Origin of the sequence: Nonomuraea sp. NPDC048881, assembly GCF_040649795.1 — a bacterium.
Classification (GTDB): domain Bacteria; phylum Actinomycetota; class Actinomycetes; order Streptosporangiales; family Streptosporangiaceae; genus Nonomuraea.
The window spans coordinates 56,699-112,343 of sequence record NZ_JBEZGC010000020.1 but is presented as its reverse complement, the minus strand read 5'-3'; the positions used below and the strand labels follow the sequence as shown (position 1 = coordinate 112,343).

General features: G+C 71.4%; 54 protein-coding genes (1 of these 54 only partly in view). 27 read left to right on the top strand and 27 right to left on the bottom strand.

All coding sequences use genetic code 11. The features are described from left to right. The 4 genes from AB0C33_RS42730 to AB0C33_RS42715 all read left to right on the top strand — a co-directional run. Window positions 1-444: the 3' end of a sensor histidine kinase gene (locus tag AB0C33_RS42730; RefSeq protein WP_358298849.1), read on the top strand. It extends 678 nt beyond the left edge of the window; 444 of the gene's 1,122 nt are visible here — the last part of the coding sequence; its start codon lies beyond the left edge, outside the window; it ends in the stop codon at window positions 442-444. Further along, window positions 441-1,109, top strand: a complete 669-nt coding sequence (locus AB0C33_RS42725) for a response regulator transcription factor (RefSeq protein ID WP_352361586.1) — start codon at window positions 441-443, stop codon at window positions 1,107-1,109. The genes AB0C33_RS42730 and AB0C33_RS42725 overlap by 4 nt, the downstream gene beginning before the upstream one ends. A gap of 97 nt (window positions 1,110-1,206) precedes the next feature. Then, window positions 1,207-2,457 carry a cytochrome ubiquinol oxidase subunit I gene (locus AB0C33_RS42720; protein ID WP_358298847.1) on the top strand — a complete coding sequence of 417 codons (1,251 nt, stop codon included), beginning with the start codon at window positions 1,207-1,209 and terminating at the stop codon, window positions 2,455-2,457. Between the two features lie 11 nt (window positions 2,458-2,468). Next, window positions 2,469-3,209, top strand: a complete 741-nt coding sequence (locus AB0C33_RS42715; RefSeq protein ID WP_358298845.1) for a cytochrome d ubiquinol oxidase subunit II — start codon at window positions 2,469-2,471, stop codon at window positions 3,207-3,209. Window positions 3,210-3,250: 41 nt separating this feature from the next. On the opposite strand, the gene AB0C33_RS42710 is transcribed toward AB0C33_RS42715, so the two are convergent. The 3 genes from AB0C33_RS42710 to AB0C33_RS42700 are packed head-to-tail and all read right to left on the bottom strand — an operon-like array spanning window position 3,251 to window position 6,533. Further along, window positions 3,251-5,002 carry a 5'-nucleotidase C-terminal domain-containing protein gene (locus tag AB0C33_RS42710; RefSeq protein WP_358298843.1) on the bottom strand — a complete coding sequence of 584 codons (1,752 nt, stop codon included), beginning with the start codon at window positions 5,000-5,002 and terminating at the stop codon, window positions 3,251-3,253. Between the two features lie 25 nt (window positions 5,003-5,027). Next, on the bottom strand, window positions 5,028-5,801 hold the full coding sequence (locus tag AB0C33_RS42705) for an alpha/beta hydrolase (RefSeq protein WP_358298841.1): 774 nt from the start codon (window positions 5,799-5,801) through the stop codon (window positions 5,028-5,030). A gap of 9 nt (window positions 5,802-5,810) precedes the next feature. Continuing rightward, the gene (locus AB0C33_RS42700; protein WP_358298839.1) at window positions 5,811-6,533 is read right to left on the bottom strand and encodes an SDR family oxidoreductase; all 723 of its coding nucleotides are present in this window, start codon (window positions 6,531-6,533) and stop codon (window positions 5,811-5,813) included. 67 nt (window positions 6,534-6,600) lie between these two features. Here AB0C33_RS42700 and AB0C33_RS42695 point away from each other — a divergent pair, with 67 nt between their 5' ends. Beyond that, window positions 6,601-7,194, top strand: coding sequence for a TetR/AcrR family transcriptional regulator (locus tag AB0C33_RS42695; RefSeq protein WP_358298837.1), 594 nt, complete (start codon window positions 6,601-6,603; stop codon window positions 7,192-7,194). Between the two features lie 94 nt (window positions 7,195-7,288). Here AB0C33_RS42695 and AB0C33_RS42690 read toward each other — a convergent pair whose 3' ends face one another. After that, window positions 7,289-8,953 carry an alpha-amylase family protein gene (locus AB0C33_RS42690; protein ID WP_358298835.1) on the bottom strand — a complete coding sequence of 555 codons (1,665 nt, stop codon included), beginning with the start codon at window positions 8,951-8,953 and terminating at the stop codon, window positions 7,289-7,291. A gap of 161 nt (window positions 8,954-9,114) precedes the next feature. Between AB0C33_RS42690 and AB0C33_RS42685 the strand changes: the two genes are divergently transcribed. Continuing rightward, window positions 9,115-9,576: a MarR family transcriptional regulator gene (locus AB0C33_RS42685; RefSeq protein ID WP_358000015.1), complete on the top strand. Its 462-nt coding sequence runs from the start codon at window positions 9,115-9,117 to the stop codon at window positions 9,574-9,576. A 13-nt stretch (window positions 9,577-9,589) separates the two neighbouring features. Here AB0C33_RS42685 and AB0C33_RS42680 read toward each other — a convergent pair whose 3' ends face one another. Beyond that, the gene (locus AB0C33_RS42680) at window positions 9,590-10,702 is read right to left on the bottom strand and encodes an FAD-dependent oxidoreductase (RefSeq protein ID WP_358298834.1); all 1,113 of its coding nucleotides are present in this window, start codon (window positions 10,700-10,702) and stop codon (window positions 9,590-9,592) included. A gap of 166 nt (window positions 10,703-10,868) precedes the next feature. Between AB0C33_RS42680 and AB0C33_RS42675 the strand changes: the two genes are divergently transcribed. The 3 genes from AB0C33_RS42675 (at window position 10,869) to AB0C33_RS42665 (ending at window position 13,773) form a co-directional block, all read left to right on the top strand. Continuing rightward, entirely contained in the window at window positions 10,869-11,276 is a 408-nt protein-coding gene (locus AB0C33_RS42675) for an SgcJ/EcaC family oxidoreductase (protein WP_358298832.1), read from the top strand. Between the two features lie 36 nt (window positions 11,277-11,312). Continuing rightward, window positions 11,313-12,290 carry a sigma-70 family RNA polymerase sigma factor gene (locus AB0C33_RS42670; protein ID WP_358298830.1) on the top strand — a complete coding sequence of 326 codons (978 nt, stop codon included), beginning with the start codon at window positions 11,313-11,315 and terminating at the stop codon, window positions 12,288-12,290. Window positions 12,291-12,384: 94 nt separating this feature from the next. Continuing rightward, window positions 12,385-13,773, top strand: coding sequence for an MFS transporter (locus AB0C33_RS42665; protein WP_358298828.1), 1,389 nt, complete (start codon window positions 12,385-12,387; stop codon window positions 13,771-13,773). On the opposite strand, the gene AB0C33_RS42660 is transcribed toward AB0C33_RS42665, so the two are convergent. Next, entirely contained in the window at window positions 13,739-14,722 is a 984-nt protein-coding gene (locus AB0C33_RS42660) for an aldo/keto reductase (RefSeq protein ID WP_358298826.1), read from the bottom strand. The genes AB0C33_RS42665 and AB0C33_RS42660 overlap by 35 nt on opposite strands. Window positions 14,723-14,784: 62 nt before the next feature. On the opposite strand from AB0C33_RS42660, the gene AB0C33_RS42655 reads away from it, so the two are divergent. The 3 genes from AB0C33_RS42655 to AB0C33_RS42645 all read left to right on the top strand — a co-directional run bounded on the left by AB0C33_RS42655 (window position 14,785) and on the right by AB0C33_RS42645 (window position 17,223). After that, complete coding sequence (locus AB0C33_RS42655) at window positions 14,785-15,663, top strand: LysR family transcriptional regulator (RefSeq protein ID WP_358298825.1); 879 nt, start codon at window positions 14,785-14,787, stop codon at window positions 15,661-15,663. Window positions 15,664-15,775: 112 nt separating this feature from the next. Then, entirely contained in the window at window positions 15,776-15,976 is a 201-nt protein-coding gene (locus AB0C33_RS42650) for an EF-hand domain-containing protein (protein ID WP_352324961.1), read from the top strand. Window positions 15,977-16,608: 632 nt separating this feature from the next. Continuing rightward, the gene (locus AB0C33_RS42645) at window positions 16,609-17,223 is read left to right on the top strand and encodes a helix-turn-helix domain-containing protein (protein ID WP_358298964.1); all 615 of its coding nucleotides are present in this window, start codon (window positions 16,609-16,611) and stop codon (window positions 17,221-17,223) included. Between the two features lie 57 nt (window positions 17,224-17,280). Here the strand turns inward: AB0C33_RS42645 and AB0C33_RS42640 are convergent, their stop codons facing one another. Beyond that, window positions 17,281-18,567: a hypothetical protein gene (locus tag AB0C33_RS42640; protein ID WP_358298823.1), complete on the bottom strand. Its 1,287-nt coding sequence runs from the start codon at window positions 18,565-18,567 to the stop codon at window positions 17,281-17,283. A 273-nt stretch (window positions 18,568-18,840) separates the two neighbouring features. On the opposite strand from AB0C33_RS42640, the gene AB0C33_RS42635 reads away from it, so the two are divergent. Next, window positions 18,841-20,091, top strand: coding sequence for an MFS transporter (locus AB0C33_RS42635; RefSeq protein WP_358298822.1), 1,251 nt, complete (start codon window positions 18,841-18,843; stop codon window positions 20,089-20,091). Here AB0C33_RS42635 and AB0C33_RS42630 read toward each other — a convergent pair. The 3 genes from AB0C33_RS42630 to AB0C33_RS42620 are packed head-to-tail and all read right to left on the bottom strand — an operon-like array spanning window position 20,083 to window position 22,451. Further along, complete coding sequence (locus AB0C33_RS42630) at window positions 20,083-20,562, bottom strand: hypothetical protein (RefSeq protein ID WP_358298820.1); 480 nt, start codon at window positions 20,560-20,562, stop codon at window positions 20,083-20,085. The two genes, AB0C33_RS42635 and AB0C33_RS42630, sit on opposite strands and share 9 nt — an antisense overlap. 57 nt (window positions 20,563-20,619) lie before the next feature. Then, complete coding sequence (locus tag AB0C33_RS42625; protein WP_358298818.1) at window positions 20,620-21,774, bottom strand: FAD-dependent oxidoreductase; 1,155 nt, start codon at window positions 21,772-21,774, stop codon at window positions 20,620-20,622. Between the two features lie 38 nt (window positions 21,775-21,812). Further along, complete coding sequence (locus AB0C33_RS42620; protein WP_358298816.1) at window positions 21,813-22,451, bottom strand: hypothetical protein; 639 nt, start codon at window positions 22,449-22,451, stop codon at window positions 21,813-21,815. Window positions 22,452-22,535: 84 nt separating this feature from the next. On the opposite strand from AB0C33_RS42620, the gene AB0C33_RS42615 reads away from it, so the two are divergent. From AB0C33_RS42615 to AB0C33_RS42585, 7 genes are all read left to right on the top strand, one after another. Beyond that, entirely contained in the window at window positions 22,536-23,165 is a 630-nt protein-coding gene (locus tag AB0C33_RS42615) for a helix-turn-helix domain-containing protein (protein ID WP_352361631.1), read from the top strand. Window positions 23,166-23,242: 77 nt separating this feature from the next. Further along, window positions 23,243-24,412: a homogentisate 1,2-dioxygenase domain-containing protein gene (locus tag AB0C33_RS42610; RefSeq protein ID WP_358298814.1), complete on the top strand. Its 1,170-nt coding sequence runs from the start codon at window positions 23,243-23,245 to the stop codon at window positions 24,410-24,412. Further along, complete coding sequence (locus tag AB0C33_RS42605; protein WP_358298812.1) at window positions 24,409-25,167, top strand: hypothetical protein; 759 nt, start codon at window positions 24,409-24,411, stop codon at window positions 25,165-25,167. Before AB0C33_RS42610 ends, AB0C33_RS42605 begins: the two co-directional genes overlap by 4 nt. Further along, window positions 25,164-26,267 (top strand): fumarylacetoacetase, encoded by a 1,104-nt coding sequence (gene fahA, locus AB0C33_RS42600; protein ID WP_358298810.1) that lies wholly within the window; start codon window positions 25,164-25,166, stop codon window positions 26,265-26,267. Before AB0C33_RS42605 ends, fahA begins: the two co-directional genes overlap by 4 nt. A gap of 78 nt (window positions 26,268-26,345) precedes the next feature. Then, entirely contained in the window at window positions 26,346-27,497 is a 1,152-nt protein-coding gene (locus AB0C33_RS42595; protein WP_358298808.1) for an Ig-like domain-containing protein, read from the top strand. Window positions 27,498-27,587: 90 nt separating this feature from the next. Next, on the top strand, window positions 27,588-28,019 hold the full coding sequence (locus AB0C33_RS42590) for an NfeD family protein (RefSeq protein ID WP_352324976.1): 432 nt from the start codon (window positions 27,588-27,590) through the stop codon (window positions 28,017-28,019). 4 nt (window positions 28,020-28,023) lie between these two features. Further along, window positions 28,024-29,109: an SPFH domain-containing protein gene (locus tag AB0C33_RS42585; protein ID WP_358298806.1), complete on the top strand. Its 1,086-nt coding sequence runs from the start codon at window positions 28,024-28,026 to the stop codon at window positions 29,107-29,109. A gap of 46 nt (window positions 29,110-29,155) precedes the next feature. Here the strand turns inward: AB0C33_RS42585 and AB0C33_RS42580 are convergent, their stop codons facing one another. From AB0C33_RS42580 to AB0C33_RS42560, 5 genes are all read right to left on the bottom strand, one after another. Next, window positions 29,156-30,325 (bottom strand): Gfo/Idh/MocA family oxidoreductase, encoded by a 1,170-nt coding sequence (locus tag AB0C33_RS42580; RefSeq protein WP_358298804.1) that lies wholly within the window; start codon window positions 30,323-30,325, stop codon window positions 29,156-29,158. 26 nt (window positions 30,326-30,351) lie between these two features. Continuing rightward, the gene (locus AB0C33_RS42575; protein ID WP_358298802.1) at window positions 30,352-31,974 is read right to left on the bottom strand and encodes a hypothetical protein; all 1,623 of its coding nucleotides are present in this window, start codon (window positions 31,972-31,974) and stop codon (window positions 30,352-30,354) included. 16 nt (window positions 31,975-31,990) lie between these two features. Then, window positions 31,991-32,857: a carbohydrate ABC transporter permease gene (locus AB0C33_RS42570; RefSeq protein WP_352325035.1), complete on the bottom strand. Its 867-nt coding sequence runs from the start codon at window positions 32,855-32,857 to the stop codon at window positions 31,991-31,993. Between the two features lie 11 nt (window positions 32,858-32,868). Further along, a complete protein-coding gene (locus tag AB0C33_RS42565; protein WP_357976243.1) occupies window positions 32,869-33,780 on the bottom strand; it encodes an ABC transporter permease subunit in 912 nt (303 codons plus the stop codon). Window positions 33,781-33,933: 153 nt separating this feature from the next. Next, window positions 33,934-35,067 carry an ROK family protein gene (locus AB0C33_RS42560; protein ID WP_358298800.1) on the bottom strand — a complete coding sequence of 378 codons (1,134 nt, stop codon included), beginning with the start codon at window positions 35,065-35,067 and terminating at the stop codon, window positions 33,934-33,936. Between the two features lie 170 nt (window positions 35,068-35,237). On the opposite strand from AB0C33_RS42560, the gene tdh reads away from it, so the two are divergent. From tdh to AB0C33_RS42545, 3 genes are read left to right on the top strand one after another with little or no spacing between them, the layout of a single operon-like run. Then, on the top strand, window positions 35,238-36,266 hold the full coding sequence (gene tdh / locus AB0C33_RS42555) for an L-threonine 3-dehydrogenase (protein WP_358298798.1): 1,029 nt from the start codon (window positions 35,238-35,240) through the stop codon (window positions 36,264-36,266). After that, window positions 36,266-37,438 carry a glycine C-acetyltransferase gene (locus AB0C33_RS42550; RefSeq protein WP_358298796.1) on the top strand — a complete coding sequence of 391 codons (1,173 nt, stop codon included), beginning with the start codon at window positions 36,266-36,268 and terminating at the stop codon, window positions 37,436-37,438. Before tdh ends, AB0C33_RS42550 begins: the two co-directional genes overlap by 1 nt. A gap of 13 nt (window positions 37,439-37,451) precedes the next feature. Continuing rightward, window positions 37,452-38,354 (top strand): LysR family transcriptional regulator, encoded by a 903-nt coding sequence (locus AB0C33_RS42545; protein ID WP_358298794.1) that lies wholly within the window; start codon window positions 37,452-37,454, stop codon window positions 38,352-38,354. A 35-nt stretch (window positions 38,355-38,389) separates the two neighbouring features. On the opposite strand, the gene AB0C33_RS42540 is transcribed toward AB0C33_RS42545, so the two are convergent. The 6 genes from AB0C33_RS42540 to lhgO form a co-directional block, all read right to left on the bottom strand. Further along, a complete protein-coding gene (locus tag AB0C33_RS42540; RefSeq protein WP_358298792.1) occupies window positions 38,390-39,997 on the bottom strand; it encodes a YfjP family GTPase in 1,608 nt (535 codons plus the stop codon). After that, entirely contained in the window at window positions 39,994-41,796 is a 1,803-nt protein-coding gene (locus AB0C33_RS42535) for an ABC transporter (RefSeq protein WP_358298790.1), read from the bottom strand. The genes AB0C33_RS42540 and AB0C33_RS42535 overlap by 4 nt, the downstream gene beginning before the upstream one ends. A gap of 109 nt (window positions 41,797-41,905) precedes the next feature. Continuing rightward, window positions 41,906-42,565, bottom strand: a complete 660-nt coding sequence (locus AB0C33_RS42530) for a response regulator transcription factor (RefSeq protein ID WP_352361783.1) — start codon at window positions 42,563-42,565, stop codon at window positions 41,906-41,908. 83 nt (window positions 42,566-42,648) lie between these two features. Then, on the bottom strand, window positions 42,649-44,061 hold the full coding sequence (locus AB0C33_RS42525) for a HAMP domain-containing sensor histidine kinase (protein WP_358298788.1): 1,413 nt from the start codon (window positions 44,059-44,061) through the stop codon (window positions 42,649-42,651). After that, on the bottom strand, window positions 44,061-44,753 hold the full coding sequence (locus tag AB0C33_RS42520) for a response regulator transcription factor (protein WP_352361663.1): 693 nt from the start codon (window positions 44,751-44,753) through the stop codon (window positions 44,061-44,063). Before AB0C33_RS42520 ends, AB0C33_RS42525 begins: the two co-directional genes overlap by 1 nt. Window positions 44,754-44,770: 17 nt before the next feature. After that, a complete protein-coding gene (gene lhgO, locus AB0C33_RS42515) occupies window positions 44,771-45,961 on the bottom strand; it encodes an L-2-hydroxyglutarate oxidase (protein WP_358298786.1) in 1,191 nt (396 codons plus the stop codon). A 73-nt stretch (window positions 45,962-46,034) separates the two neighbouring features. Here lhgO and AB0C33_RS42510 point away from each other — a divergent pair, with 73 nt between their 5' ends. Then, complete coding sequence (locus AB0C33_RS42510; protein ID WP_358298784.1) at window positions 46,035-46,406, top strand: hypothetical protein; 372 nt, start codon at window positions 46,035-46,037, stop codon at window positions 46,404-46,406. Window positions 46,407-46,410: 4 nt separating this feature from the next. On the opposite strand, the gene AB0C33_RS42505 is transcribed toward AB0C33_RS42510, so the two are convergent. Then, the gene (locus tag AB0C33_RS42505; protein WP_358298782.1) at window positions 46,411-47,409 is read right to left on the bottom strand and encodes a hypothetical protein; all 999 of its coding nucleotides are present in this window, start codon (window positions 47,407-47,409) and stop codon (window positions 46,411-46,413) included. A 35-nt stretch (window positions 47,410-47,444) separates the two neighbouring features. Next, complete coding sequence (locus AB0C33_RS42500) at window positions 47,445-48,716, bottom strand: MATE family efflux transporter (RefSeq protein WP_358298780.1); 1,272 nt, start codon at window positions 48,714-48,716, stop codon at window positions 47,445-47,447. A gap of 70 nt (window positions 48,717-48,786) precedes the next feature. Here AB0C33_RS42500 and AB0C33_RS42495 point away from each other — a divergent pair, with 70 nt between their 5' ends. Next, window positions 48,787-49,755 (top strand): aldo/keto reductase, encoded by a 969-nt coding sequence (locus AB0C33_RS42495; RefSeq protein ID WP_358298778.1) that lies wholly within the window; start codon window positions 48,787-48,789, stop codon window positions 49,753-49,755. Between the two features lie 148 nt (window positions 49,756-49,903). On the opposite strand, the gene thpR is transcribed toward AB0C33_RS42495, so the two are convergent. The 4 genes from thpR to AB0C33_RS42475 all read right to left on the bottom strand — a co-directional run bounded on the left by thpR (window position 49,904) and on the right by AB0C33_RS42475 (window position 53,702). Next, the gene (gene thpR / locus AB0C33_RS42490; RefSeq protein WP_358298776.1) at window positions 49,904-50,461 is read right to left on the bottom strand and encodes an RNA 2',3'-cyclic phosphodiesterase; all 558 of its coding nucleotides are present in this window, start codon (window positions 50,459-50,461) and stop codon (window positions 49,904-49,906) included. Between the two features lie 30 nt (window positions 50,462-50,491). Continuing rightward, the gene (locus tag AB0C33_RS42485) at window positions 50,492-51,700 is read right to left on the bottom strand and encodes an MFS transporter (protein WP_358298774.1); all 1,209 of its coding nucleotides are present in this window, start codon (window positions 51,698-51,700) and stop codon (window positions 50,492-50,494) included. Window positions 51,701-51,756: 56 nt separating this feature from the next. Next, on the bottom strand, window positions 51,757-52,203 hold the full coding sequence (locus tag AB0C33_RS42480) for a MarR family transcriptional regulator (RefSeq protein ID WP_357696577.1): 447 nt from the start codon (window positions 52,201-52,203) through the stop codon (window positions 51,757-51,759). Window positions 52,204-52,328: 125 nt separating this feature from the next. Next, window positions 52,329-53,702, bottom strand: a complete 1,374-nt coding sequence (locus AB0C33_RS42475; RefSeq protein WP_358298772.1) for an NCS2 family permease — start codon at window positions 53,700-53,702, stop codon at window positions 52,329-52,331. A 154-nt stretch (window positions 53,703-53,856) separates the two neighbouring features. On the opposite strand from AB0C33_RS42475, the gene AB0C33_RS42470 reads away from it, so the two are divergent. Together AB0C33_RS42470 and AB0C33_RS42465 are read left to right on the top strand one after the other, a co-directional pair. Then, window positions 53,857-54,069 (top strand): DUF2530 domain-containing protein, encoded by a 213-nt coding sequence (locus tag AB0C33_RS42470; protein WP_358298770.1) that lies wholly within the window; start codon window positions 53,857-53,859, stop codon window positions 54,067-54,069. A 92-nt stretch (window positions 54,070-54,161) separates the two neighbouring features. Beyond that, complete coding sequence (locus AB0C33_RS42465) at window positions 54,162-55,622, top strand: alpha/beta hydrolase (protein ID WP_358298768.1); 1,461 nt, start codon at window positions 54,162-54,164, stop codon at window positions 55,620-55,622. Window positions 55,623-55,645: the final 23 nt, after the last annotated feature.

Here is a 55,645-nt window from a genome sequence, read left to right as displayed (position 1 = left end):
CTGCGCGAGCTGCGCACCACGCTGGGGGTGCTGCGCCAGGTGGACGAGGACGCGCCGACCAGGCCCGCGGACAGCCTGGCGCGGCTGCCGGACCTGGTCGCGGCGTCGGGGCTGGAGGTGGCCGTCGAGCCGTCCGGGCCCCTGGACGCCGTGCCGACCGAGGTCGACCTGGCCGCCGCCCGCATCATCAGGGAGTCGCTGACCAATGTCGCCCGCCACTCCGGCACGACGAAGGCCACCCTCTCGGTCAGCAACTCCTCGGGGAACATCCTGATCCGGGTCGAGGACGACGGCCCGGGCGCCACGTACACCGAAGGCAGCGGCTTCGGCCTGCAGGGCATGCGCGAGCGCGCCGCCGCGCTCGGCGGCGACCTGGAGGCCGGCCCGCGCCCCGAGGGCGGCTTCCGCGTCGTCGCCCGCCTGCCATTGAACGGAGTCCGATGATCCGCGTACTGCTCGCCGACGACCAGACCCTGGTCCGCGCCGGATTCCGGTCGATACTCTCCGACGAGGACGACATCGAGGTCGTCGGCGAGGCCGGCACCGGCGCGGCGGCCGTGGCGGGCGCCCACGAGCACCGGCCCGACGTGGTGCTCATGGACATCCGCATGCCCGAGCTCGACGGCCTGGAGGCCACCCGGCGCATCGCCGGCGACCCGCGGCTCGACGGCGTCAAGGTCATCATCCTGACCACCTTCGACCTGGACGACTACGTCTACGGCGCGCTGCGCGCGGGCGCGGGCGGGTTCCTGGTCAAGGACACCGAGCCGGCCGAGCTGATCCACGCGGTCCGGGTCGTGGCCAGGGGCGACGCGCTGATCTCGCCGTCGGTGACGCGGCGGCTGATCGCGGAGTTCGCCGGCCGGGTCAAGCGGCCGGAGCCGGGCCCCGAGCTCAACGCGCTCACCGAGCGCGAGCGGGAGGTCATGGGCCTGGTGGCGGCCGGGCTGTCCAACGACGAGATCGCCGCCCGGCTCGTGCTCAGCCCCGCCACGGCGAAGACGCACGTCAGCCGCATCATGACCAAGCTCGGCGTGCGCGACAGGGCCCAGCTCGTGGTGGTCGCCTACGAGGCCGGGATGATCACTCCGGGCTGGCTTACAACCTGAGTCGTACGACTTTAGTGATCTTCGGCCCGGGGTTGTACGCCGGATTGCAGACCGGAGCATGACGCGGCGGAGCAGGCCGTGACGCCAAGCTCTCGGCATGGACACCGTCGACCTCGCCCGGCTGCAGTTCGCGTTCACCGCGGGCGCGCACTTCCTCTTCGTCGCGCTGACGCTCGGCCTGGCGACGCTGGTGGCCGTCGTCCAGACCCGGGCCACCTTCAGCGGCGACCCCGTCCACCTGCGGATGACGAGGTTCTGGGGGCAGCTCTACATCATCAACTACGCCATGGGCATCGTCACCGGGCTGGTCATGGAGTTCCAGCTCGGGCTGTCGTGGAGCGGGCTGACCGACTACGCAGGCAACGTCTTCGGCGCCTCGCTGGCGATCGAGACGCTGGTGGCCTTCTTCGTCGAGGCCACGTTCCTGGGCCTGTGGATCTTCGGCTGGAACCGGCTGAACCGCTGGGCGCACCTGGCGCTGATCTGGGTCGTCACGCTCACCGCCTACGCGTCGGCGTTCTGGATCATGATCTCCAACGGCTTCCTGCAGAACCCGGTCGGCCACGCCGTCGAGGGCGGCAGGCTGCGGCTGACCGACTTCGGGGCGATGATCGCCAACCCGGCCGCGCAGATCGCGTTCGGGCACGTCATCGGCGGCGCGATGATCGTCGGCGGGTTCTTCATGGCTGGGGTGAGCGCCTACCACCTGCGCAGACGCACGGCCGAGCACGACCTGTTCAGGAAGTCGCTGCGGATCGGCGTCGGCGTCGCGCTGCCGGCCTCGTTCTTCACGGTGACGTTCGGCGGGCTCGGGTTCCAGACCCTCCAGCCGTCCAAGGCGGCGGCCTGGACGGGCCAGGCCGAGCGGCTGGCCGCCGTGCAGGCGGACATGACGGCCAGGTTCGGGCCGGGCGACTACCTGCCGCCGACCGGCTGGGTGCAGGGGGCCGGCATCACGATGATGATCCTCTGGGTGGTGATGACCGTCGTGGCGGGGCTGAGCCTGCTGCTGATGTTCTTCCGGCCCGTCGTGCGCGGCTTCCGGGCCTGGCACTGGCTGCTGACGCTGATGATCCCCGTGCCGTTCGTCACCATGCTCGCCGGGTGGACCTTCCGCGAGGTGGGGCGTCAGCCGTGGGTGGTCTACGGGCTGCTGCGCACGTCCGAGGCCATGTCGCCGGTGACGGCGGGCGAGATGCGGCTGTCGCTGACGGCGTTCGTGTCGGTGTTCACGGTGCTGATCGCGGTCAACTACTGGCTGCTGGCCCGGGCGGCCAGGCGCGGGCCCGGCGCGGTCGCGCTCGGCGCCCTTCCGGCCGAGACCCCCGTCCCCGTCCCCGCGTTCTGAAGGAGCCGATCATGGAGATCTTCGTCCTGGCCTTCTTCGCCCTCGGCTACCTCGTGCTGGGCGGGGCCGACATCGGGGTCGGCATGGCGCTGCCCTACCTCGGGCAGTCGGCGGGCGAGCGGCGCGAGGCGATCGCCGCGATCGCGCCGTTCTTCCTCGGCAACGAGGTGTGGCTGGTGGCCTCGGCCGGAGTGCTCGCGGGGCTCTTCCCCGACCTGGAGGGCCATCTCCTGAGCGGCAACTACGCGGTGGTCGTCGCGCTGCTCGTCTCGTGGGTGGTCAGGGACATGGGCCTGTGGCTGCGCGGGCGGGTGCCCGGCGCGCGCTGGCAGGCGTTCTGGGACGGCGGGATCGTGGCCGGGAGCTGGGGGCTGGCGCTGAGCTGGGGGCTGCTGCTCGCCGAGGTGCTGCTCGGCATCCAGGGGCCGCTCGTGCTGCTGGCCGCGCTGGTGGTGGCGGCGCTGTTCGCGGTGCACGGGCTGGCGTTCGCGGCGCTGCGGCTGCGCGGACCGTTGCGGGAGCGGGCCGGGGTGTTGTCCGGCGAGGCGGGCGAGGGCCGCACGTACGCGCTGACGGCCGGTGCGCTGCTGGTGGTCGGGGTGCTGGCCGGTCTGCGGCTGCCGCTGGTGGCGGGGTCGTCGGGGGCGCTGCTGACGCCGGTGATCCTCGTCCTGATCCCGCTGCTGGTGGCCTCGCAGGGGTGGGTGTGGTGGACGTTCCGGCACCGGGTCAGCGGGCCGTCGTACCTGTGACCAGGCGGGTGACCCTGGTGGAGCACCCGCCTGGCGTCGGGTCAGAACAGCGGAGCGCCGTCGCGGGTCAGCCGCCAGTTGGCGGAGGCGAAGTCGGCGGGGTTGATCGTGCCCTTGGCGGTGGCGTACTCGATCAGCGCCTGGCGGATCTCCACCTGCGCGTTGTACAGCACGGGAGCGGTGGTGACGTGCGGGAAGCCGCCGCCGCCCGACTGGCGGTAGTTGTTGATCGCGACCACGAACTCCTTGCCGGCCGGGATCGGCGCGCCCTCGAAGGTGAGGTTGGCGACGCGCTGCCCGGCGGGCTTGGCCACGTCGATGTCGTAGGAGACGCCCAAGAGCTGGTCGTAGTTGTAGTCCGGGGTGTTGCCGGCGTTGGTCAGCTTGGTGACGTCCACCGGGTCGCCCGGGTTGAGCTGGTTGAAGTACCGGGCCGAGTACTCCAGGTAGTCCTTGATCTGGGCGCCGGTCAGCTTGATCGCCAGCAGCGTGTTGTCGTAGACGTAGAGCCCGGCCACGTCCCTGACCCGCACGTCACCGGCGGGGAAGACGGCGGTGCGGCTGAACGGCGCGGCGATCGACAACACCGGCAGCGTGTTGCCCGGCAGGGCGGCCTTCACCGTCTCGGTCTGCACCTGCTGGATGTAGTCGAGGATCGGCGTGTCCTTGTACGGCGACTCGGCCGCCGACAGCTCCTCGGCCGACTTGGCGACGACCTTGTTGACGTAGCCCACCGTGGTGTCGTGCTGCGGCTTGAGCAGAGAGACGATCTTCGGGTCCTCCGTCACCGTGTTGGTGTTGAGCGTGGCCGAGCTCTTGCCGGTCACGACCCACTTCCCGCGCTGCTTGGTGAGGGTGAAGTCGAGCCGCGACAGGCGCTGGCCCCACTTGCCCGGCTCGGTGAGCAGCACCTGCTGCCCGGTGCTCTTGTTGGTCACGAAGCGCTGGGCGACCTCGTTGTGCGCGTGCCCGAACAGCACCGCGTCGATGCCCGGCACCTGCTCGGCGACCATCGCCGAGGCGTTCTCCACGGGCAGGTCGGTGCCGTAGGAGGACATGCCGCTGTCGCCCGCGTGCGCGGTCACCACGACCACGTCCGCGCCGAGGCCGCGGATGACCGGCACCCACTTCCTGGCCGACTCGACCAGGTCGGTGAAGCGCAGCTTGCCCTCGACGTTCGCCTTGTCCCAGATGGCCACGCCGGGGTTGGTCAGGCCGAGCACGCCGACCTTGATCGGCTTGTCGCCCTTGACCTTCATGGTCTTGATCACGAACGGCCGGTACGCCGGCAGCCCGCTCCCGGCGTGCACGGCGTTGGCGCCCAGCACCGGCGCCCGCATCTGCCTGATCCAGGTGGCCAGCAGCGGCAGACCGTAGTTGAACTCGTGGTTCCCGAGGGTGACGGCGTCGTAGCCGATGGCGTTCATGGCCTTGGCCATCGGGTGGGTCTGCCCGGTCTCGGTGATCGGCTCGACCTTGGCGTAGTAGTAGGCCAGGGGCGTGCCCTGGATCGTGTCACCCGAGTCGAACAGCAGCGTGTGGTCCGCCCCGCGCTCGGCCCTGACCTTGTTGACCAGCGACGACACCTGGGCCAGGCCGATGGTGTTGCCCTGCTTGTCGGCGTAGGCGGCGTCCTTGAAGTAGTCCCAGTTGAGGGCGTTGCTGTGGATGTCCGACGTCCCCATCACGGTGACGGTGACGCTCTTGTCCCCGCTCGCGTGGGCGGGGAACGCCACCAGGGCCAGCGCGGTCAGCGCGGCGGCCCCTGTGGCGGCGAGCTTCTTGGTCTGCATGTGCCTGGAGGGTAACCAGGACAAATTACTCGTTGGTTACGAAATCGCGGATCAAGGCTGTCACCTCTTCGGGACGTTCGTGTAGCACCACATGCCCGCTGTCCAGCTCGGCGTAACGGCTGCCGGGCAGCGCGGCGTGCAGGGCGCGGGCGTGCCCGACCGGGACGAGGTGGTCCTGCGTGCAGCCGATCACCAGCGTGGGCGCGGTGATGCTCGGGAGCAGGTCCCTGATGTCGGTCCTGAGGTCCAGCTCGATCTGGCGTACCGTGCCGGGGGGCGGGTCGCCGGCCATCATGGCCTTCAGTCCGTCCTCGCCCTGGCCGCTCACGAAGGCCGGGCTGAAGCCGACCAGCGGGGCGTACGCCGCGAAGCTCTCGGGGTCGGTGGCCGCCAGCCGGGCCCAGGTGCGCAGGCCGAGCCGGAGCCGGGGGTCGCCGGCGTGCGTCCAGCCCGCGATGAGCACCAGCCGCCTGACCAGCTCGGGATGCCGGGCGGCGACCCCCGCCGCCACCACCGCGCCCAGCGAGAAGCCGACCAGGTCGGCCGGGCCGCCCTCGGGGAAGGTCGCCGCGACCTGCTCGATCAGCAGGTCGAGGGTGAGGTCGCCGCCGGGGTCGGCGGTCTCGCCGCTGCCGGCGTAGTCGGGGGTGATCACCGTGCGGATGTCGGCGAAGTTCTGGACGAGGTGGCCGTAGTTGCTGACGGCGTCGCCGCCGGTGCCGTGCACCATGACCAGGCCGGGGCCGCTGCCCGCCCGGTTGAAGTGCACGTGTCCGCCGTCGTGGACGACTGTGGGCATGGGGGTCTCCTAGAGGTTTCCGCCGCCGGTGGCGTCGAGGGTGGTGCCGGTGATGAAGCTCGCCGCGGGCGAGGCGGCGAACGCGACCACGTCCGCGATCTCGCCGGGCTCGCCGATGCGGTTGAGCGCGTGCCTGCTCGCCGCGTACGCGCGGGCCCCGGGGTCGCTCAGCCAGCCCGCGTTGACGTCGGTGTCGATGATGCCGGGCGCGACGTTGTTGACCGTGATGCCGCGCGGCCCCAGCTCCTTGGCCAGGGCCAGCGTGAACACCTGGACCGCGCCCTTGGTCATCGCGTACGCGATGCCCTCGGGATAGGCGATGCGGGCCGCGCCGGAGGTGATGTTCACGATGCGGCCGCCGTCGGGGATCAGCGGCAGCACCTGCCGGGTGAGGAAGAACAGGCCCTTGACGTTGACCGCGAACAGCCGGTCGTAGCCCTCCTCCGTCTCCTGCGCGAGCGGCGTGGACAGGCCGATGCCGGCGTTGTTGACCAGCACGTCAAGCACGTCGGTCTCCTCGGCCACCCGGCGGGCGAGCCGCTCGACCTCCTCGGGCACGCCCAGGTCGGCCCGCACGGCCACGGCGTTCGCCCCGATCAGCCCGACGACCTCCTCGGCCGCGGCGGCGTCCCTGGCGTAGTTCACGATCACGCGGAACCCGTCCTTGGCCAGGCGCAGCGCGATGGCCCGGCCGATGCCCCTGCCGGCGCCCGTCACCAGGGCAGTCCTCATCGCTCGAATCCTTTCTTTAGCGATCGATACAGAAACCATAACATAGCGATCGCTATAGAATGAGCGCATGGCGAGGCAGCGGGCATTCGACAGGGACGCGGCACTGGAGAGCGCGCTGTGCGCGTTCTGGGAGCACGGCTACGAGGCGACCTCGATCGCGGCGCTGACCGCCGCCATGGGCATCAGGCCCCCCAGCCTGTACGCGGCCTTCGGCGACAAACGGCGGCTGTTCGAGGAGGCGGTGCGCCGCTACCAGCTCACCCACGGCGCGTTCACCACCAGGGCGCTCGCCGAGGAGCCCACCGGCCGCCGGGCCGTCGAACGCGTGCTGCGCGAGTCGGCCGCCGAGTACACGAACGCGGACCACCCGCCCGGCTGCCTGATCATCAGCGCCGCGGTCAACTGCGGGCCGGAGTCCGCCGACGTGGCGGAGTTGCTGCGCGGGTTCAGGGAGGCGGCGAAGGCGGCGATCAGGAAGCGCGTGGACGACGACGTGGCGGCCGGCCGATTGGCCCCCGGCACCGACACGGAAGCCCTGGCCACCTTCTTCGCGTCGGTGATCCAGGGCATGTCCACGCAGTCCCGCGACGGCGCCTCCTACGCCGGCCTGCTGGGGGTCGCCGAACTCGCCATGGCGGCCTACCCGCCGCCCCCGCGCTGACGGCCGCGCGAAAGCCGCACGGCCGCCCGGCGCACAAAACCTGACCCGCGCGGCCGCGCGGCTTACAAACGCCTGGAATGCTTGGCCGTCCGATTTATTGCGACATGACGCCCGCGTCCTCCGGGGGCAGTTCGGGGGGCGAGGCGCGCAGCCAGCGGCAGCCGTGCGGTCCCAGCGCGAGCTTGGCCGTGCCGTCGGCCGACACCTTGATCGTGCCGTCCACCAGCAGGTCCGTGAGGTCGCAGTTCTCCAGGCCGTCCAGCCGCAGCTCGACGTCCCTGGCCGTGTCGCACAGGTTGTGGGCGACCACGACCGTCGCGCCGTCGGCGTCGCAGCGGTGCGAGAAGATCGCGTCGTCGCCGGTGTCCAGCACCGTGTACTGCCCCCAGGCCAGCTCAGGGCATTCGCGGTACCGCTCGATGAGGAGCTGGAACCAGCGCAGCAGCGAGTCGGTGTCGCGTTTCTGGTCGGCCACGTTGACCCGGTCGGGCGCGAACGAGCCCTCGGGGATCTCGCGGACCGTCTCCTCCTTCTGGCTGAAGCCGCCGTCCTCGGACCACTGCATGGGGATGCGGACGGCCATCCGCCCCTCTTCGTCCAGGTTCTCCCCCATGCCGATCTCCTCGCCGTAGAAGATCACGGGGGTGCCGGGAAGGGAGAACAGCAGGCTGTAGGCCATCTTGATGCGCCGCAGGTCGCCGCCGAACATCGTGGGCAGCCGCCGCCGCAGCCCGCGGCCGAAGATCTGCATGTCCTTACGGGGGCCGAACGCCTGGAAGATCTCCTGGCGTTCCTCTTCGGTGAGCTTGTCGAGGGTCAGTTCGTCGTGGTTGCGGAGGAACATCGCCCATTGACAGTCCTTGGGGGCCCGGGGGCGTTCCTGCAGGGCGTCCATCAGGGGGCGGGCGTTGTTACGGGCGAAGGAGAGCCAGCTGTTCTGCATGCCGATGAAGTCGAAGCACATGGTGATCTGGTCACCGAGCCCTTCACCGAAGTACCGCAGTAACTCCTTGTAGGGCAGGTTGACCTCGCCCAGCAGGATCGAGCCGCCCTTGCGCCTGGTCATGAAGGCCCGCAGGTCGGCCAGGAACTCGTGCGGGTTGGCCAGCTTGGGGTTGACGTTCTCGATGAGGAACGGCACCGCGTCCACCCGGAAGCCCGACAGGCCGAGCTCCATCCAGAAGCCGAGGATGCGGGTGATCTCGTCCCTGACCTCGGGGTTGCCGACGTTCAGGTCCGGCTGGTGACGGTAGAAGCTGTGCAGGTAGTACTGGCCGCTGCCTTTGTCGTACTGCCAGATGGAGTCCTCCTTGTCGGGGAAGACCACCTGCTTCGGGTCGTCGGGCTCGGGGGTGTCGGACCAGACGTACCAGTCGCGCATCGGCGAGTCCTTGCTCTTGCGCGACTCCTTGAACCAGGGGTGCTGGTCCGAGGTGTGGTTGACGACCAGGTCCGCGATCACCCGCAGGCCCCGGTCGTTGGCGGTCCGCATGAACTCCACGAAGTCGCCCAGGGTCCCCAGCCGGGGGTCGATGCTGTAAAAGTCGGTGATGTCGTAACCGTCGTCCCGGTTGGGGGTGGGGAAGAACGGCATCAACCAGAGGCAGGTCACGCCGAGACCCGCGAGGTAGTCGATCTGCTGGGTCAAGCCGCGGAAGTCGCCCACACCGTCGCCGTTACCGTCCTTGAACGTCTCCACGTCCAGGCAGTACACGACGGCGTTCTTCCACCAGACGTCGGAGGTGTACGTCAGTCGCATGGCGGGCCTGCTACCCACCCGGCCAGAAGAAATGTCCTTTTGGTGGTTTGCGTCCGGTTCTAATCCCGTGACCTCGGGCTACCGGGGCATCGCCGAACCCGAGCAGCCGTGCGGATCCCACGCGAATAGTTCGGGGGCCGAACTGATGGTAATCTGATCTCATGGCCAAGCCCGAGGAGCAGCTGGGAGTCGTCTCCGCCCTGGTGCGCTCGACCTTCCTGGTCAACGCCGTCTACGCCGAGTCCGCCCGCGCGTACGGGCTGACCTCCCAGCAGGGCCAGCTCCTGTGCGTGCTGATGGCCCAGCCGTACGGGATGAGCGAGCTGGGCGCGATGTTGCGCCTGGCCAAGTCGAGCCTCACCGAGCTGGTCGACCGCACCGCGCAGCGCGGCATGGTGCGCCGCGAGCCCAACCCCGCCGACCGGCGCGCCGTCCAGGTCACGCTGACCGAGGAGGGCGCCAAGCTCGCCGACGAGTTCTACACCGAGGCGTGCCGGCGCATCGACGAGCTTCCGTCGGGGCTCGACGAGGCCGAGCGCGCCACGCTCGCCGATCTGCTCTCCCGCCTGGTGCGGGACAACAACGCCCCCACGGTCTTCATCGAGCGCGCCGACACCCCCTGACCGCCGCCCGCTGTCACACCCCGGCCGGCGCCGGCTCGCCGGCGACCCCGAACAGCTCAGCGAACCGTCCGGTGAACAGGTCCCGGCCCTTGTAGTCGGCCACCGACTCGGCCGGCAGCACGATCGGCCCCTCGGGCGAGGGCAGCTGGCCGACGCCCCCTTCGGCCCCCAGCGGCAGCAGCACGAACGGCAGCGGCGAGGGCCGGTACACCGACGAGGGCCGCTCGCCGCGCAGCTGGGCGATGATGTTCGCGGCCACGACCTCGGCGTGCTGCATCGCGTTCCCGGCCATCTTGGCCTCGGCCAGGTCGGTGATGTCGCCGATCGCGTAGACGTGCTCGTGACCCTCGACGTTGAGCCGTTCGGTCACCCGTACGTGGCCGCGGGGCGTGCGCGCGGCGCCGAGGTCGCCATCGAGGTAGCCGGTACGGACGCGCACGCCGTACGCGCGGAACCAGATGTCAGCCGACAGCTCCCCCGCCGTGGACCCGACGGTGAACGGCCCGGCCCGCCCCGGCCCGGCGGGCGGCTCGGCGTCCAGTGTGGTGCCGAGCAGCAGCTCCACCCCCAGCTCGGCGAGCTGCCTGCGCAGGTCGGCGCGCACCTGCGGCTCGAACGCCGGCAGCAGCTCCGTGCCGGGATCGACGATCGTGACCCGCTTGTCCGGCCACACCGCCTTGATCTCCCCGGCCAGCTCCAGCCCGACCGGCCCGGCCCCGGCGATCAGCACCCGCCCGGCCTCCGCCAGCTCCCCGTGGACGGCGTGGATGCGCTCCCGCGCCTGCCCGGCCAGGTCGTCCTCGAACTTGAACGGGAAGGGGTACCCCGACCCGGTGGCCAGCACGAGGTAGTCGGCCTCCACCCGTTCCCCGGACGCCAGCAGCACACCCCGCGAATCCACCGAGACCGCCCGCTCCCTGACGATCCGGCCACGCTCCATCAACCGGTCGTAGGGGAAGAACATCTTCCCGGCCCATTCCGGCCGGGCAAGGGCCCGCATGGACGCGGCGTTCTGGACGAAGGCGTCCTTGGGCTCGATGAGCACGACGTCCGCGTGCTCGTCCAGCGCCTTGGCGGCCGCCGCGCCGCCGTAACCACCACCGATGATCGCCACAGTACGGCTCATGGTGCACATCTCCCATCGGAACCACAGCTTGTTCGTATTACGAACCATAATAGTTCGTAACCCGAACCGCAACTGCCCGAAAGTTCTCCGCCCCGGCGCGATGAGTTCCGGCGGCCCCGCCGGTACGTATCCGTGAACCTGTCATCAGCGATGAGGAGAGAGAGCCATGACCGAGACCCGAGAGCACGACGTGGCCGCCATCAAGAGCGTCCTTGAGCGCCTCTACCAGGCATGGGCCGACGGCGACGCCGACGCCTTCGTCACCGACTACACCGAGGACGCCACCTCGATCCTGCCCGGCAGCGTGCGCCGGTCGAGGGAGGAGGTGCGCGGGAAGATGGCCGAGGGCTTCGCGTCCTACCTCAAGGGCAGCACGACCGCCGACCGGCTGGAGAGCATCCGTTTCCTGGGCGAGAGCGCCGCGATCGCGGTGAGCGAGACCGGCGTCCTCTTCCCCGGCGAGACCGAGGTCCCCGCCGAGCGTATGGTGTACGCGACCTGGGTGCTCGAGAAGCGGGACGGCGCCTGGCTGCTCGCGGCCTACCACAACAGCCCGGCCGTCGTGGCAGGCTGACGTACCCGTAAGGCAGGCGGAAGGCAGGGCAAGGGCGTGGACGCGGTGACGCCGGGACAAGAGGGCTTCGATCGCCGGATCGAGCCGTTCCGCAAGGAGCTGCTGGCGTACTGCTACCGGATGCTCGGCTCACCCCACGACGCCGAGGACCTGGTCCAGGAGACGTACCTGCGGGCGTGGCGGGCGCGGGAGCAGTACGACGGCACCCGCAGCTCCCTGCGCACCTGGCTCTACCGGATCGCGACCAACGCCTGCCTGACGGCCCTGGAGGTGCGGGGGCGCCGGCCGCTGCCGTCGGGGCTGGTGGCCGCGTCCGACCCGCTGGCGCCGCTCGTCCAGGGGGAGAACCTGGCCTGGCTCCAGCCCCTGCCGGACTCGATGCTGGACGCGGGCGACCCGGCCGGCGCCGTGGTCGAGCGCAGCGGCCTGCGCCTGGCGTTCGCCGCCGCCCTGCAACACCTGTCGGCGCGCCAGCGCGGCGCGCTGATCCTGCGGGACGTGCTGAGCTTCTCCGCGTCGGAGTCGGCGGAGATCCTCGGCACCACCGTCGTGTCGGTGAACAGCTCCCTGCAGCGGGCGCGTGCCCGGGTGAAGGAGGCCGGCGTCCGGCGCGAACCGCTCGGCGAGCCGCCGCTGGCCGAGCAGCGCGCCTGGGTCGACCGCTACATGCGCGCCTTCGAGCACGCCGACGTCGAGGAGCTCAAACGGCTGCTCACCGAGGACGTCGTCATGGAGATGCCGCCGATGCTCAACTGGTTCGCCGGGCGCGGCAACTACGGCCTGTTCATGGACTGGGTCTTCGAGGCGGCCGGCACCGACTGGCGGCTGGCGGCGGTCACGGCCAACGGCCAGCCGGGGTTCGGCGCCTTCCGGCGCGCCGGCGACCGGTACGAGCCCCACACGCTGCAGATCTTCACCGTCACCGCCGAGGGCATCAGCCGGAACTCGGTGTTCCAGGGGGCCGAGATCTTCGCGGCCTTCGGTCTGGCGGCCGGTTTCGACGCGCCCCGATGAGCCCGGCGGGCCCGCAAGTTTCTTCAAGACCGGGCAGGGGCGGACGGCCGATGCTGGGCGGGTGATTTCACCCGTTTCTACCCTGGTGACCGGCGTGCGCCGTGGCCCGATGCTCGCCGTGCTGCTCACCGGTCAGGTCATGGCCTCCATGGACGGATCGATCGTGTCGGTCGCCGCGCAGACCATCCGCCAGGACCTCCACGCCGGCGGCACGGCGATCCAGCTCGTCGTGTCGGGCTACCTGCTGACCGTCGGTGTGCTCCTGGTCACCTGCGCGCGCATCGGCGACCTCGTCGGGCAGCGACGCGCGTTCCTGTTCGGGCTGGGCTGGTTCACCGCCGCCTCGCTGCTGTGCGGGCTGGCCCCCGACGTGGGCGTGCTGGTGCTCGCGCGCGTCGCGCAGGCCGCCGGGGCGGCGCTGCTCACCCCGCAGATCTTCGCGCTCATCCAGACGCACTGGCAGGGCGACGCCCGCCGCCGGGCGATCGGCCTGTACAGCATGGTGCTCGCCCTGGGCGTCGCGCTGGGGCAGGTCGTCGGCGGGCTGGTCGTCAGCGCCGACCTCCTGGGCCTGTCCTGGCGGCCGGTGTTCCTGATCAACATCCCGATCGGCGTGATCGCGCTGGCCGTGGGGCCGCGCCTGCTGCCGCCCTCGCCCGTGACCGCGCGGGCGCGCCTCGACCCGGGCGGCGTGGCGATCCTGACCGCGGCCATGGCCGCGATCACCGTCCCGCTGATCTTCGGCCGCGACCTCGGCCGGCCGCTCTGGATGTGGATCTCACTGGCCTGCGGCGCCGCGCTGTCGGTGGTGTTCGTCCGGCACGAGACCAGGGCCCGGCACCCGCTGCTCGACCTGGCCTCGGTACGGCCGCGCGGGGTGAGGCCGGGGCTGGCGGCGTGCTGGATCGTCATGGGCTGCTACACCGTCTTCCTGCTCACCCTCACGCTGCACCTCCAGACCGCGCTGGGGTACTCGCCGCTGTGGGCGGGGCTGGCCTTCGTCCCGTACGCGCTGGGATTCGGCGCGCTCAGCCTGAGCTGGACCCGGTATCCGCGGGGACTGCAGCGGGTCCTGCCGGTCGCGGGTCCGGTCGCCTTCGCGGCGGGGGCGGGCCTGCTGGCGCTGCTGTGCCGGGACGAGTGGCGGCCGGTCGTGGCCGTCCCGCTGCTGCTCCTGGCCGGGGCCGGGCACGCCGCCGGGTACAGCCCGCTGATCGCGCGCGTCACCACGCTGGTCGAGCCGCGGCTGGCGTCGGCGATCTCGGCGCTGAACGCCACCGGGCCGGTGCTGGCCGGGGTGACCGCCGTCGCCGGGCTCGGCAGCGTCTACTTCGCCGCGCCGTCCTCGGCCGACGGGCTGCTGCGGGTCGTCGGCGCGGTCGCCGTCCTGCTCGTGGGCGCGGCCCTGTGCGCCGTCCGGGCGACGCGGGGGAGCGGCGACCCGGCGTTCACAGGAGGGTGCCGCCGGACACGTCGAACCTGACCAGCGCCTCGTCGATCCTGGTCAGGGTGTCCGGGTGCAGGGTGAGGTCGGCGGCGGCCAGGTTCTCCTCGATGTGGGCGGGGGTGCGGCTGCCCGGGATCGCCACGACGTGCTCGTCCTGGTGCAGCAGCCACGCCAGGGCCAGCTGGGCGGGGGTGATGCCGAGGTTGGCGGCCAGGGTGCGGATGGGGGCGTACCTGTCGTTGTTGCCGGCCAGGTTCTCCGCCGAGAACCGGGGCGCGTTGTGGCGGAAGTCGCCTTCCTCCAGCCGCTGGACCGTGCCGGTCAGGAAGCCGTTGCCCAGCGGGCTCCAGGCCACCAGGCCGACGCCGAGCTCGCGGGCCGCGGCCAGCAGGTCCGGCTCCACCGGCCGCCACATCGACCACTCGTTCTGCACGGCCGTCACCGGATGGACCGCGTGCGCGGCCCTGAGCTGGGCCGCCGTCACGTTGGACAGGCCGATGTGCCTGATCAGGCCGTCGCGCACCAGGTCCGCCATCGCGCCGACCGTCTCCTCCACCGGGACGCCGGGGTCCGGGTAGTGCAGGTAGTACAGGTCGATCACGTCGGTGTCCAGGTTGCGCAGGCTGCGTTCGGCGTAGCGGCGGACCAGGCGCGGGTCGGCGTTCACGCGCAGCTCGTTGAAGGCGTACCCGACCGGGTACGGGCGGCTGGGCTCGCCTTCGGGGATCGCCAGGCCGAACTTGGTGGCCACCACGACCTCGTCGCGGGGGCGTCCCTTGAGCGCGCGGCCGACCAGGCGCTCGTTGTGGCCGTCCACGCCGTAGGCGTCGCTGGTGTCGATGTGGCCGGCGCCGCCGTCCAGGGCCGCCCGCAACGCCTTCTCGGCCCGGGTGTCGTCGATGTCGCCGTACACACCTGGCGAGAGCACCATCGCGCCGAAACCGAGCGCGGGGACCTGCAGTGTTCCGAGTTCGCGTGTCTTCATGACGATGATCGTGCCGCCGGTGGACGCCCGGCGTCCAAGACCCTTTGCTATAACCATCGGTTATGGACGTGCACCTGCGGGACCTCCGCTACTTCGTCGCGGTGGCCGAGGAGCTGAACGTGACGCGCGCCGCCGAGCGCCTCTTCGTCTCGCAGCCGGCCCTGTCCAAGCAGCTCAGGGTGCTGGAGCGGCAGCTCGGGTTCGCGCTGCTGGAACGCGTGCACGGCGGCGTGACGCTGACCCGGCAGGGCGCGGCGCTGCTGCCGGTGGCCCGCGACCTGCTCGGACGCTGGGCCGCCGGCGTGGAGACGGCCCGCGCCGCCGCCCCCGCCGGGACGCTGGTCATCGGCATGCAGACGGCCGTCGGCCGCGGGTTGCAGCAGGAGGCGCTGCGGCTGTTCCGGCAGGCCCGGCCCGGATGGGAGGTGTCGCTCCGGCTCGTGGGCTGGGACGACCCGAGCGGCGGCCTCGCCGACGGCTCCTCCGACGTGGCGTTCATCTGGCTGCCGGTGCCGCCGGGGCTGGAGACGTACGTGCTGGTCACCGAGGAGCGGGGGGTGGCGATGCCGGCCGGTCACCGGCTGGCCGGCCTGGCCGAGGTCCCGTTCGCCGAGCTGCGGGACGAGCCGTTCATCGCGCTGCCCGCCGCGGCCGGCCCGCTGCGCGACTTCTGGCTCGCCCGCGACGCCCGGGACGACGACCCGGTCGTCGGCGTCACGGCGAACACGCCCGAGGAGGTGTTCGAGGCCGTGATCAGCGGGCTGGGCGTCGTCCTGGTGGCCGAGGGGAACGCGGCGCTCTACAAGCGTCCTGGCATGGTCTACCGCCCGGTGACGGGTCTGCAGCCGGGCCGGCTCGCCATCGCCTGGCGCCGCGGCGACGCCCGTCCCCACGTCACCGCCTTCGTCGAGGCCCTGAAACGGGCCGCCGCCACGGTCTGACTCAAAGGAAGGCCCGCATTTCCGACGATACGCCCGAATTCATCGGCACGTTTCGGGAAGTCGCCACTAAGGTCTGACCCGACGCACCGGTAACACAGGAAAGGCACCCCCTATGAGCGACCACGCCATCACCTTCGACCTCATCGACGTCGACAAGGACGGCCGCATCTCCGCCGTCGAACTCGTCCGCCTGATGGAGATCCTCGGCCAGCCCATCACGCTGGACGCGGCCCAGGAAGGCGTGCGGAAACTGGACAAGGACGGCGACGGCCTGATTGACGTGGACGAGTTCGGCGCATTCCTGCAGAAATGACAGAAACAAGCTCTTGCTAGGCAAACTCTTCTCGCCTGAGCCACAATGGCGACAGGAGGGACGATGGCCATCAAGAGTGACATCAGCGAAACCCGGCTCCCCGCGGACATCGTGAGAACGCTCAAGGCGGGCATCGGAAAGGTCTCGGCCGAGGTGGTCGAGGAGATCCAGACCCGGATCCCCGAGTACGCCCGACCGGCCGACGAGATCTCCATCAAAGTCGTGAAGATGGCGGTCGAGGAGGCCATCGACGGCTTCCTCGACCGCATCGAGAACCCGGGCGCCCCCTTCGACCCCGAGCCGTTCCGCATGATCGGCAAGGGCGAGGCGGCCGAGGGCCGCAACCTGGAGCCGCTGCAGACGGCCATGCGGCTCGGCGCCCGCGTCTGCTGGCGGCGGCTGACGGAGATCGCCGACCCGCTCGGCCTGACCCCGCAGACCGTGTACGACCTGGGCGAGGCCATCTTCGTCTGCCTCGACCGGCTCGCCGACGCCGCCGCCCAGGGCTTCGACGAGGCCAGGGCGCACGCCGCCGGCGAGCTCGAACGCCGCCGCAACCGCCTGCTCGACCTGCTGCTCAGCCGGCCGCCCGCCGCCCCCGAGGCCGTCGCCGACCTGGCCAGGGCCGCCGGATGGCGGCTGCCGCGGACCGTGGCGGGCGTGGCGCTCGACGACCGGCACGGCACGTACCGGGCGCCCGCGCTGCCGCCGGACGTGCTCGGCGGGCTGGAACGGCCCGCGCCGTGCCTGCTGGTGCCCGACCCGGACGGGCCGGGACAGGCGCAGCTGCTCGACCACGCGCTGCGCGGCCACCGTGCCGCGATCGGCCCGGCGGTGCCGCCGGCCGCGGCGGCGACGTCCCTGAGGTGGGCGCGCGAGGCTCTGGAGCTGTCCCGGCGCGGCGTGCTGCCGCGCGGGCTCCTGCGCTGCGCCGACCACATGGCCACGCTCGTGGTGTTCAAGGACGAGGAGCTGGTCGGCGCCATGGCGCAGGCCCGCCTCGCGCCGCTGGCCCACCTGCGGCCGCCCAGCAGGACCGGCTGGCCGAGACGCTGCTGGCCTGGTTGCGGCACGGCCGGGGCGCCGGCGAGGTGGCCGCCCGGCTGCACGTGCATCCGCAGACCGTGCGCTACCGGCTGCGGCAGCTCGAAGAGCTCTACGGCGACCAGCTCGCCGATCCCGACGTCCGGTTCGAGCTGGAGATCGTGCTCAGGGCCCGCCAGGCCCTCATCGCCGCCGGGCCGTGACCGGCCCGGCGCGCCCGGCCGGCGCGGTGGGGACCGGGCGGGACCGGGCGGCTGCCGTCAGGCGGTGTGCAGGTAGACCTGGCCGAAGACCTCGGACAAGTTCTTGATGTCCGTGGCGACGTCGGCCTCGGGGCTGCTGTAGTCGTAGACGGTGGCCAGCCGCGGGCGCACGGTGCCGAGCTTCTTGAGCTGGTCCCAGGTGGTGTTGGCCGCCCACTTCTCGCCGTACACCCGGTTGACCTGGCCCTGCGCGTCCTGCCAGCGGCTCCACAGGACGACGGTCTCGGCGGCGTCGGCCTGGAGCGGGGCGGCGATGCGGTCGGTGATGGCCTGGGTGGCCTGCTCGGCGGTGAGCTTGGAGGTGCCGGCGGCGGTGAACCCGGCGTCCTCGGCGGCGATCTGGGCGTAGGCGTCCCAGGCGCGGGCGCGGACCTGGATCCACTGGTTGCGCTGGGCCTCGGCGGCGTCGATCTTCCAGGTGGCGTACTCGGTGGCCAGGTGGCCGGTGTCCAGGGTCAGCTGGTCGATCTGGCCGCCGGAGAGCCAGGCGCCGATGCGGGCGGGGTCGAGCAGCGGGTACTTCTTGGTCATCTCGGCCTTGCAGGCGTCGTTGGCGCCGCAGCCGAACAGCGGGACCACCGTGTGCGCCGCCAGCTTCTTGCCCGGCACGAGGTTGCGCAGCGCGGTCGTGGCCTCGGTGACGAACTTGTCCAGCTCCTCGGCCGTGGCGAAGGTCTGGTTGTAGCCGAGCTGCGAGGTGAACCTGATCCCGGCGACCCCCGGCTGCGCGGCCAGGGCGGCGACCTTCTTGGCGGCCTCGGCCAGCTTGCCCGCCTTGTAGTCGTCGGCCAGCTCGGTCTCGATCCAGGTCCGCAGGCCGGCCTCGACCGCGCTCTTCACGGCCTGGCCCGCCGGGCTCTCGGCGGCGGCCGTCTTGGCGGCGGCCGAGATCCCGTCGGGGTCGACGTGGCACTTCTGGCCGTCCGGGCACTGGTCGGGGGTGCCGCCGTCCTCGGCGCCGTCGACGTCCGGGGAGCCGACGTCGTGCATCTCGCCGTCGCCCTCGGAGTCGGTCGCGCACTCGTTGCCCGCTTCGCTGCAGTCGACCACGATCTCGTGCATCGGGCCGGAGTCGATCATGTTCTTGCCGTCGTTGTCCAGCCAGAACCGGGCGATGTCGGCGGCCTCCTCGGGAGTGGCCAGCCAGCGGCAGACGACGAACGCCGGGGTGTCGGCGGACATCAGGTCGTTGCAGCCCCGTGGATCGTCCTCCGACCAGGCGGGAACTCCGACGCCGAGCAACGACAGGGCCAGTCCGATGACGAAGATCTTCCGCAGTCGCATGGCGCCTTTACTCCCATGGGGGGCGATCGTGGGCAGATAGCACAATATCGGGACGATCAACAACCTTCAATGAGATCCACGGCGATCCTCACGCGGTTCTCGACGCGCAGTAGGCGTCGCAGTCGAGCGCGGGCGAGGCCGCAGGGCGATCATCCCTCCGCCCGCGCTTCCCGACCGGCCCTGTCACCCCCCATGACGAATATTGGGACGACACCGCACTGCCACAAGCGGCAGACTGGGACGGATTTGAACGTTTTCGAGGGGACCGGCCCAGTGCACAGCTACCTCCGCGACCTCGGGCTGCTCCGCGACCGCAAGTTCGCCCTGTTGTTGTCCGCGCGGACCATCTCCATGCTCGGCAGCGCCTTCGCGCCCGTGGCGCTCGCCTTCGGCATCCTGGAACTGCCCGGCGCGGACGCCACGACGTTGTCGGTGGTGCTCACCGCCGAGTCACTGCCCATGATCGTGTTCATGCTGATCGGCGGGGTGATCGCGGACCGGCTGCCGCGGCAGCGGGTGATGATGGCCGGCGAGCTGCTCATGGCGCTGGGCTACTTCGCGCTGGCGGCGATGCTGCTGACCGGCTGGGCGCCGCTGCCCGTGATGAGCGTCGCGGCGGCGGCCTGCGGCGTGGGCACGGCGGTCATGTTCCCGGCGCTGACCGGCATCATCCCCGAGATCGTGCCCGCCGAGCGGCTGCAGGCCGGCAACGCGCTGCTCGGCCTCGGCGCGAACGCCTCGCGCGTGGCCGGGGTGGTGCTGAGCGGCGCCACGGTGCTGTGGTTCGGCGGCGGCTGGGCCCTGCTGGTCAGCGGCGCGATGTTCGCGGTGGCCGGCGTGCTGATCGCGCTGCTGCGCCCGACCCCCGCCGAGCGCGCGGCGGCCGAGCGGCACTCGGTGCTGACCGACCTGCGCCACGGGTGGCGGGAGTTCAGCTCGCGGCAGTGGATCTGGGTGGTGGTCGCCCAGTTCTCGGTGCTGGTGATGGCGATCCAGGCCGGGCACGGCGTGCTCGGGCCGCTGCTGGCCAAGGAGACCCTGGGCGGGCCGGCGGCCTGGTCGGCGTTCCTGGCGGGCGAGGCCGTCGGGACGATCGCCGGGGTGCTGGTGTCGTTGCGGCTGCGCCCGCGCCGGCCGATCCTGCTCGGCACGCTGTTGTGCCTGCCGACCGCGCTGCCGTACGTGCTGCTCGGACTCGACGCGCCGCTGTGGGCGATCGTGGCGGGGGCGTTCGTGCTGGGCGTGTGCTTCGACGTCTTCGGCGTGCTGTGGCAGACGACGATGCAGCGCGAGATCCCGGCGGAGTCGTTGTCGCGGGTCAGCTCGTACGACGCGCTCGGGTCACTGATGTTCGGGCCGATCGGGCTGATGCTGGCCGCGCCGGCGGCGGTGGCCTTCGGCACCGAGGGGGCACTGCTCGGCTGCGCCGCCCTCGTCGTGCTGTCCACGCTCGCCGCGCTGGCCGCGCCAGGGGTGCGCAACCTGCGCGCCCCTGAGCCGGAGCCCGAGCCGGTCTCACTCTGAGCGGAACCAGGCGTTGGCCCTCGGCTGGAACATCAGCGTGACGGCCCCGAGCACGGCCGTCACGTGCAGCACCCGGCTGATCGTGAAGAGCCAGGTCACCACGTCGGCCCCGGCGGCGGCCTCGGCGATCGAGCCGCCGTGCAGCAGCCACTGGATCGGCCCCACGACCAGCGACAACGTGCCGAACACGCCGAGCCCGACGGCCAGCGTGAGCCTGGCCCAGTTCTGCCCCGCGCGCATCCGCAGCGCCAGGAAGACCGCCGCGGCGAAGACGGCCACCCGCAGACCGGCGCCGGGCAGCAGGTCCAGGACGCCCGAAGTGCCCTCGTAGAGCTCCCTGCCGACGGCGAGCACGGTCTCGAACGCCCCCGCCGCGACGGCGGACATCCACAGCAGCGCGGCGGCGTGCACGACGGGCGGCGGCTGGGGGGTACGAGGCTCGGCGGTCTGCGAGGCGAGGGCGGTGGTCATGGCGGGCTCCCTGTCGTTTCGATTACAGGGAAAGTCTGATCCGCGCGCCCGCGCCGATCACGCCCGTCGTCCCCCGAATCCCGGTGAGGCGGGCCCTACCCCGAGGTCTCCGCTCGTGCGCAGGCCGCGGGCGGCCACGCGCTCGTGGCCGAGCCCGAAGCGGGGCTCGGGGGCGCGCTCGCCGTCCAGGATCGCGGCCACGTACGCGGCCAGGGCCGGGGCGTGCTTGAACCCGTGGCCCGAGTCGCCGCCGAGCAGCCACACGCCGGGCGCGTCCTCGGCGATGATCCACTCGGCGTCGGGGGTGAGCGCGTACTGGCAGACCTGGCTGAACAGCACCGGCGCGGCCGCCAGCGAGGGGAACCTGCGCCGCAGGTAGTCGCGGGCCTGCTCGACCGCGGACGGGTCCACCGCCCGGCTGCCCTCCTCCGGCTCGTACGGCGGCCCTTCGGCGTCGGAGGTGGCCTTCATGCCGACCCCGTCCACGTCGCCGTGCCCGTAGGCCGAGGAGCCGTAGTCCACCCAGGCGGGCGTCTCGGGGGACGACCATGCGGCGGGCGCGGCGAAGTGCACCGTGTCCTGCCTGGTCACCGTGACCGGCACGGAGAACAGGCCGGGCAGCCAGGCGCCGCACGCCCACACGACGCGGTCGGCCCGCCGCACCTCGCCGTCCACCTCGACCGCGCTCAGCCCCGGCACGGGCGCCGCCCGTCCTCTGACCAGCCGGACGCCGGCCGCCTGGGCCAGCCGGGCGATCACCTGCGTCGCCCGCCGCGCCCTGAGCACGCCCGCGTGCGGCTCGCGGAGCAGGAAGCTCAGGTCGTCGCCGCGATAGTCGGGGAAGAAGCGCCGGCCGTCCGCCGGGTCGAGCACCTCAACCGGGATATCCAGATTTTTCAGTACTTGGGCGCTGGCGTGCTCCCACCCGTCCGGCCGGGCCGCGAACCACACCATGCCCGACTCCAGGAACAGTTCCTCGCCGGCCCGCTCGCCCAGCCGCCGCCAGCCGTCCCGCGCCTCCCAGGCCAGCCGCGCGTACCAGTCGTCGGCGCCGTGCGCGCAGCGCAGGAGCCGCGTCTCCCCCGCGCTGGCCTGCCGGACGTGTCCTGGCTTGTGCTGTTCGACCAGGGTCACCTGCCAGCCGGTTTCGGCCAGCCGCAACGCCAGCGACGACCCCCATATACCGGCTCCGACCACAATGACCGATTTCATGGAACCACCGTGACCGCAGGAACCGCCCCGCGCAAGGGTCAGACGATGATCAACCGGACCACGACGCCCGCGCAGTTGCCCGCCACGCAGACGCGCACCGGGACCTCGGAGATGCCGGCCGCCTGGGGCACCCCGCCCACGTGCCCGTCGGGGCCGATCGTCACGCCCGCGGGCAGCTTGGCGTGGTCGGTCACGCTGAAGGTGGGGATGACGCCCTGGGGGCCGCCGTTGATGCCGATCTCCCCGGCGAGCGGGACGCCGACCCGGCCCGGGAAGGTCAGCTCGCGCGGCTCCCATGGAACGTTCCCGAGCACGACCAGCGTGATGAGCTGCTCCTCGCACGAGTGACCGGCGCAGAGCCGGACCGGGGCGATGAACGTGCCCACCCGCGAGGGCGTGCCGGACAACCGCCCGCTCGCGTCGACGCCGACCCCCACGGCGACGTAGCCGGGACGGAAGGTCACGCCCTTGGCGACCGGCAGCAGCCACTGGCTCACCGTGATGCCCTGGGTGAAGTAGAAGGTGTTCTCGACCAGCCGGTCGCCCTCCGCGCGCGGCGGCGGGTCGATCAGGGTCTCCCTCGCCATGTACGCGATCGGCGTGGTGAGCGACGGCACGGCCGGCGGCAGGGCGCAGAGAGCCAGCCCGGCGACCAGGAACAGCCACCTCTGCCGCATCTCCACCCCCCCGACGCCTCTCGTCCCTACGTACCCCTTCACCGCGCTCTTTCACTGGTCAGCCGTCACTCCATAATCGAAGTCATGGCCGCCGAATCCGCCCAGACGCTCGAACGCGGGCTGCGCCTGCTGCGACTTCTCGCCGACGGGAAGGGCGGGCGCACCCCGACCGAGCTGAGCACCGAGCTGTCGCTGAGCCGGCCGGTGGTCTACCGGCTGCTGACGACGCTGCTGAACGAGGGGTTCGTCCGCCGCGACGCCGAAGGGCGGGTGCATCTCGGGTTCGGGGTGCTGGTGCTGGCCCAGGCCGTGCAGCCGTTGCTGCGGGCGGCGGCGGTGCCGACGCTGCGGCGGCTGGCCGAGCAGGTGGGCGCGACCGCGCACCTGACCGTGGCCGAGGGCGACGACGGGCTGGCGGTGGCGGTGGTGGAGCCGTCCTGGACCGATCTGCACGTGGCCTACCGGGAGGGGTCGCGCCATCCGCTGGCGAAAGGCGCGGCGGGCCGGGCGATCCTGGCTTTGCGCGAGGGGCGCGACGAATACCTCGTGACGGAGGGGCAGTTGCAGGTGGGGGCGCGGGGCATCGCCGCGCCCGTGACCGGGCTGCCGTGGCTGGAGGCTTCGGTGGGGGTGGTGACGTTCGGCCCGCTGGAGGAGGAGACGGGGCCGCGCGTGGTGGCGGCGGCCGCCGAGCTGGCCGCCGCGCTGGGTTGACATCTCCACACCGATGTCGGACGGTAGTCACACATAGAGGACACATGCGTCCGGTAAGCGGACAACATGGAGGGCGGATGCCGTACTACCGCGTCGTTGGGGAAGTGCCACGCAAGCGGCACACGCAGTTCAGGCGGCCGGACGGCGGCCTCTACGCCGAGGAGCTGATGGGCGAGGAGGGCTTCTCGTCCGACTCCTCGCTGCTCTACCACCGCCACCTGCCCACCGCGATCATCAAGGCCGAGGCGGTCACGCCCGCGTCCGCGACGCGGCTGGAGCCCAACCTGCCGCTCTCCCCGCGCCATTTCCGCACGCAGGAGCTGTCCAGCGCCGGTGACCTGGTCGACGGCCGCATCCTGCTCGCCGGCAACGCCGACGTCCGGTTGTCGTACGCCACCAGCGACCGCCCCAGCGAGCTGTACCGCAACTCCATGGGCGACGAGTGCGTCTACGTGCAGCGCGGCTCGGTCCGCTTCGAGTCCACCTACGGCGTCATCGAGGCCGGCGAGGGCGACTACGTCGTCGTCCCGACCGGCACGATCCACCGCTGGGTGCCCGACGGGCAGGTCAACGTGCTGGCCATCGAGGCGTCCGGGCACATCAGGCCGCCCAAGCGCTACCTGTCGCAGTACGGGCAGTTCCTGGAGCACGCGCCGTACTGCGAACGCGACCTGCGCGCCCCCACGCAGACCCTGCTCGCCGAGGGCGAGGAGGTGCCCGTCCTGGTCCGCACGCGGGGCGGCCTGACCAGGCTCGTCTACCGCAACCACCCCTTCGACGTGGTCGGCTGGGACGGCTACCTCTATCCGTACGCCTTCAACATCGACGACTTCGAGCCGATCGTGAAGAAGACGCACGCGCCGCCGCCGGTGCACCAGACGTTCGAGGGGCCCGGGTTCGTGGTCTGCTCGTTCTGTCCGCGACCGCTCGACTACCACCCCGAGGCCATCCCGATCCCGTACAACCACCACAACGTGGACTCCGACGAGTTCATGTTCTACGTGGGCGGCGACTACACCGCGCGCAAGGGCTCGGGCATCGACGTCGGCTCGGTCTCGCTGCACCCGGCCGGGTTCACGCACGGCCCGCAGCCCGGCGCGGTCGAGGCGGTGATCGACGCGGTCGCCCGCGGCGTCACCACCACGAGCGAGATGGCCGTGATGGTCGACACCTTCCGCCCGCTCGACCTCGGGCCGGGCGCGCTGTCCTGTGAGGATCCCGGCTACGCATGGACCTGGGCACGATGACTCTCTTCAGCGAACTGGTCGACGACGCGGGCCTGTTCCCGCCGACGTCACTGCACATGGACGAGGCGCTGGCCCGCAACCAGCGCGACCTGGAGCACGGCAACGGCGTGCTCACCCACCGCTTCCTCTGCCCGGCCAGCCGGCTCGACCGGCTGCGCGGGCACGCCTACCGGCCGCGGCGCATCGGGCTGATCGTGGACACGCCCGAGCTCCCCGACTTCGGCGACCTGCCGGTGGACTTCGTCGAGATCCCGCTCGGGGCCGACGAGTCCGTCGCCGAGCTGGCCCGGCGCCTCGGCCTGCCGGCGCACGTGCGGCTGTTCGTCGAGGTCCCGCCGGACCGGAAGGTCGCCGGGGTGCCCGACGGGGTGGGGCTGAAGGTGCGCTGCGGCGGGCTGAAGGCCGAGGCGTTCCCGTCGGTGGAGCACCTCGCGGCGTTCGTCCGGGGCTGCGTCGAGGCCGACGTCCCGTTCAAGGCCACGGCCGGGCTGCACCACGCGGTGCGGCACTTCGACCCGAGCCTCGGCGTCGACCGGCACGGCTTCCTCAACCTGCTGCTGTCGGTCTGCGAGGCCGTGGAGGGCCGCGACCCCGTCCCCGTGCTGCGCACCACCGACGTCGGCCACCTCGTGCGGCTGGCCGGGGCCGTGACCCAGGAGACCGCGAAGCGGGCGCGGCGGCTGCTGGTCAGCTACGGCTCCTGCAGCACCGGCACGCCCATCGAGGACCTGCAGACGCTAGGAGTGATTCAGTGAGCTGGGGAGTGGACAACCTGCCCTACGGCGTGTTCTCCCGTCAGGGCGAATCGCCCAGAGTGGGCGTCAGGTACGGCGACAAGGTGCTCGACCTGGCCGCCGCGCTGCACGACGAGGTGTTCGCCGCCCCCTCGCTCAACCCGTTCATGGCGCGGGGCCGCTCGGCCTGGCACGACACCAGGACCCTCATCCAGAACAAGCTGACCGGCGACTCCTCGGTCACCGAGAGCCACCTGATCCCGCTCGACCAGGTGCGGCTGCACATGCCGTTCGAGGTGGCCGACTACGTCGACTTCTACTGCTCGCTCGACCACGCGAGCAACATCGGCCGGATCTTCCGTCCCGACGCCGAGCCGCTGCTGCCCAACTGGCGTCACCTGCCCGTCGGCTACCACGGCAGGTCGGGCACGGTCGTCGTGTCCGGCACGCCGGTCCGGCGTCCGCACGGCCAGCTCAGGGCCGGGGTCTACGGGCCGTGCGCCAAGCTCGACATCGAGGCCGAGCTGGGGTTCGTGGTCGGCGTGCCGTCGGAGCTGGGCTCGCCGGCCGGGGCGTTCGAGGACCACGTGTTCGGGGTGACGCTGGTCAACGACTGGAGCGCGCGCGACATCCAGGCGTGGGAGTACGTGCCGCTCGGGCCGTTCCTGGGCAAGTCGTTCGCGACCTCGGTCTCGCCGTGGGTCACGCCGCTGGAGGCGCTGCCCCGGGTCCCGGGCCGCCCGCAGGACCCCGAGCCGCTCGACTACCTGCGCAGGCAGGGCGACTGGGGCCTGGACATCGCCGTCGAGGTCGTGCTCAACGGCGACGTGATCTCGCGCCCGCCGTACCCGAGCATGTACTGGACGCCCGACCAGATGCTCGCCCACATGACCGTGAACGGCGCCTCCCTGCGCACCGGAGACCTGTTCGCCAGCGGCACGATCTCCGGCCCGGAACGCGACCAGCGCGGCTCGCTCATCGAGCTGACCTGGAACGCCGCCGAACCGATCAAGCTGTCCGGCGGCGACACCCGCACCTTCCTCCAGGACGGCGACACGGTGACGATCCGGGCCACCGCGGGCGGCCTGACATTGGGCGAGGTGTCCGGAACCATCGGATAAGTAACTCAAGGTGCTTCGACCGTCACTCACCGCTAATCTGGGAAGTCCCCTTCCCTCGGAAAGCCCTCGGAGAGTGACGTGCGGCGTGCCGCGATCCTGTGTGTCGCCTTCCTCCTGGCCTGCTGCGGCTGCGGTCCCGTCGGCGACTCCCCGGCCGCGCCCGCGGTCGTGCGCGTCTTCCCCGCCTTCGACGCCAAGCGGGCCCGTCCCGACAAGGGGCTGGTCATCACGGCGCAGGGCGGCCGGCTGACCCAGGTCCTGGTCTACGAGGGAGGCGAGCACGTCCCGGGCCGGCTCGACGCCTCGCACACCAGGTGGCGCTCCGACTGGACGCTCAAACCCGCGACCGAGTACACCGTCACCGCCACGGCCGCGGGCGAGAACGGCCCGTCCACGGTGTCCATGGGCCGCTTCCGCACCCGCGCCGCCGAGCACACGTTCGGGGTGGCCGCCACCGCGCCGCTGCCCGGCGAGACCGTCGGCGTGGGCATGCCGGTCGTCATCGACTTCGACACCCCGATCCAGGACAAGGCGGCCGTCGAGCGGTCGCTGGAGGTCACCACGAAGACCCCGGCCGAGGGCGCCTGGCGCTGGACCAGCGACACGCAGGTGGTCTACCGCACCCGCCGGTTCTGGGCCTCGGGGCAGCAGGTGATGGTCAGCGCCCACCTGGCCGGGGTGCGCCCGGCCCCCGGCGTCTACGGCACCCTCGACTCCACCTTCGCCTTCACCGTGGGCCGCAGGCAGACCAGCACGGTCGACGCCCGCATCCACCAGATGGTCGTGCGCCGCGACGGCCGGGTGGTGCAGCAGATGGCCATCAGCGCCGGCATGGCCACCACGCGGGAATACACCACCACCAGCGGCATGCACCTGACCATGGACAAGGGCAACCCGGTCCGGATGATCTCCCCCGGCCGCGTCAAGGGCGACCCCGGCTACTACGACCTGCTGATCGAGCACGCCGTGCGCATCTCCAACAGCGGCGAGTACGTGCACGCGAAGGACAACGTCTGGGCCCAGGGAAGGGAAAACGTCAGCCACGGCTGCATCAACGCCCGCCCCGACCAGGCGGCCTGGTTCTACGCCGGTTCGCTGCGCGGCGACCCCGTGCTGATCACGGGCACCGCCCGCCGGCTGGAATGGGACAACGGGTGGGGCTTCTGGCAACTTCCGTGGGAGAAGTGGACCCTGGGAAGCGCCCTGACCGCCCCGGCGACCGGCCGGTGACGGGTGCCCTGCGGACGAACGGGGGATTACGGTGGTAAGGGGGAACCAGTCACACACACAGGCCCGTTATAGGTTCAGGAGGGCCGGAGCATGGATGAATGGGTCATCTGGATAATCCTCGCAGTCGTCCTCGGTGTGGCCGAACTGTTCACTCTCACGGCGGCCCTCGGGCTCCTGGGCGTGGCCGCTCTCCTGACCGCCGTGACGGCCGCCGTCGGGCTGCCCGTCCCCTTGCAGATCCTCGTGTTCGCCCTGTCGTCCGCGGCGGGGATGGTGGTCATCCGGCCGCTCGCCGTCCGCCATCTTCAGCAGCCGCCGTTGCAGCGTTTCGGCGTGGAGGCGCTGGTCGGCAAGCCCGCGTACGTGGTCTCCGAGGTCACGGGCCGCGACGGGCGGGTCCGCATCGGGGGTGAGGAGTGGTCCGCACGCGCTTATGACGAGACCCTGGTGATCCCCACCGGGGCGACCGTCGACATCATCGAGATCGAGGGCGCCACGGCCCTCGTGTATCCACGGGAGTGACCACATGGACCCGTTGCTGATAGCCGGACTGCTGATCATCCTTTTCGCCGCGTTCACCGTGCTCAAGGCCGTGCGGATCGTGCCCCAGGCGCGGGCCCGCAACGTGGAGCGGCTCGGCCGCTACCACCGCACGCTCAAGCCGGGTCTCAACTTCGTCATCCCCTACGTCGACCGCGTCTATCCGATGATCGACCTGCGCGAGCAGGTGGTGACCTTCCGCCCGCAGCCGGTCATCACCGAGGACAACCTGGTCGTCGAGATCGACAACGTCCTGTACTTCCAGGTCACCGACCCGCGGGCGGCGGCGTACGAGATCGCCAACTACATCACGGCCATAGAGCAGCTCACCGTCACGACCATGCGTAACGTGATCGGCTCGATGGACCTGGAGAAGACGCTCACCTCGCGCGACACCATCAACAGCCAGCTGCGCGGCGTGCTCGACGAGGCCACCGGCAAGTGGGGCATCCGGGTCAACCGCGTCGAGGTCAAGGCCATCGACCCGCCCAAGACCATCAAGGACGCGATGGAGAAGCAGATGCGGGCCGAGCGCGACAAGCGGGCCGCGATCCTCAACGCCGAGGGCCAGCGCCAGTCGCAGATCCTCACGGCCGAGGGTGACAAGCAGAGCCGCATCCTGCGGGCCGAGGGCCAGCGCTCGGCCGCCATCCTGGAGGCCGAGGGCCAGTCGCGCGCCATCGACCAGGTCTTCCAGGCCGTCCACCGCAACGACCCCGACCCCAAGCTGCTGGCCTACCAGTACCTTCAGGTGCTGCCGCAGCTCGCCCAGGGCAGCGGCAACACGTTCTGGGTCATCCCGAGCGAGGTCACCTCGGCGTTGCAGGGCGTCTCGAAGGCGTTCACCGAGGCGCTGCCGAAGTCGGCCGCCACCCGCGAGGAGCAGCCCCGGCCGTCGGAGGAGCTGGACCGGGAGATCGCGGCGGCCTCGGAGGCGGCGGCCGAGGCGGTCGCCGACGCGCAGGAGGCCGAGAGCCCCAAGGGCCCCCGGCAGATCGCCCAGGCCGTCAACGAGCCGTCCCCGTTCCCCGACCTGGAGCGCGAGCGCGACCCCGAGGACACCGGCCGCTGACGTCCGCCGGGGCCGCGCGGGTTCCCCCGCCCGGCCCCGGCGGCGCTCAGCGCTGGCCGTTGTCGAAGTACGCGGCCAGCTCCTGGTCCAGCGGCGGCACGTCGTACGGCATGCCGCCGTCGCGCAGCGACATCGTGGCCATGTACCCGGCGGCGACGCTCATCCTGGCCGCCACGGGTGAGGTGTCGGTCGCCCCGCCCTCCGTGACGAACCGGCAGAACTCGGCCATGATCTGCGGGTCGGCCCCGCCGTGCGAGCCCTGCGCGGCCGGCACCCGGTAGGCGATGTCGCAGTCGTCCCGGTAGGAGGTGGGGCCGGTGTTCCACACCTTGACCGTGTCCCCCGGGCCGTCGCCGAAGTTCTCCAGCCGGCCCTCGGTCCCGATGACCGTGTAGTTGCGCACGTAGTCGGGGCTGAAGTGGCACTGCTGGTAGGCGGCGATGACGCCGTTGTCCAGGCGCATGTTCATGACCGACACGTCCTCGACGTCGATCACGTGGTGCAGGTCGCGCCGCTGCGTGGGCGGCCACTCGAACTCCCGCAGCCAGCCCTCCGGCCGGGGCGTCCCCGGCTCGCGGCGCGGCAGGTCGCCGTAGACCATCAGGTCGCCGAGGGCGTTCACGCGGGTGGTGTAGCCGCCGGCCAGCCAGTGGATCACGTCGAGGTCGTGCGCCGCCTTCTGCAGCAGCAGGCCCGTGGTGCGGGTGCGGTCGGCGTGCCAGTCCTTGAAGTAGTAGTCGCCGCCGTAGGACACGAAGTGGCGTACCCACACGGTCTTGGGCTCACCGATCACACCCTTGCGGATGATGTCCCGCATCAGGCGCACCACGCCCATGTGGCGCATGTTGTGCCCCACGTACAGGCGGCTGCCCGTCTCGCGGGCGGCCCGCAGGATGTTGTCGCAGCCCTCGACGGTGATGGCCATCGGCTTCTCCAGGTAGACGGCCTTGCCGGCCTGGAGGGCGTCGATGGCGATGCGCTCGTGCGTGTCGTCGGGGGTGTTGACGACGATCGCGTCGAGATCCGGCCGGTCGAGCAGCTCGCGGTACTCCCCGGTCAGGAACTCCGCCTCGAACCGCTCCGACTGCTTCTTGAGCACTGCCGGGTCGGAGTCGCACAGCGCCGCCACGACCGAGCCCTTGCCCGGCCGGTGGGCGGCCAGGGCGAGACTCGTCCGCAGACCGAGCCCGATGACTCCGATGCGCAGGTCTTCCACAAGTGTCCTTTCAAACGGTAGAACGATCAGCCCTTGGCGATGGAGGCCTCGTACTCGGCCCGCATCGCCTCGCCGCCCCTGCCCAGCCACTTCTTGACGAAGGCCGGCCAGTCCGACATCGACTTACGCCCGGTGACGATGTCGTCGACCATGTCCTTGCCCATGGTGCTCAGCTCGCCGTTCTTCTGGGTGTAGGTGTCGGAGAAGTGGCCGGTGGTGACGCGCTCCTGAAGCATAGGAGCGATCTTGGTCTCGAAGTCGTGGATGAGCTTGGTGCGCTCGGGCTGGCCGGGCAGGAACAGCGCGGACGGCGACCCGATCACGAACGAGAGCGGCTGCTGCGTGGTGGGCACCTCGGCCTTGCCCTTGTCGGTGAAGGCGAGGTCGCCGTCCTTCTTGGTGAAGTGGGTGCCCTCGACGCCGAAGTTGACGCGCTCGTACTCCTCCGTGCCGAACGGGGCGGCCAGGTAGTTGAGCACGCCGAGCAGGGTCTCGATGCGCTTGGCGTCCACCTTCTTGCTGATCGAGGTGAAGCCCACCGAGCCGAGCCCGGCGTTGTAGACCGGCTTGGACGACGGCGTCGCCGCGAACGGCACGATCGCGCCCAGGTTGTACTTCTGGGTCTTGGCGTCGTTGAGGAAGCCGGGGAACGACTCGACGTACGCGCCTATCTGGCCGTTGGCGACCTTGTCCTTGATGGTGGGCAGGGCGGGGTCGGGCCAGAACAGGTTGGCCTTGAAGCACTTGACCGCCAGCTCCAGCGCCGCCTGGTACTCGGGCGTCTCGAACTGGTGGATCAGCTTGCCGCCGGTCAGCTTCCAGGTGTTGGGAGCGCCGTACCAGTGGCTGAACATGTGCACGTGGTTGTAGTAGCTCGGTTCGAGCGGGTACTTGTTCTTCTTCACGTCGAGCAGTTGCTTGGCCTTGGCCAGGAAGTCGTCGGCGCCGGTGAACTCGGTGCCGCCGACCGGCTGCCAGTAGTCCTGGTTGACCAGGAACACCTGGCCGAAGCGGCTGTAGGCGACCGCCACGCCGTACAGCTTCCCGTCGGTGACCGCGGACTTCCAGGTCACGTCGCCCAGGTTGGCCAGGTTCGGGTACTTCTTGATCGCGTCGCCGCTCAGGTACGACGTCAGGTCGTGGAACTTGGCCGCCAGCAGCTCGGGCACCCGCTGCAGGCCCTGGTTCGGCGGGAACCAGACCAGGTCGGGCAGGTCGTCGCTGGCGATGATGGCGTTGAACTTGTCGGGGTAGCCGTCGCCCACGACGATGTTCATGCTCCACTCGGAGCCCAGGGCCTTGCTCAGCTCCTGCAGGTAGGTGTTCTGGCCGGGGGCGGGCGGCGCGACGTCCCACGTCTGGGTGAGCGAGGTGATCTTCTGGCCGTCGCCCGGGGCGGTGGCGACCGACTTGACCAGCTCGCTCGGGTACTTCAGGTACGCGGGGTCCTGGCCGGCGTCGATCGGCAGGTCGGGCGTGGGGATCTTGGCGGCGGTGTACGTCGGCAGCGTCAGCTTCTTGGACAGATCCGCGCCGCCCTTCTTCACGCCTGCGGGGCCGCTCTCGCCGCCGCAGGCCGCGAGCCCGGCGACCGTGGCGCCGGCGAGCGCGAGTCCGAGGAATCCACGACGGGACATGATGGATGACATGGTTGCTCCCGGGTTCTCAGCCCTTGATGGCGCCGGTGAGGACGCCCTTGGTGAAGTACTTCTGGAGGAAGGGGTAGGCGAGCAGGATCGGCACGAGCGCGATGATGAGCACCGCCATCTGCACCGACGAGGCGGGCAGGTCACGCACGATCGCGACGTCCGAGCCCGTGGCCGAGGTGCCGCGGAAGATGAACTGCCGCAGCACGACCTGGATGGGATGCTTGGTCTGGTCGTTGATGTAGAGGATCGCGGTGAAGAACGTGTTCCAGTACGAGACCGCGTAGAACAGGCCGACGACGGCGATCACCGCCTTGGACAGCGGGATCGCGATCCGCCACATCATCCGGAACTCGCCGCACCCGTCCATGCGGGCCGCCTCGAACAGCTCCTCGGGCAGGTTCTGGAAGAACGACCTGACCACGACCACGTTGAACGCGTTGACCAGCACCGGCACGATGAGCGACTGGTAGGTGTCGATCATGCCGAGTTCCTTGACCATGAGGTAGCTCGGGATCATGCCCGGCGTGAACAGGAACGTGGCCAGCACCATGAGCAGGATCGGCTTGCCGCCGAGCATGCCGCGCCGCGACAGCGCGTAGCCGAGGAAGACCGTGCAGATCAGGCTGAGCGCGGTGCCGGTGAGCGTGATGCCGATGCTGATCAGCACCGACCGGGTGACCGCGCCGCCGGACAGGATCAGCGAGTACGCCTCGAAGGTCGGGTGCGAGGGCCAGAGCACGTAGCTGCCGCCGTTGGCGATGCTCTCGGCGCGGCCCATCAGGCTCGTGCCGACGGCCAGCCCGAACGGGTACAGCACGGCCACGGTGATCGCGGTCAGCACGACGAACTTGAGCGTGCGCCCGGCGATGGTCGGGCGTTCCATCCACGGCGGCCTCATCGATAGATCCCCTGCTCTCCGAAGCGGTGCGCGAGCTTGTTGGCCGCGTAGATGAGCGCCGCGCCGATGAGGCCCTTCATGAGGCCGGCGGCGGTGCTCATGCCCCAGTCGCCGTCACGGATGCCGTGGTAGTAGACGTAGGTGTCGATGACCTCGGCCGCTCCGGCGCCCACGGCCTCCCGTTGCAGGACCATCTGCTCGAAGCCGACGGACAGGATGTCGCCCAGGCGCAGGATGAGCATCATGAGGATGACCGAGCGGATGCCGGGCAGCGTGACGTGCCACAGGCGGCGCTTCCAGTCGGCGCCGTCGATGGCGGCGGCCTCGTACTGGCTCATGTCGATCGCGGTGATCGCGGCCAGGAAGATGATCGTGCCCCAGCCGCAGTCCTTCCAGATGACCTGGGCCGTCACGAGCAGCTTGAACGTGTCCGCGTTCGACATCAGGTTGCCGATGGTGATGCCGTGCGAGTTCAGGAACGAGCTGACCGTGCCGGCGCCGCCGATGACCTGCTGGAACATCGCCACCACGACCACCCACGACAGGAAGTGCGGCAGGTAGACGACGGTCTGGATGAACCGCTTGACGCGGTGGCCGATCAGGGAGTTCAGCAGGAGCGCGAGCGCGATCGGGGCCGGGAAGTACAGGACGAGCTGGAGCGCCGTGATCTGCAGGGTGTTGCCGACCGCGCTCCAGAACTCCGGCTCCTCCAGCAGCATCACGAAGTTGTCCAGGCCCACCCAGGGGCTGCCCGCGATGCCGAGGAACGGCGCGTAGTCCTTGAAGGCGATGACGTTGCCGAGCAGCGGCACGTAGAAGAAGGCCACGAAGTACAGGACGCCGGGCAGGCACAGGGCCAGCAGCGTCCAGTCGCGCTTCAGCCGCTCAAGCAGGGTGACAGCGGCCACACGCTCACCTCCAGTCGGGTCGGGATGGCTGGAGGCTAGTACCGATTTATGCAAATAACTAGGTTAAAGCGATCAGATCTGAGCATGCTTGCTGGATCGATGTCACACGGCGACATGCCTGTGACAGAACGGTTATCTAATTAGCCAAGTTGGCTACGTAAAGAGCAGGCGATCTGCCTGATCGAGGGCAAACCGGACGGCGCCCAGCGTGATGCACTCGCTGCCCAGCCCCGACGCCACCACCTCCGGCGGGTAGAGGCAGTACTCCTCGAACAGCTCGCGAACCGGCTCGACCAGCAGGTCTCCGGCCGAGGAGAGGCTGCCGCCGATGACGACCATGTCCGGGTCGAGCGGGTTGACCACCGTGACGAGCCCGGCGGCCAGGCCGCGCGCGAACTCCCTGACCGCCTGGCCCGCCCGCTCGTCGCCGGCGCGGGCCCGGGCGATCGCGAACTCGGCGCACTGCCGGCTGGAGCGCAGCTCGCCCGGCTCGACGGCCATCGCGTAGTCGAGGACGTACCGGAAGGCGGTCCAGTTGTCGTTCGGCTGGGCCCCGATCTCGCCGCCCGCCGCGTGCGCCCCCCGGTACGGCCGCCCGCCGATGAGCAGCCCCATGCCGATGCGGTCGCCGGTGAACAGGTAGACGACGTCGTCGCGGCCCTGCGCGGCGCCCCGCCAGTGCTCGGCCAGGACGGCCAGGCGCATGTCGTTCTCGACCAGCACCGGCGCGGGGATCCGGGCCGACAGCTCGCCCTGCAGGTCGAGGCCGGTCCAGTCGGACAGGGCGATGCTCTTGACGACGCGCCCGGAGCCGTCGACCGTGCCGGTGGTGCCCACGCCGACGACGGTGACGTCCGCCAGCGCCAGCCCGGCCTGGGCGGCGGTCTCCGTGGCCAGCCCGACGATCTGGTCGAGCCGCTCGGCGGCGGGCATGTCGCGGTGGTTGGGCGCGCGGCGGGTGACGGCGATCGTGCCGTTCAGGTCGGCCAGCATGGCGCGCAGGCTGGAACCGCCGATGCCGACGCCCAGCACGTGCCCCGCGGAGGCGCGGAACCGGAAGCGTTTGGCCGGACGTCCCCGCTGGCGGTCGCCGGCCTCCTCCTCGCACTCCTCCGCCCAGCCCTCGGCGACCAGGTCGTCGACGATGACCTCGGCCGTCGGCCTGGACACCCGGGCGGACCTGGCCAGCTCCGACAGCGTGGCCACGTCGGCCTCGCGCAGCACGCGCAGGATGGCCGCCGAGTTGAGCTTGCGCAGAAGCGAGGCGTCGCCGCTCTGCTGTCGCACCGATACCTCCGAGTCGCCGGGCGGGTCATCTTCAAGCTTATTTCGTAATTGTGCCTGGTCCCGCTGCCGCGTGAAGCTGAGCTGTGGGGGCACTTAAGAATCCCTCGATGGACATGTTCCGAGGGGAGCGGGCACAGTGCGTTAGGTTCGGAACAGGGGGAAGTGAAGCGATGAAAGCGCTGGTCAAGCAGAAGGCCGAGCCCGGCCTTTGGCTGGTGGACGTGCCGGAGCCCGAGGTCGGGCCGGGCGAGGTGAAGATCCGGGTGTTGCGTACCGGCATCTGTGGCACCGACCTGCACATCCGCAAATATGACGACTGGGCGCGGCACACGCTGAAGCTCCCGCTCGTCGTCGGGCACGAGTTCTCCGGCCACGTGGTCGAGGTCGCGCCCGGCGTGGAGGACATCGCCGTCGGCGACCTGGTGAGCGGCGAGGGCCACATCGTCTGCGGCAAGTGCCGCAACTGCATGGCCGGACGCCGTCACCTGTGCCGCAACACGGTCGGCCTCGGCGTCAACAGGGACGGCGCGTTCGCCGAGTTCGTCACGCTGCCCGCCTCGAACGTGTGGGTGCACCGGGTTCCCGTTCATCCCGACGTGGCGGCCATCTTCGACCCGTTCGGCAACGCCGTGCACACCGCGCTGTCCTTCCCCCTGGTCGGCGAGGACGTGCTGATCACCGGCGCCGGCCCGATCGGGCTGATGGCGGCGGCCGTCGCCGCGCACGTCGGCGCGCGCAACGTGATGATCACCGACGTCAGCGACGAGCGCCTCGACCTGGCCGGCAAGCTCGGCGTCACGCTCGCGCTCAACGTCTCCAGGGCGACGATCGACGAAGGCATGCGCCAGCTCCACCTGCGGGAGGGCTTCGACGTCGGGCTTGAGATGTCCGGTAACCCTGGGGCCATGCGTGACATGATCGCGAACATGACGCACGGAGGGAAGATCGCGATGCTCGGTCTTCCCGCCGAGGAGTTCGCCGTCGACTGGGCCACCGTGGTGACCTCGATGCTCACCATCAAGGGCATTTACGGCCGGGAGATGTACGAGACCTGGTACAACATGTCAGTCCTGCTGGAAAAGGGTCTCGACCTCTCCCCCGTGATCACCGATCGGTTCCCGTACCACGACTTCGACGCCGCCTTCGACACGGCCGCGAGCGGCCGTACGGGCAAGGTCATCCTCGATTGGAGCGCTTGATGTTCACGAACGTGCGCGAGCAGCTGCGTGCGACGCTCGACGAGATCACCGAGGCCGGGCTGCTCAAGCCCGAGCGGGTGATCACCACCCCGCAGAGCTCCCAGGTCGGCGTGGCCGGGCGCGAGGTGCTGAACTTCTGCGCCAACAACTACCTGGGCCTGGCCGACCATCCCGAGGTGGTCGAGGCGGCCAAGCAGGCGCTCGACCGCTGGGGCTTCGGCATGGCCTCCGTACGGTTCATCTGCGGCACCCAGGAGGTGCACAAGGAGCTCGAATCCCGCCTGTCGGACTTCCTGGGCATGGAGGACACCGTCCTCTACAGCTCGTGCTTCGACGCCAACGGCGGCGTGTTCGAGACCCTGCTCGACGCCCAGGACGCGGTCATCTCCGACGCCCTCAACCACGCCAGCATCATCGACGGCATCCGCCTGTCCAAGGCCCAGCGCTTCCGCTACGCCAACCGCGACATGGCCGAGCTGGAGGCCAGGCTCAAGGAGGCGTCCGACGCCCGGCGGCGGCTGATCGTCACCGACGGCGTCTTCTCCATGGACGGCTACCTCGCCCCGCTGCGCGAGATCTGCGACCTGGCCGACCGCTACGACGCCATGGTCATGGTGGACGACTCCCACGCCGTCGGCTTCGTCGGCCCCACCGGCCGCGGCACGCCCGAGCTGCACGGCGTCACCGACCGGGTCGACATCATCACCGGCACCCTCGGCAAGGCGCTCGGCGGGGCCAGCGGCGGCTACGTCTCGGCCCGCAGGGAGGTCTGCGAGCTGCTGCGCCAGCGGTCGCGGCCGTACCTGTTCTCCAACTCCCTGGCCCCGGTCATCGCCTCGGCCTCGCTGCGCATCCTCGACCTGCTGGAGACCTCCGGCGAGGCGCGCGAGCGGCTGCGTTCGAACACCGCGCGCTTCCGCAGCGAGATGACCAAGGCCGGGTTCGACATCCTGCCCGGCGAGCACCCGATCGTGCCCGTGATGATCGGCGACGCCGCCGAGGCGGGGGCCATGGCCGAACGCCTCCTCGACCTGGGCGTCTACGTGATCGGCTTCTCCTATCCGGTCGTGCCGCACGGCCAGGCCAGGATCCGGGTGCAGCTCTCGGCCGCCCACTCCGCCGAGGACGTCGACCGGGCCGTGGCGGCTTTCGTCCAAGCACGCCAGGGTTGAGTATCCTCGCTGCGTGATTGACACGCGGCGGCTGCGCACACTGCGGGCGGTGGCCGACCACGGCACGGTCACCGCCGCCGCGGCGGCGCTCCACCTGACCCCGTCGGCGGTCTCCCAGCAGCTCGTGGCGTTGGAGCACGAGGTGGGCCACCGGCTGTTCACGCGTGACGGCCGGGGCGTGCACCTCACCGCCGTGGGCAAGATCATGCTGGGGCACGCCAACGAGGTCCTGGCCCAGCTCGAACGCGCCGAGGCCGAGGTGGCCGCGTACACCACCGGCGAGGCCGGCGAGGTGGCCGTGGCCTGCTTCGCCACCGCCATCAGCGCCGTGCTCTCCCCCGCCATCGCCGCCCTGCGCGCCACCGCGCCCGGCCTGCAGGTCCGGGTGCTCGACGCCGAGGGCGACCACAGCCTGGCCATGCTGCTCGACGGCGGGGCCGACCTGGCGGTGACGGTCGAGTACCGGGGCGGCCCCGACGCCGCCGACCGCCGGCTGTCGCGCATCCCCCTGTACGCCGAGCCGTTCGACCTGGTCCTGCCCGAGGGGCATCCGGATGCGGGGGCGGCCACGCTGGTGTCGCTCGCCGCCGACACCTGGATCGGCCCCTATCCGGGCAATCCCGTGCACGACGTCATCACGTTCGCGTGCCAGCAGGTGGGGTTCACGCCCAACGTCGTCCACTGCTCCGACGACTTCCGGGCCGTGGTGGCGCTGGTGGGGGCGGGCGCGGGGGTGGCGCTCGTGCCGCGCCTCGCGCTGCGGGACATGGCGCTGTCCGGGGTGGTGGTGCGCCAGACGCCGGGGCCCGACCGCCGCGTCTTCGCCGCGATCCGCCGCGGGGCCGACGCCCACCCCCTGCTCCGGCCGCTGTTGTCGACGTTGCGCACGGTCGCCGCCTCCCTCACCTCCGACTGACCGCCCCTGCCGCGCCCGACGGCGGGCGGCGGCGGTCAGGAGCGGGCTGTGGTGACGGCCTCGGTGAAGCGGGCGTAGCGGTCGAGCTCGGCCGTCACGGGGTCCAGCACGTAGTTCCCGGCGACCTCGCCGATGGCGGCGCGCAGGGCGCGGGCCGTACGTCTGGCCCGGCGCCGCCCGCCCGCCCACGCGGCCAGCCTGGACGACAAGGCGATCACCACCCCGGCCAGCGCGCCGCCCGCCAGCAGCACGGTCGGCCACGGCACCGCGCCCACGGTCGGGAGCGGCGGCTGCGGCAGGCGCAGGTAGTCCATCCCGAACAGCACGCCCAGCCACAACGCGCCCGCCACCATGACGGCGAAGACCAGCCACTGCAGCACGTTCACCATCCGCCACCACCGCGGCCTGCGGGTCGTGCCCGCGGTGGTGCGGCCCACGGCCCGGTCCACCGCGTCGGCCAGCTCCGGGGAGCGCGAGCGCGCGGCCTGCCGCACCGCCGCCGCCCACGGGCCGGGCAGGTCCGCGGCGGCCGCCTCGCCGACGTCCCTGATCGCCGTCTCGACCTGCGCCCGCTGTACGGCCGACGCCGCCGGCACCGACGTACGCCCCACGATCTCCTTGCCCGGTTTCCCCACCCCGATCCTGAGCCTGCGCAACGGGTCGGGACGGAACCTGCGCAACCAGCGGGTGACCGGCCAGCCGGTGGCGACCACGGCCCGGTGCCGGTGCCCCTTGGCCACGGCCTCCAGGACCAGCGGCACCCCGGCGGCCTGGGAGAGCGCGCCCGTGAGCCGCCGGTCCAGCCCGGCCGCCCGCCGGTCGCCGGGGTCCGGCCGGGCGCCGTCCGCGGCCAGGTGACCGGCGGCGGCGGTGACGTCGGCGGCCAGGCGGGCGGCCCACGACGCGCGCTCGGCGACCCGGTCGGCGAGCACCGAGCGCAGCTCCGGCAGGCCCGTCCCGGTCCTGGCGGAGACCGGCAGCACCGGCACGCCCGCCAGCCCGTCCTCCTCCAGGAGGCGGCGCAGGTCGGCCACGCAGCGGTCCACAGCCTGTGGAGGCAGGCGGTCCACCTGGTTGAGCACCACCAGCATCACGTCGCGGTGCCCGGCCAGCGGGCGCAGGTAGCGTTCGTGCAGCGCGGCGTCGGCGTACTTCTGCGGGTCCACGACCCAGACGAGCAGGTCCACCAGCGCCACCAGGCGGTCCACCTCAAGGCGGTGGGAGAGCCGGATGGAGTCGTGGTCGGGAAGGTCGAGGAGGACGAGACCCGACATCCCGGGCGCCTCGGCGGCGGAGTGGCGGCGCGGGACGTCCAGCCAGTCCAGCAGCGGGCCGGCTCCCTCGCCGTCCCACAGGGCGGCCTGGGCGGTGGACGTCGTCGGCCTGGTGACGCCCACGGCGGCCAGGTCCTCGCCGGCCAGGGCGTTGTAGAGCGAGGACTTGCCGCTGCCGGTCGCGCCGGCGAGCGCGGCCACGGTGTGGTCGACGGAGAGGCTGCGGCGGGCGCCGGCCCGTTCGGCGACGGACCGCGCGGCGGACACGTCCTGCTCGGGAAGGCGTCCTTCGGCCAGCTCGGCGGCCTCCAGCAGGGCGGCCAGCCGGGAGTCGAGCGAGGGCCCCTCCTTGCGGCGCAGCAGCTTCACGGCCCCTCCGGGCGGTCGCGAGCGGGCAACTCGGCTGTGGGAGCGGGGGGAGCCGGGGGAACGGGGAGTTCCGCCGTCGGCGCGGAGGCGGTGGGGAGTTCGGCGCGGTGGTCGCGGACGGCGCGGGCCGCCGCGCGCAGGGCGTCGGCCGTGCCCCTGGGCGGTTCGACGGTCTCCAGCCGGTCGGTGAAGCGGGCGGCCTCCTCCGCCAGCAGCACCCGCACCCGTTCGCGCAGGTCCTCGCGGGCCCGCGTGGTCAGCGAGCGCACGGCCTGGTCGCCGAAGACGGCCTCCAGCAGCTTCTGCGACAACACGCTCGTGCCGCCCGCGATGCCGACCTCGATCCCGGTGAGCCCACCGGTCGAGGCGAACACGGCCAGCATGAGCAGCAGCCCCGCCCCGTTGACCCCGAACGAGGCCAGCCGGGCGGTGGTGCGTTTCTCCGCCCCCTCCTCGCGTACGAGGTCGAGGACGAACTCCTGCCAGCCGCGCACCGCCGCCTCGGCCCGTCCGGCCAGGTCGGGAGAGGCCCGGCCGAGCCGCGCGGCCTCCATGGCGCCGAGCCGGTCGAGCAGCCCGCCGCCGCCCGGCGCGGCCGACCACCCTTCGAGCGCGCGTTCGGCGGCGCCGTCGGCCGCGCCCCTGATCAGCGATTCGACGCCGCTCTCCAGGGCGTCCTTGAGCTCGACGGCGGGGGCGCGGCCGGTGAAGAAGCCGACGATCCGGTCACGCAGCCACCCCACCCGGCTCTCCAAGGAACGCATGAGGTCGCCGGTGCCGATGAAGTCCTGCCAGCGGGCCAGCACCTCGCCGCGCAGCAGGGAACCGTCGCGCATGCCCTCGTCGAAGTCGGCCATGCCGCCCGCGTACGCGGCGGTCACGATCGTCCGCAGCCCGTCGAAGGCGGCCTGCTGGCGTTCGACGGCCGTGGCCAGCGCGGGGACGCGGGTGTCCAGGCTGTCCAGGGCCCCCGACAACGTCTGGCGGACGACCCGGGACCGCTCGGCGGCGTCGGCGGCCAGCCCCGTGAGCCAGGAGACGATGGGCCGCACCGACTCCTCCGGCAGCCGCGCCTTCTCGTCGGGCAGCGCGGCCTCGGGCACGGTGAACAGCCGGGTGCCCGGCAGGCCGTTCTCCACCAGGAGCCGGTCGAGGTCGCGCGAGACGGGCTCGACGGCCTCGGGCGCGATCCGGTCGAGGACGACGGCCAGGGCCGTGCTGCGTTCGCGGGCCGAGCGCAGGAAGCTCCAGGGCACCTCGTCGGCGTACCGGGCGGCGGTGGTGACGAACAGCCACAGGTCGGCGGCGGCGAGGAGCTGTGCGGCCAGCTCCCGGTTGGAGGTGACCACGGAGTCGATGTCGGGGGCGTCGAGCAGCGCCAGCCCGGCGCCCAATGCGTCGGAGGCGACCACGCGCAGCGCGCCCGCGCCGCCGCCACCGGACTCGCCGGTGGCGCGGGACAGGCCGGGCAGCACGTTCTGGCCCGTGAACCAGTCGCGGTCGGCCGGGTTGACGACGAGCGTGGGCACCAGCGTGGTGGGCCGCAGCACGCCGGGCTCGGCCACGTCGGCCCCCACCAGCGAGTTGACCAGCGTGGATTTGCCCGCCCCGGTGGACCCGCCGACGACGGCGAGCAGCGGCGCGTCGATCGCCCGCAGCCGCGGCAGCAGGTAGTCGTCGAGCTGCCCGGCCAGCTCGCGCAGGGCACGCCGGTCCGCCGCGGCCTCGCCGATCGCCAGCGGGAACAGCTCGCGGTCGAGCGGGCGGCGCAACGACTCCAACGCCCCCAGCAGATCCATAGGTGCCAACCCCGCTTCCCGCGGTACGCCGCTCGACACCTCGCGCCCGCAGGTCCACGCTACGGTGAGCGCTCGGGACGGTCCACCGGCCGGGGCCGCGCGGCGGGGATCAACCGGCGGGCGGCGGCTCCCTGAGCACGTACCCGACGCTGCGCAGCGTGTGGATTAGACGGGGCTCGACGTCGTCCACCTTGCGCCGCAGGTAGGAGACGTACGACTCGACGACGCCGGCGTCGCCGCCGAAGTCGTAGTTCCACACGTGGTCGAGGATCTGCGCCTTCGACAACACGCGGCCGGCGTTGACCATGAAGTAGTGCAGCAGCTTGAACTCCGTCGGGGACAGCCGCACCTGGCGGCCGGCCCGCCAGACCTCGCGGGCGTCCTCGTCCAGCTCCAGGTCGGCCACCTTCAGCCGGCTGGCCGGCGCCCCCTCCGTCCTGGTACGGCGCAGCACCGCCCGGATCCTGGCCTGCACCTCCTCCAGGCTGAACGGCTTGGTGACGTAGTCGTCGCCGACCCGGAGACCGGCGATCTTGTCCTCGGTGGCGTCCCGGGCGGTGAGGAACAGCACGGGCGCGTCGATCCGCCTGGCCACCTCGAACCCGTCCAGGTCGGGCAGCATGACGTCGAGCACCACCAGGTCGGGCGCGGCGCGTTCGGCGACCTCGACGGCCTCCTGCCCGTCGGCGGCGGTCAGCACCTCGAATCCGGAGAAGCGCAGGCTGGCGGAGAGCAGGTCCCTGATGCTGGGCTCGTCGTCCACCACCATGATCAACGCCTCGCGGGCCTCGCGGAGCTCGGGTTTCGTCACGATTCCAGGGTGACCCAGGCACCTGAGGGATAGCTGAAGGCTCACTCCAAGGCGAGTGGGAGTTCGACCCGGAAGGTGGAGCCCTCCTCGGGCGAGCTGGTCAGCGTCACGGTCCCGCCGTGGGCCTGGACGAGCGCCTGCACGATGGCCAGGCCGAGCCCGCTGCCGCGGTCCTCGGAGGAACGGCGGCGGCTGCGCGCGGAGTCGGCGCGGTAGAAACGTTCGAAGACCCGCTCGACCTGCTCGGGCGGCAGGCCGGGGCCGCTGTCGGCGACCTCGGTGAAGACGGTGTCGTCGGTCGCCCCGGCCCGGACGACGATGGGCGTGCCTGGCTCGGTGTGCACGATGGCGTTGGTCATGAGGTTGCTGATGACCTGCCGCAGGCGCACCTCGTCGCCGGAGACGATGAGCGCCGCGCCGCCGACCACGTCCAGCTTCACCGTCCGGTCGGGGGCGAGGATCCTGGCGTCGTGCACGGCGTCGGCGACCAGGGCCAGCATGTCCACCGGGCGCATCTGGAGCGGGCGCTGCTGGTCCACCCTGGCCAGCAGCAGCAGGTCGTCCACCAGCAGGCTCATGCGCCCGGCGGCCTTCTCCACGCGCTGCATCAGCTCGGCGGGGTCGGCGCCGGGGTTCTGGCGGGCGTACTCGGCGAAGCCGCGGATGGAGGTGAGCGGGGTGCGCAGCTCGTGGGAGGCGTCGCCGACGAACTGGCGCATGCGGTCCTCGGAGCGGCGGGCCGCCGCCTCCGACGCCGAGCGCGCGGCGAAGGCGGTCTCGATCTGCGCCAGCATGCCGTTGAGCGACCTGGCCAGGCGGCCCACCTCGGTGCGGGGGTCGGCGTCCGGCACCCGGCGGCCGAGCTCGCCGCCCGCGATGGCCTCGGCCGTGCGCTCGATCTGGCCGAGCGGGCGCATGCTGCGGCGCACGATCGTGACGCCCGCGACCGCCAGGATGAGCAGGATGCCGCCACCGCCGAGCAGCTCGATCAGCACGAGCCGCCGGGTGATGGCGTCCACCTCCTCCAGGTCCACCGCGACGACCAGCGTGCGCCGCTGGATCTCGCTCTGGAGCACCCGCCACTCGCCGTCGCCGCCGGCGGCGGGCGCGGTGTAGGCGTCCACGCCGGGCGACTCGCGCAGGACGGGCTTGGGCTTGGCGTCCACGTCGCGGTCGCGCAGCATCGGGACGAACGCCTCACCCGGCTCCTTGACCAGCGCGATCGCGTCGGACTCGATGAGGATCGGGCGGTCGGGGGTCTCCCTGTCCCGCCGCCAGTCGCTGACGACCTTCTTGTGCATGCGCACGCTGAGCAGGTTGAGCTGGCTGTCCACCCGGTCCATGAGGTAACCGTGCAGGACCGAGACGCTGACCAGGCCGACGAAGGTCATGCCGCAGCCCAGCAGGGCCAGCATCGCCGCGATCAGCTTGACCCTCAGCGGCAGGGCTCTCATCAGGGGCTCGGCGGCAGGCGCAGCACGTATCCGACGCCCCGCAGGGTGTGGATGAGCCGGGGGCTACGGTTGTCGATCTTCCGGCGCAGGACGGACACGTACGACTCCACGATGCCCACCTCGCCCCTGAAGTCGTAGTCCCAGACGTGGTCGAGGATCTGCGGCTTGGACAGCACGCGCCCGGCGTTGGTCATGAAGTAGCGCAGCAGCTTGAACTCGGTCGGCGAGAGCGAGACGGCGTTGCCGCCGCGCCAGACCTCGTGGCTCTCCTCGTCCAGCTCGATGTCGGCGAAGGTCAGCCTGGGCGGCGCGGCCTGCGCGTCCCCGCTCGTGCGCCGGAGCACCGCGTGGATCCTGGCCACGACCTCCTCCAGGCTGAACGGCTTGGTGACGTAGTCGTCGCCGCCGATCGTGAGCCCGCGGATCTTGTCCTCGGTCTCGTCGCGGGCGGTCAGGAACACCACGGGCGTGTGCAGCCCGCCGCTCCGCATCCGGCGGACGATCTCGAACCCGTCCAGGTCGGGCAGCATGACGTCGAGCACGACGAGGTCGGGCCGGTGCCGTTGCACGGCGTTGACGGCGTCGAGGCCGCTCTTGGCCGTGGTCACGTCGAAGCCCGCGAACCTCAGGCTCGCGGCGAGGAGTTCGAGGATGTTGGGGTCGTCCTCGACGATCAGCAGGCGTGATTCCATCACCTCCAAGGATGCCCTCATCGGGAGAGTGCTGGAACAATTCCGGCAATATGCCGGGCAATTGCCAGACTTGACGTCGCCGCGGGCGAGGGCGCGTTGCGGACCAGCACCACGCTCCCGTGGACGTCGACCACGAAGTCGTCCACCAGCCGGCCGTCCCTGGCGACGGCCTGGGCGCGTACGCCGCCGCCGGTCCTGACGAGGTCGGCGGCGGTGAGCTCGGGCACGTACCGCCGGGCGGCCCGGACGAACGCGCTTTTGACCAGCGAGCCGTAGACCTCCTTGATCCCGGTACGCCAGTGGGTGCGAGCCATGCGAAGCGTCCCCGGCCAACGCACAATTTGACCGAAATTTCGTACATCTCGCCATCGGTAGCCTTCGTAGGCCAGGGCCAGCACCGCGTTCGGCCCCACCAGGACCTCGTCGTCGATGTGCCTGGTCAGATGCACGCCCAGGAACGGGTACCGCGGGTCGGGCACCGGGTAGATCAGCCCGCGCACCAGCTCCCTGGCCGCCCCGGCCAGCGCGTAGTACTCGCCCCGGAACGGCACGATCCGCACGTCCCCCGCCGCCCCTGCCATCCTGGCGACCGCGTCCGTGCCGAGGCCGCCGCAGACCACCAGCCGGTCGAAGGTGAACCGCCGCCCCCCGGCCAGCACCTCGACGCCCCTCGACGTCTCGCGGATCGCCCGTACGGGGTGCGACAGGCGGACCGAGCCGCCCGCCCTGGCCACGTCGAGGGCGAGCGCGCGGGCGACGGCGGGGAAGTCGGCGATGGCGGTGTGCGGCGAGTGGATCGCGGCGACGCCGACCGCGTGCGGCTCGATCTCGCGCAGGCCGAGGCCGTCCAGCTCGGCGACGCCCGGCACGCCGTTGGCCCGCGCCCGCTCGGCCAGCGCGCGCAGCGGCCCGCGCTCGGCCCGCGTGCTCGCCACGACCAGCTTGCCGACCTCCCGGTAGGGCAGCTCGTGCTCGGCGCAGTACGCCTTGAGCAGCGCCACGCCCTCCCGGCACAGCCTGGCCTTGAGCGACCCCGGCGGGTAGTAGATCCCGGCGTGCACGACGCCGCTGTTGTGCCCGGTCTGGTGGGCGCCGACGCGCGGCTCCTTGTCCAGCACGGTCACCTCGGCGCCGCGGGCGGCGGCCAGCTCGCGCGCCACGGCCAGTCCGACGATCCCGGCGCCGACGACACCGATCTTTTCCGTCACACACCTGATTTTCCTGGTAAAGGCCGCCCTGCCGCCATACCTGGGCGAATCGAACATGAGTACGATGGCCTTCATGTACGTCCCGCCAGAGTGGCCCGCCGAGGTCCGCCCGCCCAGCGTCCCCGACTGGGAGACCTCGGCGGTGGCCTGGCTGCTCGACGCGGTGCCACCCGACTACCGGGCCTACGAAGTGCTGAGGCGGCACCCGGTGGCCCTGGCCAGCATGGCCAGGCATCACGTGCGGTCGGCGGTCGAGGCCGCCCGCGCGGGCTATCGCGGCGCGGCCGTCGATCTCAAGGGCCACCTGCCGCCGCACGCCATCGAGGCCGTGCTCGACACCTACCGCGAGGAGGGGCCGCGGCTGGTGCGCCTGTCACGCTCGATCGAGGTGGTCGAGCGCGCGCTGCGCGGCGACATGTTCACCGCGACCATGCGTCACCCCTGACGGCTCACCGGGTGCGGCGCGCGATGAAGGTGATCACCCCGGTCGCGCCCGCGGCCGCGGCCAGCCAGATCAGCACGTCTTTGGCGGTCAGACCGCTCGGCTCGCCGGTGTCGGACGGCCGCGCGCTCTCCTGGGCGGCGACGGGCTTCGGCGTGGGGGTGCGCGTGGCCTGGGCGCGCTCGGGCAGCGGCACCCGGTAGACCGGGCTGTTCGGGCCCTCCGAGCCGACCAGCAGGGCCTTGCCGTCGGCGGTGTAGGCGATCGACTCGGCCTGCCGCAGCTCCGGCATGGGCACCCTGGCCAGGGTCTCCCCCGACGGACGGTAGAGGGTGGCCGAGAAGTACGTGCGGATGACGTAGGAGGAGCCGTCGGGGGCGTAGGCGGCGTCCGTGGCCATGATCGGGGCCGCGGCGACCCGGCGCAGGATGTTGACCTTGTCGGTGCGGAGCTTCTTCGGCGCGGCGTAGACGGACCCGGAGAACTCCTTGGACACGACGTACAGGCGGCCGGTGCGCGGGTTGATCATGATGCCCTCGGCGTTGCGGCCGCCGCCGGCGTAGCGGAAGCGGTAGCGGGTGGCCGGCAGCGTGGCGTCCCGGAGCGTGCGCGGCTCGGCGACCTTGTAGATCGACACGTCGGGCCAGGCGCCGTCGAGGTTGTCGCCGATGTCGGCGAACCAGAGCGTGCCCTGCCCGGTGTCCGGGTCCCTGGTCGCGGCCATGGCCTCCCAGTCCCTGGCCTCGGCGCCACGCAGGTGGAAGGTGGCCTTCGTCCGCCCGTCGGCGCCGACCGCGTAGAACACGGGGGCGGCGGAGCTGTCGTTGTGGGTGTAGAAGACGTTCTCGTGCGTGGGCGACACGGCCAGGCCGCTCGACTCGGTGATGTTCCGATCCTTGAACGTGAACAGCTTCTCCGGCCCGTCGTCGTCGGCCCACGCCGGAGCCGCCGACAGTGCGAACGTCGCCGCCACGGCGGCCAGGACCCGGAACACGACATCCCCCACCTCGCCATCATGCCCCACGGCTGCGCCCGGGACGCTCAGGCCACTGCCTCGGCCGTGCCCACGCGGGCGCTGTGACGGCGGAACCCGGCTCCCTGGAGCACCAGGAGCAGGCCGTTGGCCGCCGCCATGGCCACCCAGAGCCCGGTGATGCCCCACGTCCGCGCCACCGGCACGGCGACCGCCAGGAGCACGCCGTAGCCGAGGACGAAGTAGGCCAGGCTCGCGCCGGACCTCTTGAGCGCGGTCAGCCCCATGCCCTGCACCGCCTGCGCGGCGTCGGCCAGCGACGACGCCAGCATCAGCGGCAGCAGCGCGAGGGCCCGCTCGCGGACGGCGGCGTCGCCGGTGAACAGCCCGAGCACCCGCTCGCCGAGCAGCAGCAGCACCAGGGCCGCGGCCAGCGTCCCGGCGACGGCGAGCAGCGCGGCGGCGCGGTTGGCCCGCCGCGCCCCGGCCGGGTCGCCGGCGCGGGCCACCTCGGGCACCGACGCCTGCGCGACGGACAGCGAGACCAGCATGATGAGGCCGGTGAGCGTGGTCAGCACCGCGTGCGCCGCGGTGTCGCGGGCGCCGGTCGCGCCCGCGGCGAACGTGACCACGCCGAGCACCCCGAACTTGATCAGCACGGTCGCCGCCAGCGGCACGCTGACCCTGGCCAGCCGGACGATCTCGGCCACCCTGGGCCGCCCCTGACCGATCGGCCGCCCGAGCGCCCGGCGCAGCAAGCGGCTCGCCACGACCGCGGCCACCACGCCGGCGACCACCCAGGCCACGCCCACGCCGTCGAGGCCGAGCCGCGGCGCCAGCACCGCGGTCAGCCCGCTCAGCAGCAGGCCGAAGGTGAGGCTGGGCCACAACACGTCGCGGCTGCGCCCGAGGGCCACCAGGATCGTGCTCGCGCCGCCGGTCGTGGCGAAGACCAGCAGGTAGGCGGCCAGGAACCAGGGCAGCAGGCCCAGCTCGCCGACCACGTCGCCGGGCACCCCGCTCACCCGCGCGAGCGCGGGCACGCAGATCACGGCGAGCGCCCCCAGCGTGCCCGTGACCAGGCTCAGCCAGCGCGCGTCCCGCACGACAGGGACCGCCGCGCCTGGATCGTCCCGGTACGGCGCCACGAACGGCCCGAGCCCCCGCAGCGCGCCCTGCACGGCGGCGGTGGCGGGGGTGAGCACCGCGGTCATCACCGCGAAGGCGGCCAGCGCGACCGTCTCGTGGTTGCCGAGCACGGACGTGACCACCAGCGTGCCCACCATGCCGGTGACCATCGCCAGGAAGACCGGCAGCGCGGCGCGAAGCAGGACGATCACGATGACCCCGCGCAGATCATGAACTCAGCCTATGGCCTGGAGCGCACTCCAGGTATTTAGTGTGGACCCCATGGACTATGTCAACCTCGGACGCAGCGGCCTCCAGGTGAGCCCGCTCTGCCTCGGCACGATGAACTTCGGCCCGCTGACCTCGGAGGAAGACTCCTTCGCGATCATGGACAAGGCCCACGACCTGGGCATCAACTTCTTCGACACCGCGAACGTCTACGGCTGGAAGAAGGGCGAGGGCATCACGGAGAACATCCTGGGCCGCTGGTTCGCCCAGGGCGGCGGCCGGCGCGAGCGCACGGTCATCGCGACCAAGCTCTACGGCGACATGGGCGACTGGCCCAACGAGCGCCGCCTGTCGGCGCTGAACATCCGCCGGGCCTGCGACGCCTCGCTGAAGCGCATGCAGACCGACTACATCGACATCTACCAGGCCCACCACGTCGACCGGAACACGCCGTTCGAGGAGTTCTGGGAGGCCATGGAGGTCCTGCGGCAGCAGGGCAAGGTCATCTACGTGGGCTCGTCCAACTTCGCGGGCTGGCACATCGCCAAGGCCCAGGAGACGGCGGCGCGGCGCGGCACGTTCGGGCTGACCAGCGAGCAGAGCCACTACAACCTGCTCACCCGGGCGGTGGAGCTGGAGGTGCTGCCCGCCTGCGAGGACTACGGCATCGGCGTGATCCCGTGGAGCCCGCTGGCCGGCGGCCTGCTCGGCGGCGTCCTGCGCAAGATCGACAAGGGCCGGTCCGCCTCCGACACCATGGTGCGGGAGCTGGACAAGCACCGGGACAAGATCGAGGCGTACGAGAAGCTCTGCGACGAGCTGGGCGAGGACCCGGCGTACGTGGCGCTGGCCTGGCTGCTGCGGCAGCGCGCGGTGAGCGCCCCGATCATCGGCCCGCGCACGCTGGAGCAGCTCGAAGGCAGCATGCGCACGCTGGAGATCGAGCTGGACGAGGCCACCCTGGCCCGCCTCGACGAGATCTTCCCCGGCCACCGCACCGCCCCGGAGGACTACGCCTGGTGACGGCGTGACCGGCCGGGCCCGGCACCACCAGCGGGCCCGGCCGCTCGGGGCGGCTCAGGTCAGCAGGGCGCCGAGAAGGACGATCAGGAACAGCAGGCCGAGCACGAGGGGCAGCAGCCAGGGGCGAGGACGGTCCACGCCCTGGAGCCTAGCCCTGCTTCACCGGTGCGAGCGCCCAATCGCCGAGTGACTCGTACCTCACCTGAGGCCCGGTGTGGCTGCGGAACAGGTGCAGCCGCTCGGCCCGCCACGGCGACCCGGCGAACCCGGCCAGCGACTCCACCAGCTCTCTGAGGTCGACGTCCGTCCGGGCCCTGGCCAGGGTGAGGTGGGCGTGGAACCGTTTCTCGTCGGTCTGCACGGCCCCCGCGCGGCGGCCGGCCGCGCGGGCCGAGTCGGCCAGCCGGGTCATGGGGTCGCCCGCGACCCCGGCCCAGAGCACCCTGGCCCGCCGCGCCGAGGAGAACGCCCCGGCCCCGGCGAGGGCCACGTGGAGCACCGTGTGCCGGTGGGCGGCCCGCTCCAGGCGCACCTGGAGGTCGGGCAGCGCCCGTTCGGGCACCTCGCCGTAGAAGGCCAGCGTGACGTGCCAGGTGGGGCGGCCGGCCCAGCGCAGCCCCGGCACCTGCCCGACGTACGGCGCCACGGCCCGCTCGACCTCGTCGAGCGCCTCCTCAGGCGGGACCACGGCCGCGAAGAGCCTCATGTCATGCGATTGTCCCCGGACGGGGACGGATCACGCCATCGCCAGCGCCGGCCTGGCCATCCGGTTGCCGATCAGCTTGGTCACCATCACCGCGAGCCCGGTGCCCACCAGGACGAGCACGCCCGACAGCAGCACGCCCGTACGCGGCCCGCCCACTTCCGACAGCCACCCGATCAGCGGCGCCCCGATGGGCGCTCCCCCGGTGAAGACCAGCATGTAGATGCCCATGACCCGGCCCCGCATCTCGGGGGACGTGGCGATCTGCACGCTGGCGTTCGCGGCCGTGTTGATGGTGATCAACGCGATGCCGGTCGGGACGAGTAGCAGCAGATAGACCGGGTAGAAGGGGGCCAGCCCGGTCAGCACCTGGAACAGCCCGAACCCGATCGCCCCGGAGAAGAGCACCTTGCGCGAGAGTCTGGCCCGCCGCGCCGCCAGCAGCGCGCCGCCCAGCGCGCCCACCGCGAACATGCTGGAGGCCAGCCCGAACGACGACGCCCCGGCGCCGAACACCTCGCGGGCCATCAGCGCGATCGACATCGAGAACGACTGCGAGAACATCGACACGAAGGCGATCAGCAGGATCGGCATGAGGAGCTCCTCGCGCCGCAGCACGTACCGCAGGCCCTCCCTGAGCTGGCCCTTGGCCCTGGGCACCGGCTCGGACAGGTTGAGCTCGGACTTCCGCATGAAGACCAGGCTGGAGATCACCGCGCCGAAGGTGAGCGCGTTGATCAGGAAGATCGGTCCGGTGCCGCCCAGCACGGAGATCAGGATGCCGGCCAGCGCGGGACCCACCACGCGGGCGAGGTTGAAGATGGAGCTGTTCAGGGCGATGGCGTTGGGCAGGTCCCGCCGTCCGACCATCTCGACCACGAACGCCTGCCTGGTCGGCACCTCCACGCAGGAGATCAGGCCGAGCAGGAACGCCATCACGAACACGTGCCACACCTGCGCGGCGCCGGTCATGGTCAGCACGCCGATGGTGAGCGCGAGCACCGCCATCATCGACTGGGCGGCGATGAGGATGGGCCGCTTGGGGTACCGGTCGGCGAGCACGCCGCCGAAGAGCCCGAACAACAACATCGGCAGGAACTGCAGGGCGGTCGCCAGGCCGAGGGCCGCCGCGCTGCCGCCCGCGCCGTGCGGGCCCTTGGTCAGGTCGAGCACCAGCCAGTCCTGGGCGGTGCGCTGCAGCCAGGTGCCGACGTTGGAGACGGCGCCACCTGCCGCGAACATGCGATAGTTGCGAACCTTGAGCGACCGGAACATCCCGGTCTTGGGTTGCTCAGGCTCTATATCTTGCTGAGCTTCTCCAGGATCGGCGCCGCCTGCCGCAGGATCGACCGCTCCTCCGGCGAGAGCTCCTTCAGCCGCTGTGTCAGCCACGCCTCCTTGCGGCGGCGTTCCTCCTTCAGCAACGTCTGGGCGGCCTCGGTCACGGTCACGGTCACCTGACGCCGGTCGGTCGGGTGCGGGGTGCGTGCGACCAGGCCGCGTTCCTCTAGCGCGGCGATCACGCGCGTCATCGAGGGCGGTTGCACCTTCTCTAGCTCGGCCAATTCGCCGGGGGTTATCCCGGAATGCCGTTCCACGGCGGCGAGCGTCGCGAACTGGGTGGGCGTCAGCGAGTGCGCCGCCGCCTGACGCCGGAGTCGCCTGGTCAGCCTTGCCATCGACACGCGCAGGGCTGAGGCCAGGCCCGCGTCGCTGCGCAGGTCCATCTTGGGCTGGTTGTTCATTAGCACGTCTCATTACCTTTGCTAACTATATGCGAAGGCAAGATATTTCCCTAGGTCAGGTTCGTCTCACTCCTTGATACCCCGAAGCCGCCCCACATGCGCGGGGCGGCTCCTGGACGTCGAGGTCAGAGACCGATCGCGGCCCGGATCGGGCCGATCGCAAAGTACAGGACGAACAGCGCGGTGACGCCCCACATGAGCGGGTGGACCTCGCGCGCCTTGCCCCGCACGACCTTGACCAGCACGTAGCTGATGAAGCCGGCGCCGATGCCGTTCGAGATGGAGTAGGTGAACGGCATGACGACGATGGTGAGGAAGGCCGGGATGGCGATCTCGTAGTCGTCCCAGTCGATGTCGCGGATGGCGGTCATCATGAGGAAGCCGACGACGACCAGCGCGGGCGTGGCGGCCTCGTAGGGCACGACGGCGACCAGCGGCGCGAAGAAGATGGCGATCAGGAACAGCGCACCGGTGACCACGCTGGCCAGACCGGTCCGCGCGCCCTCCCCGACGCCGGCGGCCGACTCGATGTAGGTGGTGTTCGACGAGACCGAGCCGGCGCCGCCCGCCGCCGCGGCGATCGAGTCGACGAGCAGGATCTCCCTGGTCCGCGGCAGCGTGCCGTCGGCCTGGACCAGGCCCGCCTGGCGGCCGACGCCGACGATCGTGCCCATCGTGTCGAAGAAGTCGGTGATGAGCAGGGTGAACACGAACAGCACGGCCAGCAGCACGGAGATCCGGCTGAAGGCGCCGATCGGGTCGAACTCCGTGAACAGCGTCAGCGGGTTGTGGAAACCGAAGATCTTGTCGGCCGAGGGCAGGGCGGGGACGTTGAGCTGCCAGCCGCCGGGGGCCTCCGGCGTGGCCCGGTCCAGCTTGGTCAGCGTCTGGACGACGATCGCCAGCACGGTCGAGCCGACGATGCCGATCAGGATCGCGCCCTTGACCTTCCGCGCCACCATGGCGGCCGTGGCCAGCAGGCCCACGATGAACACGAGCACCGGCCAGGAGGTGAGCTGGCCGCCGATGCCCAGTTCCAGCGGCGTGCCCGCGGCCTTGCGCACGAAACCGGCGTCCACGAAGCCGATCAGCGCGATGAACAGGCCGATGCCGACGCTGATGGCGGTCTTGAGCTGGGCCGGGATGGCGCGGAACACCGCCGTCCGCAGGCCGGTGAGCACCAGGATCGCGATGATGACGCCTTCGAGGAAGACCAGGCCCATGGCCTCCTCCCAGGTCATCATCGTGGCGATGTTGAAGGTCACGAAGGCGTTCAGCCCGAGCCCGGCGGCCATCGCGAACGGCACCCGGCCGACCAGGCCCATGATGATCGTCAGGACGCCGGCCACGAACGCCGTGCCCGCGGCGACCAGCGGCACCTGCGGGGTCGTGCCGTCACCGATGACCTGGCCCTCGATGTCCTTGCCGTAGGCGAGGATGATCGGGTTCAGCACCACGATGTAGGCCATCGTGAAGAACGTGGCCAGGCCGCCGCGCACCTCACGGGAGACCGTCGAGCCTCGTTCAGAGATTGCGAAGAAACGGTCTATTGCATTACGTATGTCACTCACGCGCCGAAGAGTGACAGTAGTGGTGAGCTGGGAAAAGTGTCCGCAATCGGATCGAGACCCGATTGGAAGCTAGGCTGGACACGTGAAGCAGCAGTGGCGCCCCGATCCCGAGCCGATCAAGACCAACGACACCGCCGCCGTCGGGGCCGGCACCGCCCTGTGGGCCGTCGCCCTGATCGTCCTGCTGATCTTCCGCCCGGCCCCAGAGAACACGTGGTGGATCTGGACCTGCGCCACCGGGGTCGGCTTCGGCCTCTTCGGCATGTGGTTCGTCAGCCGCCCGCGCCGGGGTTGACATTCATCATCTTCCGGACATCTCCGAAGTCATCAGGAACCCATGTCTCCCTCCACTACCTGGGCGGACACCGTCCCGGCAGGCTGGTCAGCATGAAGAAGGCGATGTTGACGATCCTGCTGGGTGCCGCCGTCCTCGCCGGTTGCGGCACCACAGGTGAGCCCGCGAAGCAGGCCGGGCCCGGCAAGGGCACCGTCGCCTGGAGCCCGTGCACCGGGCTGACCGGGCCCGACGGCAAGCCGCTGCCCAAGGACGAGGCCGTCCAGTGCGGGACCGTACCGGTGCCGCTCGACTACGGCGACCCCGGCGGCCAGAAGATCGACCTGGCGCTGATCCGGATCAAGGCCGACGGCGACCCGCTCGGCTCGCTGGTCTTCAACTTCGGCGGGCCCGGCGGGTCGGGCGTCGACACGCTGGCCCAGGCCGCGAAGGCGTTCGGCAGCCTGGGCACCCGCTACGACCTCGTCAGCTTCGACCCCCGCGGCGTCGACCGCAGCGCGGGCGTCAGGTGCGGCGGCGAGCTCGACGCCCTCCTCGCCGCGCCCGCGGGGGCCGACGGCGAGGCCATGTCGAAGAAGTTCGCCGCCGCCTGCGAGAAGGACTCGGGCAAGATCCTGCCCCACGTGGGCACCGTGAACGCCGCCCAGGACCTCGACCGCATCAGGGCCGCGCTCGGCGACCGGCGGCTCAACTACTTCGGCTTCTCCTACGGCACCCACCTCGGCGCCGTCTACGCCACCCGCTTCCCCGCGAACGTCGGCCGTTTCGTCCTCGACGGCGCCTTCGACCCCACGGTCACCTTCGAGCAGCGCGCCGTCACCCAGGCCACCGGCTTCGCCCACGCCTTCGAGGCGTTCGCCAAGGACTGCGTGGCCCAGACCTGCGACCTCGGCCAGGACCCGGCGGCCGTGAAGAGCTCCGTGGAGAAGCTGCTCGACGGGCTCAGGAGCAAGCCGCTCAAGGTCGGCGACCGGCAGCTCACCTACGGCCTGGCCCAGCTCGCCGTGATCACCCCGCTGTACGCCAAGTCCGCCTGGCCGGTGCTGGAGCAGGCCGCCGCGGCCGGGATCAAGGGCGACGGCGCCACCCTGCTCGCCCTGGCCGACGCCTACACCGGACGGCGGCCCGACGGCACCTACTCCACCATGATGACCAGCCTGCAGGCCATCACCTGCGCCGACACCACCGAACGCCCGACCGCCGCCGACATGGCCCGGGTGGACGACAAGATCAAGAAGATCTTCCCCATCCTGTCGGCGGACGGCACCGCCACCGCCTGCGGCCACTGGCCCACCCCCGGCGACGACGCGGCCAAGCGCATCGACGCCACCGGCTCGGCGCCCATCGTGGTCATCGGCGGCAAGGGCGACCCGGCCACGCCGTACGAATGGGCCACCGCGCTCAACGCCAAGCTCAAGACCGGCGTGCTCATGACGTACGAGGGCGAGGGCCACGGCGCCTACCTGAGCGGCGACGGGTGCGTGACGCGCACGGTGGACGCGTACCTGCTGAACGGAAAGGTGCCGGCGGCCGGCACCACCTGTGCGGCCTGACCGGAGACGGGACCGGTGGCGGG

Bases quoted from the DNA above. Each gene is read 5' to 3' on its own strand.
- AB0C33_RS42725 (WP_352361586.1), top strand. From the start codon at position 441: ATGATCCGCGTACTGCTCGCCGACGACCAGACCCTGGTCCGCGCCGGA.
- AB0C33_RS42720 (WP_358298847.1), top strand. From the start codon at position 1,207: ATGGACACCGTCGACCTCGCCCGGCTGCAGTTCGCGTTCACCGCGGGC.
- AB0C33_RS42715 (WP_358298845.1), top strand. From the start codon at position 2,469: ATGGAGATCTTCGTCCTGGCCTTCTTCGCCCTCGGCTACCTCGTGCTG.
- AB0C33_RS42710 (WP_358298843.1), bottom strand. From the start codon at position 5,002: ATGCAGACCAAGAAGCTCGCCGCCACAGGGGCCGCCGCGCTGACCGCG.
- AB0C33_RS42705 (WP_358298841.1), bottom strand. From the start codon at position 5,801: ATGCCCACAGTCGTCCACGACGGCGGACACGTGCACTTCAACCGGGCG.
- AB0C33_RS42700 (WP_358298839.1), bottom strand. From the start codon at position 6,533: ATGAGGACTGCCCTGGTGACGGGCGCCGGCAGGGGCATCGGCCGGGCC.
- AB0C33_RS42695 (WP_358298837.1), top strand. From the start codon at position 6,601: ATGGCGAGGCAGCGGGCATTCGACAGGGACGCGGCACTGGAGAGCGCG.
- AB0C33_RS42690 (WP_358298835.1), bottom strand. From the start codon at position 8,953: ATGCGACTGACGTACACCTCCGACGTCTGGTGGAAGAACGCCGTCGTG.
- AB0C33_RS42685 (WP_358000015.1), top strand. From the start codon at position 9,115: ATGGCCAAGCCCGAGGAGCAGCTGGGAGTCGTCTCCGCCCTGGTGCGC.
- AB0C33_RS42680 (WP_358298834.1), bottom strand. From the start codon at position 10,702: ATGAGCCGTACTGTGGCGATCATCGGTGGTGGTTACGGCGGCGCGGCG.
- AB0C33_RS42675 (WP_358298832.1), top strand. From the start codon at position 10,869: ATGACCGAGACCCGAGAGCACGACGTGGCCGCCATCAAGAGCGTCCTT.
- AB0C33_RS42660 (WP_358298826.1), bottom strand. From the start codon at position 14,722: ATGAAGACACGCGAACTCGGAACACTGCAGGTCCCCGCGCTCGGTTTC.
- AB0C33_RS42655 (WP_358298825.1), top strand. From the start codon at position 14,785: ATGGACGTGCACCTGCGGGACCTCCGCTACTTCGTCGCGGTGGCCGAG.
- AB0C33_RS42650 (WP_352324961.1), top strand. From the start codon at position 15,776: ATGAGCGACCACGCCATCACCTTCGACCTCATCGACGTCGACAAGGAC.
- AB0C33_RS42645 (WP_358298964.1), top strand. From the start codon at position 16,609: ATGGCGGCTGCCGCGGACCGTGGCGGGCGTGGCGCTCGACGACCGGCA.
- AB0C33_RS42640 (WP_358298823.1), bottom strand. From the start codon at position 18,567: ATGCGACTGCGGAAGATCTTCGTCATCGGACTGGCCCTGTCGTTGCTC.
- AB0C33_RS42630 (WP_358298820.1), bottom strand. From the start codon at position 20,562: ATGACCACCGCCCTCGCCTCGCAGACCGCCGAGCCTCGTACCCCCCAG.
- AB0C33_RS42625 (WP_358298818.1), bottom strand. From the start codon at position 21,774: ATGAAATCGGTCATTGTGGTCGGAGCCGGTATATGGGGGTCGTCGCTG.
- AB0C33_RS42620 (WP_358298816.1), bottom strand. From the start codon at position 22,451: ATGCGGCAGAGGTGGCTGTTCCTGGTCGCCGGGCTGGCTCTCTGCGCC.
- AB0C33_RS42615 (WP_352361631.1), top strand. From the start codon at position 22,536: ATGGCCGCCGAATCCGCCCAGACGCTCGAACGCGGGCTGCGCCTGCTG.
- AB0C33_RS42610 (WP_358298814.1), top strand. From the start codon at position 23,243: ATGCCGTACTACCGCGTCGTTGGGGAAGTGCCACGCAAGCGGCACACG.
- AB0C33_RS42605 (WP_358298812.1), top strand. From the start codon at position 24,409: ATGACTCTCTTCAGCGAACTGGTCGACGACGCGGGCCTGTTCCCGCCG.
- AB0C33_RS42590 (WP_352324976.1), top strand. From the start codon at position 27,588: ATGGATGAATGGGTCATCTGGATAATCCTCGCAGTCGTCCTCGGTGTG.
- AB0C33_RS42585 (WP_358298806.1), top strand. From the start codon at position 28,024: ATGGACCCGTTGCTGATAGCCGGACTGCTGATCATCCTTTTCGCCGCG.
- AB0C33_RS42575 (WP_358298802.1), bottom strand. From the start codon at position 31,974: ATGTCATCCATCATGTCCCGTCGTGGATTCCTCGGACTCGCGCTCGCC.
- AB0C33_RS42570 (WP_352325035.1), bottom strand. From the start codon at position 32,857: ATGGAACGCCCGACCATCGCCGGGCGCACGCTCAAGTTCGTCGTGCTG.
- tdh (WP_358298798.1), top strand. From the start codon at position 35,238: ATGAAAGCGCTGGTCAAGCAGAAGGCCGAGCCCGGCCTTTGGCTGGTG.
- AB0C33_RS42550 (WP_358298796.1), top strand. From the start codon at position 36,266: ATGTTCACGAACGTGCGCGAGCAGCTGCGTGCGACGCTCGACGAGATC.
- AB0C33_RS42535 (WP_358298790.1), bottom strand. From the start codon at position 41,796: ATGGATCTGCTGGGGGCGTTGGAGTCGTTGCGCCGCCCGCTCGACCGC.
- AB0C33_RS42530 (WP_352361783.1), bottom strand. From the start codon at position 42,565: ATGGTGGTGGACGACGAGCCCAGCATCAGGGACCTGCTCTCCGCCAGC.
- AB0C33_RS42525 (WP_358298788.1), bottom strand. From the start codon at position 44,061: ATGAGAGCCCTGCCGCTGAGGGTCAAGCTGATCGCGGCGATGCTGGCC.
- AB0C33_RS42520 (WP_352361663.1), bottom strand. From the start codon at position 44,753: ATGGAATCACGCCTGCTGATCGTCGAGGACGACCCCAACATCCTCGAA.
- AB0C33_RS42510 (WP_358298784.1), top strand. From the start codon at position 46,035: ATGTACGTCCCGCCAGAGTGGCCCGCCGAGGTCCGCCCGCCCAGCGTC.
- AB0C33_RS42495 (WP_358298778.1), top strand. From the start codon at position 48,787: ATGGACTATGTCAACCTCGGACGCAGCGGCCTCCAGGTGAGCCCGCTC.
- thpR (WP_358298776.1), bottom strand. From the start codon at position 50,461: ATGAGGCTCTTCGCGGCCGTGGTCCCGCCTGAGGAGGCGCTCGACGAG.
- AB0C33_RS42485 (WP_358298774.1), bottom strand. From the start codon at position 51,700: ATGTTCGCGGCAGGTGGCGCCGTCTCCAACGTCGGCACCTGGCTGCAG.
- AB0C33_RS42480 (WP_357696577.1), bottom strand. From the start codon at position 52,203: ATGAACAACCAGCCCAAGATGGACCTGCGCAGCGACGCGGGCCTGGCC.
- AB0C33_RS42465 (WP_358298768.1), top strand. From the start codon at position 54,162: ATGAAGAAGGCGATGTTGACGATCCTGCTGGGTGCCGCCGTCCTCGCC.